The following is a 57,671-nucleotide window of genomic DNA, read 5'->3' on the forward strand; positions in this document are numbered from 1 at the left end:
GATAAAGAACGTCCTATTCTTGTAAACAATTGGGAAGCAACATATTTTGACTTTGATGAAGAAAAGATACTTTCTATAGTAAGGGCTGCAAAGGACCTGGGAATAGAGCTGTTTGTACTTGATGATGGTTGGTTCGGAAAAAGAAATGATGATACAAGTTCTCTTGGAGATTGGTTCGAAAACAAAGAGAAACTTCCAAATGGAATAGCTGGTTTATCTGAAAAAGTAGAAGAGATAGGACTTAAATTTGGATTGTGGTTTGAGCCAGAAATGGTATGTAAGGATACTAAATTATTTAAAGAACATCCAGAATGGGCTATTCAAACACCTAACAGAAACATGTCTCATGGAAGAAACCAATTCATCCTAGATTTCTCAAGGGATGAAGTTGTTGAATATGTATTTAGTTTGATGGATAACATAATGGGAAATTCTAAAATTTCTTATATTAAGTGGGATATGAACAGATATATAACAGAACCGTATTCATTAGCGCTGGAAGAAGATAGACAAGGTGAAGTATTCCATAGATATATTCTTGGAGTATATAAGTTGGCTGAAAAGATAATAACTAAATACCCAGAGCTTTTAATTGAATCATGCGCAGGCGGCGGGGCTAGATTTGATCCTGGAATGCTATACTATGCACCACAGACTTGGGCAAGCGATGATACTGATGCTGTAGAAAGATTAAAGATACAATATGGTACTTCAATGATTTATCCATTAAGCGCAATAGGAAGTCATGTATCAGCAGTACCAAATCATCAGGTAGGAAGACTTACTCCGCTTAACACAAGAGCCAATGTAGCATATTTTGGAACTTTTGGGTATGAGCTTAATGTTAATACTATGAGTGATGAGGAAAAGGAAATAGTCAAAGAACAAGTTAAATTCTTTAAGAAAAATAAATCGTTGATTCAAAAAGGTGATTTTTATAGAATGCTAAATCCTTTTGAAAGCAATGAAACTTCATGGATGGTAGTGTCTGATGATAAGTCACAAGCCATTGTGGGCTACTATCAAGCTTTATGCAGGCCAAATGAAAAATATAATCGTATAAAATTACAGGGACTTGACGCGGATAAACTGTATTCAATAGAAGGTAGAGAAGGAAATTACTACGGTGATGAACTTATGAATTTAGGAATAGTATTATCAAAAGATTATACAGAAAAAGCTAGTGAATATTGGTCGAGAAAACGTGAAGATTTTATGTCGCAATTGTTTGTAATAAACGAGGTAAAGTGATATTTTGGAAATAAAGGAGTAGTTATGTAAATAGTAAAATTGATATAAAAGGTTTTAATTTTCAACTCTGAAATAGGAATATAGATGTTTATAGGGAATAAGTAAATAAGAAAAATAAGGCTAAGTCCATAGGGGGCTCCATGGACTTAGTTTCACTTTACAATGTATGGAATAGTTAGCACCATAGTTGTTCCTTTTCCGAGAATACTATGAATTTCTAATCCATAGTCATTGCCATAATTCAACTTTAATCTTTTGTTTATATTCCTTAAGGCGGTACCGCTAAAATCATTATTCTTATCATTAATATAATCATTTAATTTTTTTAATTTTACATGATCCATACCTATACCGTTGTCAGAAATGGTTAGTACTAGATTTTCAGTTATATGTTCACCTTTAATTACTATTTTCCCATCACCGCTACATTCACTTAAGCCATGATAGATAGAGTTTTCAATTAATGGCTGAATTATCATTTTAATTATTTCGCAGTCTAGAATTTCGGAGGTAATCAAATTTTCAATTGTGAATAGCTGATCGAATCTAATCTTTTGAAGGTAAATATAATTTTCAATAATGCTTATTTCTTCCTTTAATAAGACGGTGTTTATTTTTCTATTCATACTGTACCTTGTAATAGAGCCAAAATATTCAGACATGGTTGAAGTTTCTATATCGTCATTTATTTCTGCCATCATGCGAATAGATTCTAAGGTATTATATATAAAATGAGGATTAATTTGATTTTGAAGTTGCTTAAGTTCTAGTTCTTTCTGTTCAATTTGGCTCTTATAATTAATATTAATTAAATCGCTTATTCTGCTTTTCATTTCATTATAGGATTTCATTAATATTCCAATTTCGTCATTTTTAGTATAAGATACTTTATAATTTAAATTATTTTCAACATTGCTCTCCATATTCTTGATTAAAAACTTTAAAGGATTAAATATTCTTTTTATAAAAAATATATATAGCACAATAAATAAAATTAAGAAGAAAGTTATGTTAATAATAAACGAAAAAATATATAAGTTGTCTATATGATATGCATTTGACTTAGGAATTGAATTTACAATTATCCAGCTTGTTGAAGGTATAGTATTGTAGGAAACTATATATTCAATATTACTATCCATATACTGTATGCTAGGAGTAGTGGTTGCATTGTGTAACTGGTCATAAGTAGGAATAAATACATTGGATTCCTCGCCTGTGGTTAGAATTAAATTTCCATTAATATCATAGATAGAAACTATCTGATTATTAAATGGAAGATGATCTTTTACTAATAAATTGCGAATTTCATCAATTGGAATAGTAATTAATAATACTCCAGTTACTTTCTTTGTTTTAATATCTATTATTTTTCTAGCCAATGCTATTAACTGTTTAGAGTCTTGCGAAGTAAATTCAAATATATCGCTTGCATTTATATTAGGAAAAATTGATGTAAATTCATTAGAATTTAAGGAATCTATAAACCATTTTTCTGACTTTGGATTTTTAAGTTTATCATTAGAACTATTACGTGTACTTGATACGCCTCTTCCGCTCAAATCATATATGTAAGCACCATTTATTGAGGTGTTTTGGATTAGCATCATATCACAAATGTACTTTAAATAATTATATTCACTTATATCATAAGGTTTATCAGCAGCAAGTATAGAATATAAGTTTCTCACTTCAGGAATAAGTAATGGATATTTTGATACATCAGAAATATTATTTAATTTTTCTACAACTTGCTGACTCAGACTGACATTGAAATTTTCTATAAGTTTTTCTGTTTTATTAAATTCGTATTTTGAGTACGAATATAAATTTAAACTTGTTATTAGAAAAAATATAATATACATAATTACAAAAATAAGTAATGTTAATTTTTTAATGGATATATTATTATTAAAATTCATAAATTCACCTAACTATAAATTCAATTATTAATCTTAAGGAACATAGTAAAAGAATTTATCAAAATACTAAAGTAGTTCAAATAGAGATGTGTAGCAAGCTTAGGGGAATAAACATTTAGTATTAGACAAATAAAGGAATTTAACTGTATTAAAAAAGTATATTTCGAATATTAGTAAACTAATATATAATTTAAATATATAGTAACTTAAACGAATATTCAATATGGAGGAAAAATGAAAATAATAGTAGTTGATGACGATAAAATCATAAGAATAGGATTAAGCAAAATAATAAAAAGATTATTTGATGAACATGAAGTTGTTAACGAATTTCAAAATGGATTAGCGGCATTACAATATCTCAAAGAAAACGAAGAAGAGGTTAATTTAGTAATAACAGATATAAAGATGCCAGTAATGACGGGGATAGAGCTAATAGAGAAAGCTAAAAGGGAATTGAATAAACCACCTTTATTTGTGGTTTTGAGTGGATATGATGAGTTTAATTATGTTAGAGATACTATGAAAGCTGGGGCTATCAATTATTTATTGAAACCGATTAAACAAGAGGATTTGAAGAATATTATGCAAGAAGCAGAAACTAAAATAAAAGATAACGAAAAAAATCATAGGCTACTAAATAAATCCATAGAGGTGCTAAAAAAAGACTTTTTTAAATATATTTTATTTACTAATAAAGAGATTGATTTTAAAACAAATGAATTATTATTAGAGAATATGCAGTTAAATGAAGGATATATATACAAAATGGTTATTGTTCAAAGAAAAGAAGATGATACAAATATTTTCAAGGAGTTTATGAGTTGTATACTAACTGCATATAACAAAATAGAATATGAAGCTTTTAGTTTAGAAGATTGTATTTATACAATTTTTTATTTTGATAAAAAGCAATACGAAAATATAGATTTAATAAATGAAAAAATAGAAAGTGAAACAGAGGTTTTTGTAAATAATAGCAGAAACGTTTATATATTGAGGTATACAGATAAGGTGTGGAAATTAAGAGAGAACTACAAATTGGTAAAAAAACTTAAGGAAAATATGTGTTACGATAATAGTTCTAAAAAATATTTCGTAAATGAGTCAGATAAATTATTAGAAACATTAAATAGCGAAAGTAACAACCCCAATGTAGTAGTGATAAGTTTGGCTAAACAATATATAATCAATAATTTTAATAAAAATATAACATTAAAAGATGTAGCAAATGAGGTACTTCTAAGTCAAAATTATTTATCGGAATTATTTAAGAAAGAAGTAGGGGAAGGTTTCTATGATTTTTTGTCAAGTTATAGAATTAAAAAAGCAAAAGAACTGTTATTAACTACAAATTTAAAGATTTATGAAATAGGGCAAAAGGTTGGATATAATGATTCAATAACATTTGGAAGGGCATTTAAAAAGATAGCTGGAACTACCCCTAATAATTTTAGAAACAATAAGGAAAATGATTAATAAAGCAATGCTTTTTATTTTTAAGATACAAGAGAGAAGGGAAGTTTTGTGAGAAAGTATAGTAAACTTATTAAAATTGTGACTTTATTTTTATTAGTGATTTTGATGAGTATATTTGGATTTAATTCTTTAAAAAGATATATAGTGGGTTCCCCTCAGAATAATGAAAATAGTAGGGAGCTTGAAGGTTCTATTACTTTTGTAAGTAATAGAACAGATAAGAGTGAAGAGCTAAATTCGATGATAAAAGAGTTTGGGCAAATACATCCTAAGGTTAAAATAAATTTAGAATTAATAGGTGATGCTGAAGAAATATTAGAAAGAAGGGCAGCTGCTGGAGAGTTGCCAGACGTAACCTTAGTTCCAGGTGCCATAGATACAATAGAATATAGCAAATATTTTTTGCCAATAGATGATCTAGGATTTAATGATGAAAATATATACAATCATACATTAGGACCAGATAATAAGTCATATACGATTTCAACATCTATGTTATGGGAAGGAATAATTTACAACAAAGAGATATTTAAGGCTGCAAACATAAAAGAGATTCCTAAGACAAAAAAAGAATTTTTTGAAGCTTGCAAGAAAATAAAAGAAATAGGGGTTATGCCAATTGCTTTAAATTATAAACAGCCATGGGTAATGAGCATGTGGTCGGATAGTATTCCTTATTTACTTGATACAAAACTTGAAGAGAATATAGTAACAAAATCAAAAGATATATTGAATAATGAAAGTGGAGTATATAAGTCTCTAGAATTTATAAGAGGAATTGTTAAGGATAGATATTGTGAAGAGGATTTATTTAATTATGATTGGCAACAATGCAAAAATGATCTTAAGGATAAAAAGGTAGCAATGATTATTTGGAATTCTGATTTTAAATATCAGTTGGAAGATATGGGTGCATCTAAAGAAGAATTTGGAATATTTCCAATTCCAGAAAGTAAGATAATTAGTGTAGTTGGAGATTATAAATTTGCAATAAGCAAAAATACTAAATATCCAGATATATCTGAAGAGTTTTTAAGGTTTATGTTTAACGATGATAGGTACGCGAAAGCTGTAAATATAATGTCATCCTTAAAAAGCAGTGAGAGAAATATTCAGATGTTAAAAGAATTAGAGGAGTTTAATTTACCTATACAACTACAAACAAATGTTGTAAAGAATCAAACTAATTATGAATTAGAAATTCATAATAAGTATTTTAATATTAAAAATGATATTGGATTGAATAGTAGTTTTGTACAAAGGTATGTAATAGCATCTGATACTAAGCCTATGATAGAAGAAGTTAATAAAAAATATAGAGAGAGTAGAGTTGAAATACGATAATAGATAGCTCAAATTACCTATAGATAATCAACGTAATTTTATGTTTGTTATCTATTTTTTTATACATTGATTAAATATATAAAATAAAAGTATGTTTTTATTAATAAAAATATAGACATTTAATTAATAAAGATATATATTTATTATATAGAAGTGATGTAATTATTAAAAAAATGTCGTATGTATTCAATCAATCTTTCTAGCGAAGATCAAAAATAAGATAGTCACTTAAATTAATAATTATAAAGATTAGGTTTAGAAAATTTTCGAATTATTTTATATATGTCAGGAGGTTATTAAATAATGTATTTAATCGGAATTGATATTGGTGGGACAAACTTAAGGGCTGCAGTAATATCTAAAGAAGGAAATATAGTAGAAATATTCAAAGTTGAAAACGAAGTACAAAAAGGAGCTGCATATAACTTAGATAAATTAATTGGTCAAATAAAAGAACAATGGAGTAATTATGAAATAGAAAAAGTTGGAGTAGGAGCACCTGGTCCTTTAGATTTGAAAGTAGGTAAATTATTAAATCCAGTTAACTTAAAAGGATGGGAAAATTTTAATATAAAAGAGTACTTAAAAGAAAAGTTAGGTGTGCCAGTTCAAGTTAATAACGATGCAAATGTAGCAGGTCTTGCAGAAAGCTTGGTTGGTAGTGCAAAGGACTGTGAATCGGTATTTTATATAACCGTTTCAACTGGAGTAGGTGGTGCTTTAATTCTTGATAAGAAGATTATCAATGGAGCACACAGTCAAGCAGCAGAAATTTACAATATGATAATTAATGAAGATAAATATAGTCACGCAGGTACAAATAAGGGTGGCCTTGAAGGGCAATGCAGCGGTGTAAATATAGCTAGAGTAGCATCAGAAGTCTATGGAAAAGCGTTAAGCACAAAAGAAGTGTTTGATTTATATGGAAATAACGATGAAAAAGCTGTTCAAGTAATAGAAAAGTGGATTGATAATATTTCAATTGGAGTAGCAAACATAATATCTGTGGTAGACCCAGAAACTGTAGTTATTGGTGGTGCAGTACTAATATATAATACGTACCTATTACCTAAGATTATTGAATGTACTAAAACTAAGGTTGCAGATCCATCTATGGTAGACATAAGAATCGCACAAATTGGCGATAATGCAGGCCTTATTGGAGCAGCAATGTTATAGCAAAAGTTTGAAATTAAAAGATATATTCATTTTAATTTAAATATATACAACAATTTATAAAAACACATAATTAAAATAAGGAAATCTAGGAGGCATAATATGAGTATACAATTTAAATTCCCAGAAAACTTTTGGTGGGGGTCGGCAACATCAGGTCCTCAAAGTGAAGGAAGATTTAATAAAAAGCATGATAGCGTATTTGATCATTGGTTTGACATAGAGCCAGAAGCATTTTTTGATGGAGTTGGCCCTAATGTAGCATCAAATTTCTATAATAGCCATAAAGAAGACTTAGCATTAGTTAAAGAAACAGGATTAAATAGTTTTAGAACATCAATTCAATGGACAAGGCTTATAAAAGATTTTGAAACAGGAGAAGTTGATGAAGATGGTGTTAGATTCTACAATGAAGTAATTGATGAATGTATTGAAAATGGACTTCTTCCGGTTATGAATTTACATCATTTTGATTTACCGGTTGAGTTATATGATCAATATGGTGGATGGGAATCTAAACACGTAGTAGACTTGTTTGTAGTATTTGCAAAAAAATGCTTTGAATTATTTGGGGATAGAGTTAAGTATTGGACTACATTTAATGAACCTATAGTTGTAGTTGAAGGAGAATATTTATATCAATTTCACTATCCCAAATTAGTTGATGGTAAAAAAGCTGTACAAGTATTATATAATTTAAATTTAGCATCAGCAAAAGTTATAGAAGCTTTTAGAGCTATGGGATGTGATAAGGATGGTGGAAAAATAGGAATAGTTCTTAATTTAACGCCTGCATATCCAAGAGCAAACAGTGAAGAAGATGTAAGAGCAGCTAAAATAGGAGATAGTTTCTTTAATACTTCATTCTTAGACCCTGCAATTAAAGGACATTTTCCAGAGATACTTCTTGAAATATTAGAGAAAGATAATGTAATGTGGGAATCAACAGAAGAGGAATTGGAAATAATTAAAAACAATACGGTTGATTTCTTAGGAGTAAACTACTACCAACCTAGAAGAGTTAAAGCGAAAGAATCAGAAATAGATGAATCAAAAGGCTGGATGCCAGATAAATACTTTGATAATTACGAAATGCCAGGAAGAAGAATGAATCCATACAGGGGATGGGAAATATATCCTCAATGTATGTATGATATTGCGATAAATATAAGAGATAATTATAACAATATTCCTTGGTATATCTCTGAGAATGGTATGGGTGTTGAAGGCGAAGAAAAATATATAAATGCTGACGGCATAATAGAAGATGACTACAGAATAGATTTCTATAAAGAACATTTAGAGTATCTTCATAAAGGTATAAGCGAAGGATCTAACTGTTTTGGGTACCATACGTGGACTCCTATTGATTGCTGGTCATGGAGCAATGCATATAAAAACAGATATGGGTTTATAGCTGTAGATTTAGCAACTCAAAAGAAAACTATTAAGAAATCAGGAAGATGGATTAAAGAAGTTGTAGAAAATAACGGATTCTAATTAAAAGTTGTGAATTAATAAATGATAGGCTGTCTCAAAAGTTAAAATTTGAGACGGCTATTTGAATTATATAAGGAGGATCATAAATGAGAAATTTTATGGTTTTTGATGTAGGCGGAACTTCTACTAAGTGGTCTGTAATAGATGAAGCAGGTAATTTTAAAGAAAGTGATAAGTTTACTTGTTCTGAAACAGCAGAAGAGTTTTTTTATGAAATAGCAAATATAACAGATAAAATGAAACTAAAGTATAATGTTAAAGGGGTTGCAATAAGTGCGCCAGGTGCTGTAGACAGCGATACAGGATTAATTGGAGGGATAACTGCTATACCTTACATACACGGACCAAATTTTAAAGAAATAATAGGTAAGGCCACAAATTTGAATGTGGAACTTGAAAATGATGCTAATTGTGCAGCCCTCGGAGAGTGTTGGCTTGGAGCAGGTAAAGGCAATAATGATTTAGCATTTGTAGTTTGTGGAACAGGAATAGGCGGAGCTATAGTTAAGGATAAAAAAGTCCATGTTGGAATACATAAACATGGTGGAGAATTTGGTTATTGCTCAATAAACTATGATTTAGATAAAATTAAAGCAACAAATTGGAGTTATGCAGGATCTACTATAGCATTGGCAAGAAATGTTGCTCAGCTAAAAGGTTTAGATGAAGATAGCATTAATGGAATTGAAGTTTTTGAAATGTGCAGTAAAGGCGATGAAATTGCGATTAAGGAAGTAAATAAATATTATTTCACAATGGCAGTGGGCATATACAACATTCAGTATATCTTTGATCCGGAAGTTATTATACTGGGTGGGGCAATAAGTGAAAGAACAGAATACTTAGAGGAAATAAATAAAAGACTTGATATAATGATGAATAGCGACTTAGAAGGAACAATGAGACCAGTTATTAAAAGGTGCCAATTTGGAAATGATGCGAATAAGCTTGGAGCATTATACAACTATTTACAAAGAGAGAAATAGAAAGATTATATAAGTAAATTTTATACAGAGGTGATTTAAATGAGAAAATTTATGGTTTTTGATATCGGTGGAAGTGCAGTAAAGTGGTCTGTAATTAGTGAAGATGGTAGTTTTGTAGAAAGTGGAAAATTCAGTGTTTCAAGTAATAGAGAAGACTTTTTTTCTGGATTAGCAAAAATAACCAATGAAATGAAAGATAAATATGATGTTAAAGGAATTGCAATAAGTGCTCCAGGGGCGGTGGATAGTGAAACTGGAGTAATTGGAGGTATAAGTGCTATTCCATATATACACGGACCTAACTTTAAAGAAATTTTAAAAGAAGCTACAGGTTTGAATACAGAGCTTGAAAATGATGCGAATTGTGCTGCTCTTGGAGAGTGTTGGCTTGGTGCCGGAAAGGACAATAAGGATTTAGCATTTGTTGTATGTGGATCAGGAATAGGTGGAGCTATAGTTAAAGATAAGAAGATTCATGGTGGAATTCATAAGCATGGAGGAGAATTTGGTTATTGCTCAATAACATGTGAGTTAGATGGAGAACCTAAATTCACAAGCTGGAGTCAAGCAGGATCTACTACAGCATTAGCAAGAAAGGTTGCAAATTTAAAAGGACTAGAAGAAGGAAGTCTTGATGGTGTTCAAGTTTTTGACCTATGTAATAAAGGTGATGAAATAGCAATTAATGAAGTGAATAAGTACTATTTTATTATGGCAGTAGGAATATACAATATTCAATATACTTATGATCCAGAAGTTATTATTTTAGGTGGGGCTATAAGCGAAAGACCAGAATATGTTGACGAAATAAACAAGAGATTGGATGCACTTATGAATAGTGATTTGGAAGGGACAATAAAACCAGTTCTAAAAACATGTGTATTTGGAAATGATGCTAATAAATTAGGTGCATTATGTAATTATCTTCAAAGAGAAAAGTAATATAAACCATAGAATTATATTATTTAAAATAAATGAGCTGCTTCAAAAAGAGAAACATAAAAAGAAATCTTTACATGAGTCTTTTAGAGAATAATGTCCTGTTGCTTTATAGCTAATTTTGAAGTGGCTCAATTAGCTTTCGTGTTCTATAAAGTGCTCTCTGATTGTTGAATCAAGAATTTATATTAATAATAAAAGCAATGCTAGTATCTAATATGCTTATAAATAGCAGAAAGCGAGAGATAAACGAAAGTGATCGATATAAATACTTTAAATTTAATAAATAATTTGGATTTAAAATTATATTATTGTGGGACAGAGCAGTGCATACCTAATCATTTTTGGGGACCTGCAATTAAGGAACATTTTAAAATTCACTATATACATAAGGGGAAGGGGATTTTTAGAACCGGCAATAAGATTTTTCATCTAAAAGAGGGACAATGTTTTCTTATATGTCCAAATACGATTTCATATTATAAAGCAGATGGGAGAGATCCTTGGAGCTATTCGTGGTGCGCATTTGATGGAATGAATGCAGAAGCTTACTTAAAACGTGCTGATTTAACAAGTGATAAACCTATTTTTGAGTACGGTAAAGATTCTGAAATTAACAATTGTTTTAGAGGAATGATACAAGCTGCTAATTATGAAAAAAGCAGTGATTTGAGATTGCAAAGTTTATTATATCTTTTTCTAGCAACTTTAATTGATGAAGCAGTATTAGATTTATCAAATGAGAAATTCAAAACAAATAAGAATATGTATGTAAATAAAGTAATCGACTTTATACAAATTAATTATTCTCACGAAATAAGGATTTTCGAGCTAGCTAGATACATAGGTTTGGACAGAAAATATATTCAAAAGTATTTAAAGATACCGTTGGGGTTACAATCCAGGATTATTTAATAAGTTTTAGAATAAACAAATCAAAGGAAATGATGAAAGATAGGCAGCTTTCTATAGGGGATATAGCTCGTTCGGTAGGTTATGAGAATCCGCTAATATTTTCAAAAATGTTCAAAAAAATAAACAACATATCTCCGAGCGAGTATAGGAAAAATCAATTATTATAAATTTGGCAAAAAAATCAACTTATTTATCAATGAAATAATAAATGGGGTAGTAGTAAAAAATAAATTACTACTACCTTCTTTATTTATTTTAAATTCCAACCTAAAAAACTAGGATTTTTAAATTGACATCATAATTATTAATAAGTTCATGTGATCCAAAAGGTTTATTTACTATTTTAATATGTCTTCTATGATAGTTAATTCAGAATCAGAAAAATTAAGATTATTTATAGTAGCAACATTTTCTTCTATCTGACTTGCCTTGCTGGCACCAATAAGAGCTGAAGTTATACGGCCTTTACGTAAAACCCATGAGATAGCAAGTTGTGCCATACTTTGACCTCTTTCTTTAGCTATTTCATTTAAAAGCTTTACTTTAGCAACCTTATCTTCAGTGATACCTGATTTAACCCAAGAATTATGAGCTGCTCTTGAAGTTTTGGGAATACCATTTAGATATTTATCAGTTAATAACCCCATTGCTAACGGCCAAAATGCTATTGTTCCTATTGCATATTCATCAGCAACATCTTGAAGTCCATCTTCTATCCATCTATTTACCATAGAGTAAGATGGTTGAGTTATCAAACAAGGAGTTCCTAGTTCTTTTAGTATTTGAGCAGCTTTCTGTAATTCATCAGCACCATAGTTTGATAAACCCACATAAAGAGCTTTACCTTGTCTGACTATCTGATCTAATGCCATCATAGTTTCTTCCAATGGAGTTTCAGGATCAAATCTATGGTGATAAAATATATCTACATAATCTAAACCTAAACGCTTAAGACTTTGATCTAAGCTAGCAACTAAATATTTTTTAGAGCCCCAATCTCCATAAGGTCCTGGCCACATATCAAATCCAGCTTTGCTAGATATAATTAGTTCATCTCGATAAGCTTTTAAATCAGATTTTAACACTATTCCAAAGTTCTCTTCAGCAGAACCAGCAGGTGGACCATAATTATTTGCAAGGTCAAAATGAGTTATTCCAAGATCGAAAGCCGTATGTATCATAGCTTTAATATTTTGCAGCGAATTATCTTCACCAAAGTTTTGCCAAAGCCCAAGTGAAATGGCTGGTAACTTCAAACCACTTTTTCCACATCTGTTATATACCATATTTGAATATCTTTTTTCGTTTGCTATATATGCCATATATAGTACCTCCTAATTGATTTGTATATTTAGGATAGCACTATTAATATATAGAATAAATATCATAATGTCGTATATATATCACCTTATGTCTCCAGATAATAGTAAGAGATTGGAGCATTCTTAGTTGTAAATATGAGTGAGAAGTAGTGTTGCTATGAAAAATAAAAGTATTTTATAATAAAGGCCATTAAAATTTTAAACGGATTAAAGTCATATGTTATATAAAAAACATATGACTTTAAAGAAATCTATAGGAGTATGCGGGGGATAAAATATTTATCTGATAGAACTAATTATTGGTTATGTCATTCTGAGTATACTTCCTTACCTAAAACTAATACCCTTTTAATATTTACATCATCATCAAAGAATACCAGATCGGCATCATAACCTTCCTTGATTTGGCCTTTTCGATCCTCAACTTTACAATGTTTAGCACCATTATAAGATGCCATTTTTATTACTTCATAAAGTGGTAAATTAGAGTTTTTGTATACATTTTTTACTGCTTTATCAAGGGTGAGAACAGAACCAGCTAAAGCACCATTTTTTAAGCGTGCTTCACCATCATTAACAATAACATCTTGCCCTCCTAGAGAGTAGTTGCCATTAGGCATGCAGCAAGCCATCATAGCATCAGAGATTAATAAAACATTATCAGTACCTTTTTGTTTATAAGCAATTCTTAAAGCTGGGTATGAAATATGAATTCCATCTGAAATAGTTTCAGTTGTTATATCACTGTCAAATACAGCTCCTACTACTCCTGGATTTCTGTGAGTTAAAGGAGTCATAGCATTAAAAAGATGAGTTGCATGGCAAGCACCACATTCAATAGCTTCCATAGCTTCTTCATAAGTAGCACTGCTATGCCCTAATGAGCAGACTATTCCAATTGAGGATAAATACTTAATAAGTTCTTTAGCACCTTCAACTTCTGGAGCTAATGTTATAGATATAATAATATCCTCATAATCCTTAACCATATCATTGTAAGCTGAAATAGATGGCATCAAAATATAGTTGGGATTTTGAGCACCAATTGCTTTCGGACTTACAAACGGACCTTCTAAGTGTACTCCAAGAATATGCGCACCGTCTGAACCTTTTTCTTTTACATTTTTAATTGCGTCTAAAGATTGTCTTATATCGTCCACAGCAACAGTCATAGTTGTAGGAGTAAAAGAAGTTGTTCCGTGTTTAATTATAGTTTTAGAAATGGTATTGATTGATTCACTGGTACCGTCCATTGTATCTGAGCCTCCTGCACCGTGTATATGAACATCAATAAAACCAGGTGAAACATATAGGCCATTTGCATCTAAAATGCTGTCTGTATCTATATTGGACGGATTTATCTCTTTAATTTTCCCATCTTCAACTAGAATTGAGCCTTGTTCTATCTTGTCTAGGTAAATTATATTACAATTTCTTATTAACATATTTCTTCTCCTTTTAAGTCAAATTTCATATATTATAGTAAGTGGACATTATCAGTTTATATATTAAGTATATAGCATGTATAAAGAATTTTTCAAGTGTATGTTGACAGAATTAAAAGAATAAATTATAATTCTTATAGTGGTAATTACCACTTGAAAAATATTAATTATTTAAGGAATTATAGAATTGAAAGTACTTAAAAGAAGCAGTTTAGGAAATTTTAAATTATTTGATTTATATTTTCTTTTGTGTACAAGAATAGTATAATTGTTGGGAAAACTACTAGAACTAAAAGAGGTGCACTTATGAGTACGATAAATAAAAATTCTAATATTCCTTTGTATGTTCAACTAATGAATATTCTCATTGAAAAAATAGAAAGCAGCATGGAAGAAAATGAAAAATTAGACTCCGAAAGAGAAATATGTAAAAAATATGCTGTTAGTAGAACTACAGTAAGAGAAGCATTAGATGAGTTGGAAAAAAATAATTATATTTATAAAGTTCAAGGAAAAGGAAATTTCATTTCGCCAAGAGTCGTAGAACAAGATTTAATAAAGGTATCATCTTTTACTGAGGAAATGAAAAAACGTGGAAAAAATCCGACTTCTAAATTATTAAATTTTGAAATAATGGAAGCCAACAGCAAAGTGTCTAAAAAATTAAATATAGAAAAGAACGAGCTTGTGTATAAAATCTCGAGAATAAGGATTGCTGATAACATTCCTATGATATATGAAATGACTTATTTGCCATATGAAAGATTTAAGCAGCTTACTAAGGATATGATAGAAAAAAATCCATTATATGAGATATTAAAAAATACTTTTAATATTAACATTACATCTGCTGAAGAAGTAATAGAAAGTGTTTTAATAAACAAATTAGAAAGTATTTATTTAGAAATACCTCAAGGGCAGGCAGGGCTAAAATTCGAAAGAATAGCATATGAGCAAAACGAGATTGTTGAATATACCATAACAATAGCGAGAGGAGACAAATATAGATACAGGGTTTGTTTAAAAAATTAACATCAAAGGAGCGTAATAATAATGAAGTTACTAGTAGTTAAAGATTATGAAGAAATGAGTGAAGTTGCAGCTAAAATATTTAAAGATGTAATTTCTGAGAAAACAAATGCTGTCCTAGGACTAGCTACAGGAAGTACTCCTGAAGGTTTATACAAAAAGATTATAGAAATGAACAGAAATAAAGAAATAGATTTTTCTAATATAAAAACAGTAAACTTAGATGAGTATGTTGGACTTGGAGGGGAAGATCCTCAAAGCTACAGATATTTTATGAATGAAAAGTTATTTAATCATGTTAATATAAATAAAGCAAATACATTTGTTCCAAATGGCTTAGCAAAAGACCTTGATGAAGAAGCTAAGAACTATGATAAAAAAGTGGATGAATTAGGTGGTATTGATATACAAATCCTTGGAATAGGTGCTAACGGCCATATTGCATTCAATGAACCAGATGATTTTTTAATAGCAGAAACTCATGTAACAGGTTTAACTAAAACTACAATAGAGGCAAATTCTAGATTTTTCAAATCTATAGAGGAAGTACCTACTAAAGCTTTATCTATGGGACTTGGTCAAATAATGAAAGCTAGAAAAATAGTATTGTTAGTAAGAGGCCAAGATAAAGCAGAAGCAATAAAAGGATTATTTAAAGGAAATATTACAACTCATAATCCTGCAACTATGTTACACATGCATAAAGATGTAACAGTAATAATAGACGAAGAAATGGCAAATGCAATTAAGTAATTGTAAAATAGGTGAAATTAAAATTTTAAACTATATTAAAATAACGGTTAGTTTTTTAATATAGTTTTTATTATTTTGAAAGAAATCAAGAATGATTTCTTTTTTTGTACAATTTATATCATATTTTAATATGAATTGTGTGTTAGAGTTATGATGTTCAGGAATTTTTTTATTAGATGTATTTACCATCACTAGTAAAGTCACTATAAACAGTAGAGTTTAATTGAATGAAGATACTAATAATTTATATATATATAAATATTATTTTATTGAACATATATAATTGCCTTATAATTAAACTTAATTTAAGTGTTTAATAATGTATAGAAATGATATAATTAATATATAAATGATATGATAAACATGTATATAAGTTATACTGTAAGGAGAAAGGTGAATATAATGGCAAAATATGATGAAATTGCTGAAGACATAAGAAATAGAATATTGAATGGTGAATATAATCCTAATGAACAGTTGCCTTTAGAAAAAGAAATGTGTGAATATTATGGGGTTAGTAGAATAACAATAAAAAAAGCTGTTGATGAACTAGTAATTCAAGGATTAGTAATAAAGCGAAGAGGTTCTGGAACATTTGTAAAAGCTCTTGATGAAGAGGGGGTTCAGGAATTAAGTCTAGCAAAACAATTTGAAGGATTTTCAGAAGCGCATAAGGACAGAAAAGTAACATCTAAAATTGTAAAATTCGAAGTAATTCACCCAACGGAAGAAATTGCAACTAAGCTAAAGATTACTACTGATGATTTTGTTTATTATGTAATAAGAACTAGATACGCGGATGATAGTCCATATGTAATTGAGTATACATATATGCCAATAGGCCTTATACCTGGCATAAAAAACGATATTTTAACGAGTTCAGTTTATGGTTACATTGAAAAAAATCTTAAACTTAAAATAAAAAGTGCTCATAGGATTATTCGAGCTATTTTACCAAATGAGTTGGAACAGGAATATCTAGAAATAGAAAATAACTTTCCAATATTGGAAGTGGAGCAGGTGGGTTTTTTAGATAATGGCCAGCCTTTTGAATTTTCAACAGCACACCATAGAAGTGATAGGATTGAATTTAGGACTGTAAGTATTAAATAAGATATAATTACTTTTATTACAATTATAATGATGGAGTTAAAATAAAATTTCAAAAATTAAATAGAAAAAAATAAGCCTAATGAAAAGTTAATTATACTTTTCATTAGGCTTATTTTTTTCAACACTTTACTCAAACACTTCAATTAATCATTTTTTAACTGTTGGTTTTATTTACTAATATATATATAAATGACCAATTTAGTATGTTTTTGAATACAAACTGTTTTTTGGCACGATTATTGCTAATAATAATTACATAGAATGGAGGTGAATCTTAATGATACAAATTATTTTAGCTAGTCATGGTGATCTGGCAAAGGGAATGAAGGATACTTTGGGTATGATAATTGGAGATGTATCTATGGTTGAAGCTTTTTCATCTTATAGAAACGAAGAAGTAAACGTTAGGGAAATAGTAGAAAAAATAGTAAGAGAAAAATACATTGAAGCAGATATATTTATTTTCACAGATATTCTTGGTGGAAGCGTTAATACAGAAATGATGTCTTTAATAAAAGAATATCCTAAAATACATGTTATTTCAGGAATGAATTTACCTATAATTATTTCAGTTGCTACTCAAGCAAATGAAATTTCTGAAAGTCTATTGCAGCAGATTATTGAAGAAAGTCAGCAGGGAATAGTTAACTGCAATAAATTGCTTAATGAATGTAAAAATATAAAGGAGGAAGATTTATGATTAAATTAGTAAGAATCGATCACCGTTTATTGCATGGACAAGTAGTTTTTTCATGGACAAAAAGTTTAGGGATTTCAAGAATTATTGTTGTAGATGATGAAACTGCAAATGATGAGATGAAAAAAGTTTCATTAAACTTATCAAAACCAGTTGGAGTAACTTTAAATATATTTTCGGTAAACGATATATTAGTGAGAATGTCTAAAGTTGAACAATTAAAAGATAATATTATGATTGTTTTTAGAGGTACTAAGGAAGCATTAGAGTTCTGTAAAAGCTGCTCTAGTATTAAAGAAATTAATTATGGGGGAATTGCAAATAAAGAAAATTCAAAGCAATATAGTAATGCTATTTTCCTAAATCCAGAAGAATTAGAAGATACCAAAAATCTGAAAGCAATGGGGATTAACCTATATATGCAACAAGTTCCTACTTCAAAGAGAGAAGATTTAACTTCTAAAATATAAAAAGGAGGATCAAGAATGTTAATTAAGTCAATATTATTAGGTTTCATTGGTGTTATTTGTATTTTAGACTCAAGACTTTTAGGCAGAATGAATTTAGAAAGACCGTTAATAGTTAGTACGCTTGTAGGGCTCGTTTTAGGCGATATTCAAAAAGGATTAATGGTTGGAGCTGCTCTTGAATTAATTTCTTTAGGATTAGTAAACATAGGAGCGGCAGCACCACCAGATATGAACATGGCATCCATTATTGCTACATCGTTTGCTATTTTATCAAATGCGGATTCAGAAGCAGCACTGACTATTGCGATTCCAATTGCGGTGCTTGGACAAATGCTTGGAGTTTTAATGAGAACTATTCTTGCAAACTTAACTCATAAAGCTGACTCGTTAATTGAAAATGGGGAATATAAAAAGGCCTGTAATATTCATATTGTTTGGGGAACATTTTTGTATTCACTAATGTATTTTGTACCAATATTTTTAGCGATTTATTTTGGAACAGATTTAGTAAAAAATATTGTAGAAGTCATTCCGTCATGGATTACAAATGGTCTAAATTTATCAAGTAAAATTCTAACAGCTTATGGATTTGCTTTATTGCTTAGCACTATGCTGTCAACAAAAATGCTTCCATTTTTACTAGGAGGATTTTTCATTACAGCATATTCTAATTTAAGTGTGACTGGTGTTGCTATTTCGGCTTGTATTGTAGCATTTGTTTTGGCTGAATTTAAATTTAAAAAAGAGAAGATAGTTGATGAATTAGATATTTTAGATTGATTGGAGGTATAAAAATGCAAAATATACAAAAACAAAATGATCCAAATAAATGGAAGTATATGAAATTTCTATGGCGTTCTTGGGCGATTCAAGCTTCATGGAACTACGAGAGACAAATGAATATGGGCTTTTTATATGGAATTGCTCCTATTTTAGACAACATATATAAAGATCCTAAAGATGATGAATTAAAAAAAGAAGCTTATAAACGCCATATGAATTTTTATAATTGTACACCTCAAACAAATGCTTTTGTTTTAGGATTAAGTGCTTCAATGGAAGAACAATACTATGAAGACAAAGAAAACTTTAATCCTGAATCGATTAATGCTATGAAAACTTCATTAATGGGACCATTATCTGGAGTAGGAGACTCCTTCTTTCAAGGAACTGTACGTATATTGGCTTTTGGATTAGGTATTAATTTAGCGCAACAAGGTAGTATTTTAGGACCAATATTAGCAATAATTATTTCATTTATTCCATCATTTCTCGTTACCTATTATGGTGGGAAAATTGGTTATTCAATGGGAAATAAATATTTAACAAAGCTCTATAATGAAGGACTTATGGATAAAGTAATGTACATTTGTTCTATTGTTGGACTTATGGTTATTGGATCCATGATGGCCAGTATGATTGGAATTACAACTCCAGTGCAGTTTGGTGAAAAATTTGTTTTACAAGATGTATTAAACGGGATAATACCACAGAGTATACCGCTTGGCGTAACATTCTTTATGTATTGGTTATTAAGAAAGAAAGTATCAACAGGATGGATGCTTGCGATTTGTATTCTAGGTGGAATATTATTGAGCATTTTAGGTATTTTTAAATAAATTGAAAACATTCCTTAAAAGGATGTAAATATATATAAAATAAAAATATAGGAGGGATTTATTATGAATCCAAAACAAATTATAAAAGAAATAAAAGAAAAACAAGAAGAAATTAGAAGTGTTATATTTGTAGGATGTGGAGCTTCAAAAGCAGAATTATATCCAGCAAAATATTTTTTAGAGAACAATTCAAAAAAATTACGTGTTAGTCACTATACTGCTAACGAATTCAATTATGGTACAATAGCTTCATTAGATAAAACTGCAATTGTTATATCTGCTTCACTTGGCGGTAGTACTCCTGAAACAGTACAAGCTAATGCTAAGGCTAAAGAATATGGTGCACATGTAATCTCATTAACTCGTGCAGAAAATTCGGCTCTTACAAAAGATGCTGATTATGTTATCTGTCACAGATTTGCTGAAAGCTATGGTGCAAAATTAGAAAAGATGGGTTATGCGCTTGAACTTGCAGTGGAAATATTAGAGCAATATGAAGGCTATAAAGACTATGAAGATGCACAGGTTGCTTTCAGCAAGATCTATGATTTAGCAGATTCAGCGGCAAAATCAGCGATAGCAGATGCAAAGAAATTTGCTGAAGCTTATAAAAATGATTCAATGATTTACTTAATGAGTAGTGGTGCAACAGCTGAAGTTGCTTATTCAACATCAATTTGTTTAATGATGGAAATGCAATGGATTAATTCAGGAAGTTTCCATTCAGGAGAGTTTTTCCATGGACCATTTGAAATCGTAGATAAAGATGTACCATTTATTTTATTAATGAATGAGGGAAGCACTCGTCCAATCGATGCCCGTGCGTTAACATTCTTAAAGCGTTTTGAAGCAAAAACAACAGTTGTTGATGCTTTAGATTATGGATTATCTTCAGTTATTCCAAAAACAGTTATTGATTATTTTAATCCAATGTTAATTACAGCAGTATTCCGTGTATATGCTGAAGAACTTTCTTATGCACGTCAGCATCCACTAACTAAGAGAAGATATATGTGGAAATTAGAATACTAAAATAAAGTTTGCGTTAAACGTATGTTATCAGGTTCTACTTATAATCCTAAATACAAAAAAATGACTCAGGTAAGGAAATCGAATATTTTTCGATTTCTTTGCTTTAGGCAAATTTAAAAATAATAAATATATTTTAGTCTATTTTTAGCTATCATGTATGGGTAATCATCTTAAGAGGTCTACTACTATGGGGAGTAGTACATTTTTATTAAAAGTATGCATAATATTTCGGAATTATTATTTTTTCATATGCCTTATTCTAAATGTATGTTATAAAATAATAAGGTTAACTTTTATTAACTGAGGGGGCATTCAGAATGGCAATAGATATATCTAATTATTTAAAAGAGGCTACCAAGGAATTTTCTAAAGATAATATAAAAGAATTTTCAGCCAATTCAATTGCTGAAAAAGTAGAGCTTAGTAGAAGTACAGTAAGTAGTTATCTTAACAAAGAAGTAAAACAAGGCAGGATTATAAAAATTAAAGAATATCCAGTAATTTTTTTATATAAAGAAACTTTCTCTAAATTATATTTTACCCCAGCACAGGCTGAATATAATACTTTAGATGAATTATGGAAAGAAAATTCAAACATTAAAAAAACAGATATATGGAGTAGTGTAATTGGGGCAAAAGGAAGCCTAAAAGAACAAATTGAACAAATAAAGACAGCAGTGCTTTATCCAGAAAATGGTCTTCCTATAATGCTTTTAGGTTCAAGTGGTTCAGGAAAAACATATCTGGCAAAATGTATTTATGATTATTGCTTGGAAGAAAAATTAATAAATCCCAAGTCTTCATTTATTTCTTTAAATTGTGCTCAATATTATCATAATCCAGAATTGTTATCAAGTTTATTATTTGGTTATACAAAAGGGGCATTTACAGGAGCAGACAAAGATAAAAAGGGACTGCTTGAAAGCGCTGATGGTGGGGTTTTATTTCTTGATGAAGTTCATAGACTAACAGAAGAAGGTCAAGAAAAGCTTTTTACATTTATGGATTCAAATGAGTATTCTCCTATTGGTGATAATAGCATAAAAAAGGAAGCAAAGGTACGGTTAATTTTTGCAACTACGGAATCCATCCAATCTACTTTCTTGCCTACTTTTATTAGGAGACTTCCTGTTATTGTTAATATTCCAAGTTTTGCAGAAAGACCTCAACAAGAAAAAATTCATTTAATAGATAGTTTCTTTTTAAAAGAAAGCGAAATCTTGAAGCGTACTATTAAGGTTACAAAACAGGTAATTTCCTTTTTGCTTTTTAGTAATTACGAAGGAAATGTAGGTAAAATTAAAAATATTGTAAAATACAGTTGTGGAAGCAGCTATGCTAAGAGGAAAGATCAAGAGATTATTAAAGTTCGCATTGGAGATTTACCTATTGGAAGTGAGAATCAATTAAAGGAAAATTTATATCATCAAATATCAAGTAGGTATGAGGATAGAATTTATGATTACCTGCACCCAGAACTATTAAATATTAATAGTAATGAACAAAAAAACATTAAAAAAACATATTTTGAATTTGTTGAAGGATTTAAACAGGTTGAATCCGGAGAAATTATGTTTGACCATTATACTAAAGAGATGGTCAAGAATGTGAATTTATTACTTGATGAATTAACATTTAATACAGAAGTAACTAACAATCAATCATTTTTTTCTGTATTAACATTTAATATAAAATCTACTTTTAAATATATGGAAGAAAATTATGGATTTGAACAGGATGGAAATAAAATTCTTTCAATAGCATATTTGCTTTATTTTAAGGAAGAGCAAGAAATTTTAATTAATCATCCTGATTGGAATAGTATTCGCCCCAAAATTATAAATTTCATTGAAAGTTATATGAAGAATATTTTATGGCTTTCCAGGCGTATGCTTACACATTTGAGTGAACGCTTAGACTTTCAGGTTCTTGATGAAGATTTGATTTTTATTTCATTTTATCTAAAAAGCATGAATATACAGAGCCTGAAAAATGAAATTAAAAGTATTGTTTTAGCTCATGGCTACTCTACAGCAAGTAGTATGGCAAATGTAGCTAATAGGATGTTAAGGAAGAACTTTTTCCAAGCTATTGATATGCCTATTGATACTACAATTGATCATATAGAGGAGAAAATATTAGATTTTATTGATAATAACAGTACAGAAAATGGACTTATCTTACTAGTTGATATGGGATCACTTTTTGATCTTAGAAATCGTTTGGAAAAGAAGATTAAAGGTCCGTTATTATTAATTGATTTTGTTTCAACACCATTGGTATTAGAAATTGGAAGTATGCTTTTACAAGATAAAAATATTATCGAAATTAATGATCAGATTTTAAAGAATGTACAAATTAATAAACAATTAGTTTATCCAGTTGAAAAAAAGAAAAAAGCTATTTTAACTTGTTGCTATACAGGTATGGGAAGTGCAATTCAAATCCAGGATATATTACAAAAGAGCTTAAAGCATGAGGACCCTTCTTTTGTAATTATGTCATACGATTATCATAAGCTGTATCAAAATAAACAAAAGGAATTGCCATTTCAAATGTATGATGTACTGGCTATCGTAGGAACTGTAGATCCAAAAGTTGAAGGAATTCCATATATAGGATTGGATCATTTGATTGGTGGGGAGGATATTGATTCATTCATTAATATATTAAGGTGCAATTTCAATATAGATGAAGAGCAGTTAAAAAAAGACTTGGTATTTAATTTTTCTATAAAGAAAATAATTGAGAAGCTAACAATTTTAGATGTAAATAAAGTACTCAATTTTGTACAAGATGCAGTTGATAAAATGGAAGAAAAACTGGGGCTTAAAATGTCTAATAATAAAAGATTCTTACTTTATCTTCATGCATCCTGTATGGTAGAGAGAATTTTAAGAAAAGAAGATGTTGACATGCAAGAAGACATTAAGGAATTTGTGCAAAGAGAAAAAAGAAAGATAGATATTATAAGGTATGCATTCAGTGAAATTGAAAAGGAATATACAATAAAGATATCAGATTTAGAAATTAGATTAATTTTTGATATTGTATTGAGCGATTAATTTGGGAGGAAAGAAATTGAAACAAGCAGTGTTTTTTGATATGGATGGAGTCTTAGTGGATACTGAAAGTTTTTATTTTAAAAGAAGGATGAAATTCTTTGATGATTTAAAAATAGAACCAGCTACAAGGAAAATTGAAGATTTCATTGGATCAACAAACGGGATGATATGGGAAATGTTAGTGCCTGATGATGATGAAAAACGTAATATTTTAAAAGAAGAATATTCAAAGTATTGTAAGGAACATGAAGTTTGCTTTCAGGAAATATTGAATCCTTCAGTTAAAGAAGTGATTAGAGAATTAAAAGATAGAAATCTCAAAATAGCTATTGCATCATCTTCAGAAAGAAAAGAGATTTTAAGGATGGTAGAAGAATGTGGAATTGCCAGTTGTATTGATTTTGTAATTAGTGGTGAAGAGTGTACGCAAAGCAAACCAGATCCAGAGATCTACATTAGAGCTATAAAAGCATTAGAATTATTGGAAACAGAAGTTCTAGCAGTAGAAGATTCAGCATTAGGAATTAGAGCAGCAAAAGCAGCAGGGCTAGCAGTTGTAGCTTTAGAGCCAAGAGATTACTACATAGATCAGTCAGAAGCCGATTATAAAGTAAATGATTTGATTGAAATAATTTCTAAAATTTAAATGGAAAGACTTTTGCAAATTAGCATTACAAAGTATATAAGTAATGATTATCTTAAAATTGAATATTACTATAAATGATTTTAGAAAAAGTTAGGAAAGATATATAGTGCTTCAATGAAAGGAGGGAATTTAAATAGCATTTATATCAATTGAAGATATATCTGAAATAAGTGGTAAGTGTCTTGTAAGTTTATAATAAGAAGATTTATGAAAGAGATAGCAGATTAAAAACTGCTATCTCTTTTATTTATAAATGTTAAGATTACAAATTATCTTACCTCGTTTATTAATCCTTTTCTATAGGCTTTAAGCAATAATTTCAAATCTTTAATTTGATTTTTAAGCTCCTTTCCTATGTCTGTATCACCAACTTTTTTCCTGTCTAGCTTTTCTACTATTTGTGTTGAAGATAGTATATCAGTTTCTTTACTAAATGCATCTTCAATTGATTTGAAAGGTTGATGAGATATTAGTTGAAGTCCATAGGAATTATAAGTTAATGTGTATCCCGCGAGGCCAGTTTGACTTCTATAAGCTTTAGCAAAGCCACCATCTATAACTATCAATTTTCCATTACACTTTATTGGGTTTTCTCCAAATTTGTTTTTCACTGGAACATGTCCATTTATTATTCGTGATTCAGCCGGATCCAATTCAAATTCTTCAAAAATCATATTACACATTTCTTCAGAATCTCTAAAATTGTAGTAAGGATTCTTCTTTTCTTTATGTGTACTTTTGTCTTTGATAAAATATCTTTCAAAAGTTGTCATATCTTCTTTTCCAAAAAGAGAAGAGCAGGCTCCAGTCCATAAATACCACATTATATCAGTACCATATAATTTTTCAGTACTGCCTCTAGTACTAAAATAACCTTCTCTAGCTAAAGAATCAAATTTATCTAGAAGTTTTTTTCCTTTATACTCATTACCATGAATAGTCATACTTTTAAAAGTTTTATCTTTATTTAAAGGAATACAACCGTGAAATAATAGATTAGAATTATAAGTTAAGTATATTCTTCCTTTATTAAATAGAAATAAAACATGTTTTTGTAATTTATCACTATTTATAAATGAACTTTGAAGTTTATCAACCAGTTTTTTTTCATCACTTGTAAGCTCAAATGGATGATTGATATTGATTGTAGGAAAATTTTTGTCGCAAAGCTCATAAGTCATATTGTTTAAAGTTATAGTGCCATCGCTATAATTTATCTTATCTAAAAGCAGCCTATGATCCATTTTAAATTCAGGTCTTCTTCTTATAATTTCATATTCAAGCTTAAATTGAATAATTGTTATGGCTTTATGCATTTTTGAAATAAGCTCAATTTCAGAAGTTCCATATAAGTTTTCATCGGTGTTTTTTGGGATAAAAGTTGTACAGTTATCATTTTTGTAGTGCTTAAGTGCAAAAGTTGCAAGAGGTAATAAATTTATACCGTAAATGTCTTCGATCACATCTAGATTAGAATATCTAGATGCTATTCTTAAAACATTTGCTATACATGTACAATTACCTGAAGCCGCGCCCATCCACAATATATCATGGTTTCCCCATTGTATATCAACAGAATGATAATCCATAAGGGTATCTATGATTATATCTGGTCTTGGTCCTCTATCAAATATATCTCCGATTATGTGTAATCTATCTATTACTAATCGTTGTATCAATTTAGATAGAGCTATTATAAACTCTTGTGCTCTTTCAATTTCTATAATAGTAGTTATTATTCCATCATAATAACCTTGTTTATCATTATTATCAGATTCTTCATGTAATAATTCCTCTATAATATAGCTGAAATCTGGAGGTAGAGCTTTTCTTACTTTAGATCTTGTATATTTAGAAGATACATATCTGCATAATTCAATCAACCTATATAGATTAATCTTATACCAGTCATTTATATCCTTTTCTTCTCTTAGAACAATCTCTAATTTTTGTTCGGGATAATATACAAGTGTTGCCAAACTTCTTTTTTCACAGTCCATTAAAGAATTTTCAAATACCTCTTGAATTTTTCTCTTTATAGCCCCTGAACCATTTTTTAATACATGAACAAAAGGCTCATACTCACCATGAAGGTCAGCTAAAAAATGTTCTGTTCCCTTAGGTAAATTTAAAATAGCTTCTAAATTTATTATTTCAGTTGATGCTGCTGCAATAGTAGGATATTGCTTAGCAAGCAGACTTAAATATTTTATGTCATCATATTTTTCCATGACATCCTCCTTTTATAAGAAAAAAAGTTTAGTCTAAAAGTAAACTAAACAAATTTCATTTTAAAAGTATACCTATCTCTATGTATATTTTACATTATATAAACTTATAATTCTATAGTAAATTTACATTTAATGGAACAAAAACTTAATTATATTCCTTTAGGGACATTATTAAGCAATCCTCTTTCAGACAATATATCGTATATTGTTTGAGATGTTGTATCTTCTAATGTATATCCAAGTAACTTTACTACTGTTTCCAATTTCTCTTCGGATGTGGTTTCTATTTCCAAGTAAGGAAACGGACAGAACTTCTTATCATTAATATCAATTTCGATTAAGCAATCATGTAATTTATAACTTTCTCTATATTTTTTATTAGATTCTTTCAGAACTAATCCAAGAGATTTAAATATACCCTCACCCATAGTTTTGTCATCAATCACTACTTCATTTTCCTCCATGATTTTGAATCTGTCTTGAGATAACATCTTTTTAGTAGTCATATAATATACGATTTTATTGTTAATCATATCATTTACAGTTCTAATTCTAGCATATCCCTTCTTATCTAAAAGGCGTCCATCTTCAAAATCATATATATCATTTATTTGATCCTCCATTTTAACCTTTTGAGCACCATGTGATAATAAAATTTTTCTTATATTTTCAACATCAATATCAACAATCCTAGTTTCTAATTCTTGCATAGAATAGCCTCCTTAATTAAAGTTAACAAATAATCTTCAAAAAGAATATATATTTATTCACATATAATAATATAATATAGCAATTTAAAAAGTTGCGCTAGTAAAATTGATTTATATGGCATATTTATAGTAGAGGCAGAATTATCTAAACAATTATAATAATATGAAGAATATGGTTGCAAAAAATAAAAATATTATTATATAATGAATTCGAAACTGGTAGTATCCAGTTATATTTTCACAAAGATTTATGTAGAAGAATTCAAAGGAAAATTTCAAATGTATCTTAGAAAGCGAAAAATATAGGACAATATATAGAGGTGCATTTATATAATAGGTTAAAAGTTATAAGGATGAATTCTATGCTTTTAATGTGGACTACTTATGAGTGGGGGATAATATTAAATGAAAGGGTTACTTAGAAAGGAAGAAGTAATAAAGAGTCTAATTGAGCTTGAAAAGAGCAAAGGAAGAGGAATAACAGCAGATGAACTGGGATTTTATATAGGAATAGACCGAACAAATATAAGTAGGTATTTAAACCAATTATATAAGGAAAAAAGGATAAATAAAAAAGAAGGACGACCAGTTATATATAGTAGTAGCAAAAGTTACAAGAATGAAATGAATTCAATTAAAAATAAATCGGACATAATCGTGAAAAATAGAGATAGTCTTGAAATGCTCATAGGTTCAAATCAGTCACTTAAATTACCTGTACAGCAAGCGAAAGCTGCAATATTATATCCTCCTAGAGGCTTACATACTCTTATTTTGGGTGAAACTGGTGTAGGAAAATCGCTATTTGCAGAAGCAATGTACAATTTTGCTAAAGACTCTAAAATAATAGCTGCTGAAGCTCCTTTTATTAGATTTAATTGTGCCGATTATTCAGATAATCCTCAGTTGGTTGTGGCACAAATATTTGGAGTAAGAAGAGGTGCATTTACAGGAGCAGATACTGATAGAGAAGGTTTGTTAAAAAAAGCTGATGGAGGAATATTCTTTTTGGATGAAGTACACAGGTTATTACCGCAGGGGCAAGAAATGTTATTTACTTTTATAGATAAGGGATATTTTAGGCAGCTTGGAGATACTGAGAAAAAGGTGAAATCTGAAGTGCAGATTATAGCAGCTACTACGGAGAATCCACAGTCATATCTTCTGAAAACATTTACTAGAAGGATTCCAATGGTGATAGTATTACCGACATTAAGAGAAAGAAAATTAGAGGAAAGATATCTTCTTTTAAACGAGTTCATAACAGAAGAATCTATAAGAATAGGAAAGAGCATATATATTAGTAAAAATGCGATTATTTCATTTTTACTATATGATTGTCCTAATAATATAGGGCAATTAAAAAGTGATATACAATTAGCTTGTGCTAAAGCATTTTTAAATTATAAGATTAAGAAAAATAATTATATTTTGGTAGATAAAAGTGATCTGCAACCTAGAATTCAAAAAGGAATAATGAGAATTAGAGAATGCAGAAAAGAAATAGAGAATTTATCTCAAGATATGGCTGATATTTTAAGATTTTCAAGTGAAGATAGTATACTAAAAAATATTGAATTTCATGAAAATCAAGTAGAAGGCTCGGAAAATAAAAGTTTTTATTCGATAATAGAAAATAAGATGGAAAACTTAAAGGAACGAGGAATTAATGAGACAGAAATAAATGATATTCTAAATATTGATTTGGAAAAATATTTTAGAAGATATATTAGTAATATCACAACAAATGTTAAAAAAGATGAGATTGCCAAAATTGTAAACATTAAAGTAGCTACGGTTGCAGAAAAAATGTTGAGTATAGCATCTGAAAAGTTAAATAGGGATTTTGACCAGAAAGTTTATTTTGGGTTAGCACTTCATTTACAGGGAAGCATCGAAAGGATTAATTCAGGAAAAAAGATATATCATCCTAAGCTTAATATTATAAGGGTGGAAAATAGAGAAGAATTTGCTGTGGCCATGGATATTATAAAAATTGCAGAAAAAGAATTTCATATAGATATCCCATTAGATGAAATAGGCTATATAACTATGTTTTTGGCTGCATGTAATGATGAAAATAGTGAACAATTAGAGAAAAAGGTGCGAGTTATAGTAATGATGCATGGAACAAGTACAGCTAGCAGCATGGCTGAGGTAGCTAATTCTTTAATAGGAGAAGAATATGTGCAAGCTCTAGATATGCCACTAACTATGAAGGCAGAGGATATGCTAGAGAAAGCCAAGAAAAAAATTAAAGAAATATATAATGAAAAAGGGATGTTGTTACTTGTTGATATGGGATCATTAGTTAATTTTGGAGATATAATTAGTAATGAATTAGAAATAAAAATTAAAACCATAGATATGGTCACAACATTAACTGTTATAGAAGCAGGAAGTAAAGCTTTTAATGGGAGAAGCTTGGATTCAATATATAATTTATGCAGAGATATTGGAAAGTCCTCTATGCAAGTTTCTAAGGAAGACAATAAATACAATAAAGAACTAGTTATAATAACCACATGCTTTACAGGCGAAGGAGCAGCAGAAAGAATAAAAATAAGAATAAGTAATAATTTGAAGAATATAGAAAAAGTAAAAATTATACCGCTTAATATTTCTGACAGGGAAGAGTTTTTTAGAAAAGTAAATAGGTTAAAAGAGAAGTTTATAATATTAGCAGTTGTAGGAACTATAAAGATAGTTATTGAAGATGTTCCGTTTATATCAGCACAAGATGTTTTTTTGAGTGAGGGAATAAATTATTTGGAGAATTTAATTGACATCGAGTATGACTTTTTAAAAGTCAGAAAAGCATTGAGTAGTCAATTAAATGAATTAAATTCAATAAAGGTATTTTCAGATATTAGAGATGTAATAAGAAAAATAGAAGAAAATTTAAAAGTGAGAATTCAGCATGATGCACAGATAGGAATTTTAATTCATATCACTTTTCTTATAGATAAATTAAAGCATGGTGGTCAAGAATTAAAATTCAAAGATTTAGAAAATTATCGGCATATGTATAATAGTGAATTTTCATTGATTAAGAAAATTTTAAAAGACTTGGAGCGTGTATATAATATAAATATAGGAGATAATGAGATAGCTTATATAGTAAGAATTGTTAAGGAAAATATAGTTACTGTGTAAGAGCCAAAGCAGTGTGTAAGTTAAATTACACACTATTTTTTTTAGTTGCACACTTTGATTCATGAATTGTGTGATTATGAGATGATTTATATTTATTTGTGCATAAATATAATATTGGTATAAAACTTGCTTTATATAATAGTGTAATAGATGAATGCTAGTAAATAAAAATATCCAAGGAGAGGTTAAAAATGAAGAATATATTATTAGTTTGTTCAGCCGGAATGTCCACAAGTTTATTAGTTTCGAAAATGGAAAAGGCAGCTGAAGAAAAAGGGATTGAATGTAATATAAAAGCTGTAGGAGAGGCAGATGTTAAAGAATATATAGGTAAGATAGATGTTTTGTTACTGGGGCCTCAGGTTAGATTTTTATTATCAAAATTTAAAGCTAATTTATCGGATAAGAATATATCTGTAGAAGTAATTAATACAGTTGATTATGGAACAATGAATGGAGAAAAAGTCTTAGAAAGAGCTCTAGATCTTATAAAAAATAAATAATTGAAAAGGAGAGAAACATTGTGGAAGAAACAATAATGAATCTTATAGTGCATAGCGGAGAAGTTAGAAGTTATTCAATGGAAGCTATTCAATGCGCTAAAAGTGGGAATATAGATGGAGCAAGAAAATTAATTGAACAAGCAGAAGCAGAATTATTAAAAGCACATAATGTTCAAACATATTTAATACAAAAGGAAGCACGAGGAGAAAAAACAGAAGTTTCTTTACTTATGATTCATGCTCAGGATCACTTTATGACTAGTATGACATTAAAGTCTATGGCAGTTGAAATTATAGAAATACATGAAAAATTTAATAACAATATATGTTAGTCTAATTATTTATTTACTTAAAGTTAAGGAAAAGGTAGTGATAGTATGAAATACATCATAGGTGTCGATGGTGGAGGAACAAAAACAGAAGCAGTAGCTTATGACTTTCAAGGAAATATTATAGTTACTTCTGTAAAAGGATTCGCAAATTTGCTAAATAATAGAGAAAAAGCACTAAATAATATAGTAGATTCAATAAGAGAAATAATGGATGTTCTTAAAGAAGACGAACTTGTAGGTTTATATCTTGGCATTGCAGGATCGGAAGTCGGAGATAATGCAAAAATTATAAAAGATACAATAAAAAATGAACTTAAGACTGACTGTGTACTTATGAACGATGCTGAAATAGCCCTAAAAGCTATGTTAAGGGGGAATGATGGAATATTGACAATAGCAGGGACTGGATCGATAGCATTTGGAGTTAAAAATAATTCAAGTGTAAGGTGTGGGGGCTGGGGTAACTTATTAGGAGATGAAGGGAGTGGATATAAAATAGCAATTGATGCTATAAAAAGAATGATATTTGAAGAAGAAAATTCTTTATCTAAATCGGAATTAACTACGAGAATTATGAAAAGGTTAGGTGCTAAATCAATAGGCGAAGTAGTAACTTTTGTATATTCATCTACTAAGGACGAGATAGCATCTTTGGCAGAAATAGTTTCAATATTGGGCGAGGAAGGAAATAAGATAGCTGAAGAAATATTGGTTAATGAAGGCGTAGATTTAGCTAAGACTGTTATAAATGTGTATAGAAAATTAAAATTTGAAAGCTGCTCTATCGCCTTGGTTGGTGGAGTTATAAGAAAAGCAAAGATATTAAGAAAATCTTTTGAAAAGTACCTAAGAGAAAATATAGTTATTGAGGATATAGTAGATGATGAAATTTCACCTACAATGGGTGCTTATTATATTAATAAAGCGAAGAGAGAAAGTAAGGTTTAGGTAAATATTATACTAGACTATATAGAGCCATGGGTGAGTTTTGACTTTATTTCAAATAAATCTTAGATATGGGGAGGAAATAATTATGAATAAGTTTTTTGAATGGATGGAGGAGCACTTTGTTCCAATTGCATTTAAGATTGGTTCACAAAGGCATTTAGTAGCTATACGTGACGGATTTGCTACAATAACACCGATTATAATGGCTGGTGCATTTGCAGTATTGTTCAATAATATAGGATTTAAATGGTATCAAAATTTTATGGATTGGCTATTACCAACAGGTTGGAAAAGCTGGGGAGGATCTATATGGAATGGTTCTTATGCAATTATGTCAATATTAGTTGTATTTACGATATCATATCATTTAGCAAGATCGTATGATAAGGATGGCTTAGGAGCTGGAATAGTATCAGTTGCTGCATCGATGATTTTATATGCAACAACACCAGATGGAGGAGCATTTCCATTAACCTTTTTAGGGGCACAAGGTTTATTTATTTCATTGATAGTATCATTAGTATCTACAGAGATTTTCGTAAAGTTAATCGGCAATCCTAAATTAGTAATAAAAATGCCTAGTGGAGTACCACCAGCAGTTTCAAGATCATTTGCAGCATTGTTACCAACAATAATAATTTTAGCATTAGCAGCGGGAATTAAGGAATTATTTATAGTTATGAGTGTACCAGATATACATCAGGCATTATTCTTTACTCTACAGAAACCATTACAATTAATTGCAGGAAGCTTTTTGGGAGTATTTGTAATAGTATTATTGGTACATGTATTATGGTTTTTTGGTTTACATGGTTCAAATATACTAGCACCAGTAATAAATGCATTATTACTTCCATTACTTTTAGCCAATACAGAAGCAATAACAAATGGATCACAGCCAGAAAATATATTAAATAGTCAATTTTTAGATTCGTATGTAAATATGGGTGGAGCAGGAACTTCAATAGCGTTATTAATTGCAATATATGTATTAGGTAGAAAAGCCGGTGCACAACAAAGGGCAATTGCAAATTTAGGTATAGCACCAGGAATATTTAATATAAATGAACCGGTAATATATGGTGCACCAATAGTTTTAAATCCAATTTATTTTATTCCGTTTATATTATCGCCTATAGTTTCGTTAACCATAGCATATATATTAACAGTTATTGGGTTTGTTCCAAAGGTAGCAATAATGGCAACATGGACAACACCGCCAATTTTGGGAGCAATTATATCTACAAACTCAATCATGGGTGGAGTTACAGCTCTTATTTGTTTAATTGTAAGTATATTGATATATCTTCCATTTGTATATGTTGCTGGAAGGCAAGAATTAAGAAAAGAAAATGTAAAATAGGAATTTTAATAAAGGATTTTAGCATAGTTATTTATAATGTTTCTTAGTAGAATATTCTTAATACTCTATATTAAATATTGAGTAATAAATGGAATTTTAATTAATATATTTATATTAGTCCATTTATTATATTATTGAGTTATGAAATGTAGCAGATTCTTATGAATCTGCTTTCTATTTATATCTTAAGATTTCTTAAATCTGTGCTTTACAATAAATAATATATTAAGCTATTATTAATGTATTAGATTTATATGGTTTAAAAGAATCATAATAGATACTAACGGCTAAGGATAAGTAAAGTATTTAAATAATAAGGTTAATGATAGAATCGTTTTATAAGATTAATAAGGTCATTTATATTTTCTAAATAATGTATTAATTTAGATGATAAGTGATTTGCTAAAGATTAGAAAGTTCTATAAATAATAAAAAGGGTGGTCATATGAGTAAAATTATTGATCCAGCAACTATAATAAAATCTTATAACAACAATATAGTTTCCGTAAACATGAATGGAAAGGAAAGAATACTTTTTGCAAAGGGAATTGGATTCGGTAGAAAGTCTGGAGATACCATTGAAAAGGGGACTGAGGTTGAAAAGATATTTGTTATTGAAGATGAGGATAACTTAAGAAACTTTAAACAAGTAATTGAAAACGTTGATGAAGAATTTTTTGTGCTATGCGAAAAGATGATATCATATGTCGCAAATGAATTGAAAGAAAATTTGGATGAGAGAATACACGTTGCATTAGTAGATCATTTAAATTTTGCAGTGAAAAGGCTTTCGGACAAAGAGGAAATAGAGAATCCATTTCTTATGGAAATTAGAGCATTATATCCACAAGAATACTCGTTAGCAGAAAAAGTTGCGGAAGTTTTACAAAATGAAAAAAAGGTAAAAATTCCAGAAGGAGAGATTGGATTCATAGCACTACATATTCATTCTGCTAGAAATTCAGGTAAGCTATCCAATACTATAAAAAATACACATTTGATAAACTCAATAATTGAATATGTAGAAGAAAAAACTGAAATAAAAATGGATAAAACATCATTAGATTATGCCAGATTTCTCACACATTTGAGATTTGCAATTAAAAGAATTTTGGATGATATATCTATTGAAAATGATTTTATAAAAGAAATAAAATTAAAATATAAATTATCATATAAAGTATCTAAGGGTGTAGCAAAAATATTAGTTTTGAAATTAGAAAAGAAAGTTTCAGAAGATGAAATAGCATATCTAGCAATGCATATAGAGAGGTTTAGAAAAGCTGCAATAAAAATGTAATTAAAATAGCAAACATATTAATGAAAATATGTTTGCTATTTTTCTATAAACTAAAAGTAATTACTTCATCTTCTCCAGCAACAACATCTTTATTCACATGTGAATTTAAGTCTTTGACTATATCCATATTTGTAACAAGGACTGGAGTGATCAAAGAAAAACCTTTTCCTAAAATAAAATCCCTATCTATTTTTATAATTGGAGTCCCAGCTTTAACTTTAGTTCCAGCTTCAGCTAATTGTTCAAAACCTTCACCATTTAAAGAAACAGTATCGATACCTATATGAACTAATAACTCAGCTCCATTATCAAGAGTAATTGCAAAGGCATGTTTTGTATTAAATACTAATGTTAAGGTTCCGTCAGCAGGTGCAACTACTATATCTCCAGTAGTATCTATTGCAAGCCCGTCTCCAGCCATTTTTTCTGCAAAAACTTTATCTGGTACTTTTGATAAATCTATTGTTTTACCAGTTATAGGTGCAACTAATTTTGCTTCTTTATTTGAGTCTTTTGAATTCTTCTTAAAAAAATTAAACATACTTAATATTCCCGATTAAACAGGAACAGTCACTTCCTTTCATTCTGTTATTTATTGGTAATAAAAAAGCATAAGTTTCCGAATTACGCAAACTTATGCCTGATTAAACAGTAACACATTTATGTACTAATTATATTATTTCATATAATTAGTGTCAATAATAAAAAAATAAAAAAAGGTATTGACTATAGAATAAAAATAGAATAATATGAGTGTATAAGAATACGATCTTTGGCGTGTAACCGATTAAATCAGGGCATTAGCTGAAAAGGATAATATAATTTATCCTTTTCAGCTTTTTTATTTGCTGGAAAGGATACATGTTCATAAGAATTATAATGCATTTAGGGATATAACAATCCTTAAAATAAATTTTATTAATTATTATGGAAGGGGAATTATATTATTATGATGAAGTATTTACAAAAATTAGGAAAATCTTTAATGCTTCCAGTAGCTTGTTTACCCGTTGCAAGTATTTTAATGGGTCTTGGTTATTGGCTTGACCCTACAGGCTGGGGAGCAAATAACATTGCTTCAGCTTTTATGCTAAAAGCAGGTAGTGCTTTAATTGACAATATGGGAATTTTGTTTGCAATTGGTGTAGGTGTAGGAATGTCAGATGATAATGACGGTACAGCAGGACTTGCAGGGCTTGTTTCATGGCTTATGATTACAACATTATTATCTACAGGAGCTGTAGCAATGTTTAAGGGAATTGATGTTAAAGAGGTAGCGCCAGCATTCGCTAAAACTCAAACACAATTTATTGGTATTTTATCAGGTTTAATCGGTGCCGCTTGTTATAACAGATTTAAAAGTGTTAAATTACCAGATGCATTGGGATTCTTTAGTGGAAAAAGATGTGTCGCAATTGTAACTGCAGCATATTCAATAGTTGCATCTATAGTATTATTCTTTGCATGGCCTCTTATTTATGGTGCATTAGTAGCATTTGGTGAAGCTATTGTATCAACAGGTGCAGTTGGATCTGGTATTTATGCATTCTTCAATAGATTATTAATACCATTTGGTCTTCACCATGCATTAAACTCAGTATTCTGGTTTGATGTAGCTGGAATTAACGACCTTGGTAACTTCTGGTCAGGTAAAGGAACACAAGGAGTAACTGGTATGTATATGACTGGATTCTTCCCAGTAATGATGTTTGGATTACCAGCAGGAGCATTAGCTATGTACCATACAGCTAAAGATAAGAAGAAGAAAGCGGTATATGGTTTATTATTAGCAGCAGCAATATCTTCATTCTTCACAGGTGTTACAGAACCATTAGAATTTGCATTTATGTTCTTAGCTCCAGGTTTATATGTTCTTCATGCTGGATTAACAGGAATTTCAGCATTTGTATGTACATTATTACCAGTAAGAGCTGGATTTAACTTTAGTGCTGGATTTGTAGATTGGTTCTTAAGTTTCAAAGCGCCTATGGCAGAAAATCCAATAATGTTAATCCCAATAGGTTTAGTATTTGCAGTAATCTATTATGTAACATTCCGTTTTGCAATTACAAAATTTAATTTAAAGACACCTGGTAGGGAAGATGATGACGCTGAAGAACTAAATGTAAAACTTGCGAATAATGATTATACTCAAGTGGCAGCTGTAATATTAAAGGGTGTTGGAGGAAAAGAAAACGTAGTATCTATAGATAATTGTGTAACTAGATTACGTTTAGAAATAAAGGATCAGACAAAGATAGACGAAAAAGTTATTAAATCAGCAGGGGTATCTGGAATAATAAGACCAGGAAAAACAAGCGTACAAGTTGTTGTAGGAACACAAGTACAATTTGTAGCTGATGAATTCAAAAAATTATGTAAGTAAATATGGAGATCAATAATTAGATCAGGAAAATTATCTGATTAATAAATTAAGAATATTTAAAAATGTGGAAAAGAGATCGATGATATAAGAAATTAAGTTTTATATCAGACTCTTTTCCATTTTTTTTGTATGCTTTAAGGCTTTTTTTTAATTTACTTAAAGTTTATAATATCTAATGTATAAATTTATTTGGTGGTGAAAATATGGAATACATAAACGAGATTAATATAAATGAAGCAGTTATTCATATATTAGATAGTAATGGGGAAGAACCTATTTTAAACGAGTATAGTTTGGAATTAAATGAAGATATATATTTTTTCTTACATAAACATTTAGAAAAATGTTTTAAGGATGAAGAACTTAAATATGGAAAGTTTAATCCAGAAAGAAACATAGTTAAAGAAGTATCCCAGGATTATCTGACTGGAGTAGACAATAACTTAGTTAAACTATCTAAAGAATTAGCTAGGCAGTTATTCATAATAATGAAAGGAAATGTGAATATCCCATCTGGAGATTTAATAATAGTGTCTCTAACTACAGATCAAGGTCCAATGATAGGAATACTTAAGATGGATTATGTTAAAAATTTTACTCATGAAGTTCAATTTATAGATCAGAAAATAGGTATAGGAATAGTACCTCAGGCAGCAGGACTTCCAGGAAGTGGGCAAAGAATTCAAAAAGCTGCATTTATTAAACCAATTATAGAAGAGGATAAATATAATCTAATGATTTTAGATAAGCAAAAAGGCAGTAAAGAGGATGAGTATGGGGCAAATTATTTTATAAACACATTCTTAGGTGCAAGCATTGTTACTAATGAAAGAGATATGACAAAAACTTTTGTAAAGGCAGCAGAGAACTGGACTAGAGAAAATGTTACAAATGATGCAGGAAGAGCTGAAGAGATTAGAACTGCAATAAAAACTAAATTAAAAGAAGAAGATTCTATTAATATAGATGAGTTTTCAGCTGAATTATTTAATGATCACCCTCAAGCGAAAGAAGAGTTTTCGACTTATATAAAACAACAAGGACTGCAAGAAGAAGTAGCTGTGGACAAAACTTGGGTTGAGAAAAAACTAAAAAGAGTTAGACTTAATATTGATAAACAAATTGATTTGTATATAAATGAAGAGACATACCACGACCCTAGCAAGTTTGAGATACAAAGAAACGGCGATGGAACTATTAATTTAATAGTAAAAAATGTGATTAATTATATAGAAAAGTAGATAGCTAGGCTCTATGATTTGTTGCTATTTACTTTATATTTGAGAAAGTAAATGCTCTAAATAGTTTATTTTGTGCTGGCTGATTCACAGCAAGTTTTTAAGAATCTAATATATTTATATTGTGCAACCCACATATAAATATATTAGATTCTTATTTTATATGAATTTATTACCGGTATTTTTTTCTGTAATCAGAAGGCGATATCCCTAAGTTCTTAGCAAAGACCCTGCTAAGATAAAATCCGTTATCATACCCACATTTGGAAGCAATACAATCTAATGTATCTTCGGTTCTGAGTAATAATACTTGAGCTCTTCTTAATCTTAAAGAAGTTATATATTCAATAGGAGTGGTTCCTATACACTTGTGAAATCGTCTAGTAAACTGAACAGAACTAAGTCCTAGCGAAGCTGAAAAATCTTTGATTTTAATGGATTCATAAGCATATTTATTTAAGTACTTTAATGAATAGTTTATAATTTCATCCTGAACAAAGTTTTTTGGGGAGCTGCTATACTGTGTTTCTATATAATATAATTTCATAATATCGCTTATCAATGAGCTTTTCCATTGGTTTAATTCAATATTGTTATTATGGCTGTATAGTTTTAAATAGTAGTACATATTATTGAGTCTTTTTAAATCTGATACAGATATTTTACCAACTGGAAAAGATGAAGTATCATCTCCAGAATTTATTGAAAAGTTTATGAAGTGAAATGTAAGAGTGGTAATGACCTCCCTTTTGAAAATTATTCCAGGTGGGCAAATTACAATATCACCAAATTTACCTTTTCCTTTATGAGATTCAACTTCGTAACTGCATTCACCATCTTCAATAGCGTAAAGTACCCAGTTTGAATCTATGTCTTCATCCAATAAAAAATGTTCTTTTTTATCCCAAAAAATATGTTGATTAATATTTACGTTAAGATTATTTAAATCAAACATCAATAAGCCTCCTTTAAGAGTTAAGAAGATTATGCCATAGAAGAATTATAAGAAAATAGAAGTGAAATGTAAACATTTAAAAAATAATTAAAGTGATAATATCTGTATTTATATAGAGATTTTGATTGCAGAGTATGTGAATGCTAGATGTTCCTTTTTTTAGATGTTTATATTTTGTGTAAATAATAATTGTTATATCAAATGTATGAAATAAAGTATATGCAGATGATACGTTAGTGAATTCAAAAAATCAGCACCCTAATATATTATAAAGATATAATCAGTAAGAGGTGGGATAAGCTATAGTCTTCCTATAAAGCTGATTATGAAAAAATAATACAATGCATTGTAAATATTAAAACACTAAATAGATGTAGACATTTAGGATTAATATATCTATAAAGGGAGCGAATTATGAATTACAAAAATGTAAAAAAGGATATAACCGTAATAGGTGGTGGTTTAGCAGGTGTGTGTGCAGCTATTTCTGCTGCTAGAAATGGTAAAAGTGTTTCTTTAGTACAAAATCGCGGAATTTTAGGCGGAAATTCTAGTAGTGAAATTCGTGTATGGGTATGTGGAGCAACAAAACATGGAGTAAACAGATATGCCAGAGAAACTGGAATTATGGGAGAATTGTTTTTAGAAAATCAGTATCGCAATCCAGATGGAAATCCCTATTTTTGGGACATGCTACTATTAGAAAAGGTAAAAGATGAAAAAAATATTTCTTTATTTTTAAATACAGAAGTGTCAGAAATCGATGTAATTGAAGGAGAAAAAGAAAATAAAATAAAATCTGTGACAGGGTGGACAATTGGATCAGAAACTAAGACAAAATTTGAAAGTGACGTATATCTAGATTGTTCCGGAGATGGATTTATTGGAGCATTAGCTGGTGCTAAATATAATTTAGGAAGAGAATCAAGATATGAATATAATGAGCTATTGGCGCCCGAAAAAGAAGATAAAATTTTATTAGGAAGTACTATATTATTTTATACTAAAGATGTTGGACATCCAGTTAAATTTATTCCACCTAATTTTTCAAAAGATATAAGTAAAACCAGTATTCCAAAGAATAGAGTTATAAAATCTAATGACTCAGGTTGCTGCTATTGGTGGATAGAACTAGGCGGAGAAGTTGATATAGTAAAAGACAATGAAATAATAAGAGATGAGTTATGGACACTAGTATATGGAATATGGGATTATATAAAAAATTCGGGAAATTATGATGCAGACAATCTAACATTAGAGTGGGTTGGGTCAATTCCAGGTAAAAGAGAATATAGGAGGTTTATAGGAGATTACGTTTTAAATCAAAATGATATTATTGAACAGACCGAATTTGATGATAGAATAGCTTTTGGTGGTTGGTCAATAGATCTTCATCCTGAGAAAGGAATATATGAGGAAAGCTGTGGCTCGAGAAATATACAAGCTGATGGAGTATTTCATATACCGTTTCGTTCCACATATTCTGTAAACGTATTGAATTTGATGTTTGCTGGAAGAAATATTAGCGCATCACATATAGCTTTTGGAGCAACTAGAGTTATGGCAACTTGCGCTACAATAGGAGAAGCTGTTGGATTAGCGGCAGCAATGTGTGTAGAAGACAAAATTATTCCTAGGGATTTATATATGAAGCATATTAAGAAATTGCAACAGATTTTATTAAAGCAAGATGGATCTATTATAGGAATAAAAAATGAGGACATGAAAGATAAGGCTAGATCAGCATCTATTATGGCATCTACATCATTAAAGAAAATTGAAGTAGTAAATTCCAACGATGAATATAGATTGACCACAGATATAGGAATTTTATTTCCAATAGAAAACAGAGTTGAAGATATAGAAATACTAATTTCTAGCTTAGAACAGACTACATTGGAAGTAGAAGTTTGGGATACAGGCAGAGCAGAAAACTATATTCCTAAAAATCTTTTAAAGAACAAAAAAATACAAGTAGAAAAAGGAAGAAATCAATGGATTAAGAGTGACTTTGCATTAGAATCAGAAGTGGTAAGAAATCTATTTTTGGTTGTAAAGGCTAATGATAAAGTTACAATACATTTATCTTATGAACAATTAACAGGTGTACTTTCTTTTACAAAAAAGGCTATAGAAAATACAAATCTTGATGATTATATTGGTATAAATCCAATTGTTGAGTGGTCTATGAAGGAAATGGCTAGAAAAGAATTTTGCTTTAGGATTGATGGCGAAACAAGTGCATATTCCCCTAGTAAAATTATAGATGGTTACTCAAGGCCTTATGGGGGGCCTCATATGTGGATATCAGAAGATATTAAAGATACAGATGAGTGGATACAACTTGAATGGGAAAATGATATTGAAATTAACGAAATTCATATTACATTTAACGATGATGTAAACGAGGATCTTATAAATCTTCATCATCATTACACTGATTTTTCTGTAATGCCTGAATTAGTAAAAGATTATAAGGTTTCCATATGGAAGGATAACAAATGGGAAGTTATTGCATCTAAGAAAAATAATCGTAAGCGAAAAGAAATATTTAAAAATATAGGTAAGATTTTAGCAAATAAAATTAGAGTTACCATTGAATCAACAAATGGATGCAGGAAAGCTGAGATAATTGAGGTAAGAGTATACTAAGATATGCTTTAAGAAGGCGCAATTAGAAAATAGCAAGTCAATCTTACAAGCTTATTTTCCACTATACTGTTTCAGAAAATTATCACAAGGCCAGAGGTAAGAGCAAGCTACTATGTATTATGATTAAAAATAAAAATAATAATAATATTTTGGAACTGCTATTTTCTTTAATTCGTCTAAATAGAGAATAATTTATTTAAAGATAGGAAGGAATAAAGAGTATGAATATAAATAATAATTATAAGACTAATTTAACTGAAGAGAAGCCAACTAGAGTAAGATACTTAGTATTAGCTCTAATATTTATCAATATAGTAATAAATTATATGGATCGTTCAAATATATCTGTAGCAGCATCTCATATGTCTAAAGATTTGAAATTGTCAACTGTTCAAATGGGATTAATATTTTCAGCGTTTGGATGGGTATATGCTGCATTACAAATACCAAGTGGGTATTTAGTAGATAAATTTAAACCTCGTGCTGTATATGCATGTAGTTTATTTATATGGTCATTAGCTACATTGTTACAAAGTATTGTAGGTGGATTTGGATCACTTTTAGGTTTACGTTTATCTATAGGATGTTTTGAAGCACCAGTTATGCCAGCAAGCAATAAAGTGGCATCAAGTTGGTTTCCTACAAATGAAAGAGCATCTGCTATTGCAATATACTCTTCAGCTCAATTTGTTGGATTGGCATTTGTAAGTCCATTACTATTTATATTAGAGGATAAGTTTGGTTGGAAATTCTTATTTATACTTACAGGACTTGTAGGGATAGCATGGTCAATTGTTTGGTATGCCCTATACAGAGATCCAAGTAAAAGTAAACGTATAAATAATGCTGAGCTAAATTATATCAAAGAAGGTGGAGGTATAGTAGAAGATGAGGATGTAGATAATTCGACTGCTAAGGAAAAATCTCAGTTTAAATTCAGCGATTTAAAGATGATGTTTTCTAACCGTAAGCTTATAGGAATATATATTGGTCAATTCACTATATCATCAACATTTTGGTTTTTCTTAACTTGGTTTCCAACATATCTTGTAGAATATAGACATTTAAGTTTTATAAAATCAGGTTTTGTGTCATCAGTACCATATTTGGCTGCATTTTGTGGAGTTTTAGTTTCAGGTTTTGTATCAGATAAGCTTATAAAAAAGGGAGTCTCTATGGGAGTAGCAAGGAAAACCCCAATAATTATTGGATTATTATTAACAACAACTATAATTGGAGCAAATTTTGTTGATAGCACTCCATTAATAGTAATGTTCATGGCTATAGCATTTTTCGGTAATGGATTAGCAACTATTACTTGGATATTTGTATCATTATTGGCACCTAAAAATTTAGTTGGATTAGCTGGTGGTGTATTTAACTGCACTGGAGCTTTATCATCAATAGTTATTCCAATTGTAATAGGCATTATTGTATCAGGAGGTAATTTTACTCCAGCGATAGCTTTGATAGGTATTTTAGCTTTAATAGGAGCATTATCATATATATTTATAGTAGGAAAAATAGAAGAAAATAATTAGAATTAAATAATTAAGTTTTACATTTAATTTTGGATGAGATAAAAGTTAGTGCTAGTTACCAGCATTAACTTTTATCTTTTATTTTTAGATGGATTTAATTTACATATTTAAAACTTATTTTAAACAAAATAATAGATATAAAATTTTATATCTAGATAAAGTACATGTTATATGAATTTTGAGGAATAATATTCTAGAAGTTATTTAGTACATCGTTAAGAAATTTGCAAATACTTTTATTTGCTTTCTTAGGTGTTTTAGTACGGAGGAGAATATTTATGAAGAAAAAAAACAAAGGATTATCTGCTTGGCAGCTCACAATGATGGCTTTGGGAAGCATAATAGGAGGATCATTTTTTCTTGGCTCAGCGGTGGCTATTAATGCTGCAGGACCATCTGTTTTGATATCCTATATATTGGGAGGAATTTTAGTATACTTTATACTTTATGCTTTATCTGAAATGACTGTTGCAAATCCACATTCTGGATCCTTTAGGACTTTTGCATCAGAAGCTTTTGGGCCTGGAACAGGATTTGTTGTTGGCTGGGTTTACTGGATTGGAATGGTGCTTTCAATGTCAAGTGAGGCGACTGCTGTATCAATTTTATTGAATGAATGGATTCCTAATATATCAATAGCCATAGGAGGAACTATAATTATTGTTGGTGTAACTTTGCTTAATCTTTTAGGGGCTGATAAATTAAGTAAGCTCACTAGTGGTCTTTCAGCTATAAAGCTTTTTGCAATAATTTCATTTATAATTATATCTTTTCTACTTGTTACTGGAATAATTCCGGGAAGAACAGCGGTAGGAGCAGGAGAGCTTATGAGAGAGCCTTTTATGTCAAGTGGCATAGGAGGTATTGCAGGAGGAATGCTTATAGTAGTATTTGCTTATGCTGGTTTTGAAATAATAGGATTAGCAGCCTCAGAAGCTGATGATCCAAGAAAAACAATACCAAAAGCAATTAATTATACAGTTGTAAGTCTTATATCACTCTACATAATTTCACTTATAGCATTACTTCCTTTAATTCCTACAGCAGATTTAAGCGAAAATATAAGTCCAATGGTTGCGGCTCTTGATAGATTGGGAATTACATGGGCTGGAAATGTAATTAATTTAGTACTTATTACAGCTATACTTTCTGCATCTCTTGCTTCTATGTTTGGGATTGCAAGAATGCTAAGATCCCTTGCAGATGAAGGTGATGCACCTAAGTGGTTAAAGGATAAAGGTGACATTCCTTACAAGGCCATAGTATTTTCAGGAATTTCAATGCTTTTAGGATTAGGATTAGGATTGCTATTTCCTAGAATATATTTATTTTTAGTAACGGCAAGTGGATTTTCTCTACTTTTTACTTACGCAGTAATTATGGCAACTCATATAAGATTTCGTAAAAGAAATGGATGTCCTCCAGATGGAAAATGCCAAATGCCTGGATTTCCGTATACGTCTTGGATTGGACTCATAAGTATGATTCTTGTCATCTTTAGCATGCCACTTATTTCCGATCAAGCACCAGGTCTTATAGTAGGTCTGATAATGATAGCTCTATTTTCATCAATTTATATGATAATGAAATATTTTAAGAACACTGAAAAAAATAAAGATAGCTACGTAAGGGTTAACAATAAAATGAACCGTTCAAAGTTGATGACAGAATTTTCGGAAGAAGTTGTAGATGATAACGAATCAAAGCGAAATAACAATCAAAAAAACCAATGTAAAAAATGCAGTAAGAAATAGATTAAAATAAAAAAATATAATTTCTAAATAATATAATTCATTCTTTACAAAATATTTGAGATGGTATCTGATAGTCTAAGATAAATATTAGTGAATTAGATTTTTAGAACATATATGGTAAATAAAATAAAGATATCCTTTAAATGCTTAACTTTGGGATTAAGTATTTGAAGGATATTTTTATTCTAAATTTTTTAATAATACGGATTTATATAATATTAGTTTTATCGTCTACAATAATATTGAAACTTACTTTCTCTGGATTTGCTTATAGAATATTCATATACTCTACTATTAGTTAAATAACCTATATTTTCAATCTGCATTACAACAGACTCGTTCGGTAAATCTAATAAATCGCTCTCATATTTATTTAATTTGACAGGACTGACAGTCCTAATACCGTGACTAATTTTATAATCGTATTGGGACTCAATATATGAGAGTAAACTGGATTCACAATCTTCTGTTTTAAGGTTTGGAAATAAGGAATATGGCATGTAAATCTCTTCTGTATGAATAGGATGGGATTCTATATAACGAACTCTTTTTATAAGCCAAACATGAGAATTTACTTCTACCTGCAATAATTTGCTAAGTTCATCAGATGAACTAATAAGTTTAAATTCATTAACATTTGATCTTATATTATCTGGATTGTAATAATCAGAAAGAGATGATAAAAAAAGAATGCTGTTATTATAATGATGGACATCATTAACATAAGTTGAGCCATCAATTGATTTAACCAAATATGACCTTTCAATTAAGTGAGCTATTACTTTTCTTATAGTATGTCTATTACATTGATATTTGATTGCGAGCTGAGTTTCAGACGGAATACGAGATGATACTGAAAGCTTCCCAGAAGTAATTTTTTCAATTAAGTCATTAATAATGTAATCACTTTTCAAGTTTACTCACCTCTTAATAAATAAAAATTATCTAAGAATATTATAGCATAATCAAAAAAATGTTGTATAGACAGGTGATGAAAGTTAGGTTTAATAAATATAAAATGTGATTAAAGTATTAATGTTTTATATGAAGATAAGAGGAGAGGGTAATTTATGAATAAAAAAAATGCAAGCATAATTCCAGATAATTTCTTTTGGGGAAGTGCGGTTACATCATTTCAAAGTGAAGGCGCATGGAATGAAGGAGGAAAGGGCATTTCTATAGTAGATAAAAGACAAATAAAAGAAGGGTTCTCTAATTGGGAGGTAGCTGTTGATTTTTATCATAGATATAAAGAAGATATAGCATTGTTTAAGGAGTTAGGAATAAATAGTTATCGTACAAGTATTTCGTGGACAAGAATTATTCCAGATGGAGAAGGTGAAGTTAACGAAGAAGGGATAAAATTTTATAATGATTTATTTGATGAATTATTAACTAATGGAATAGAACCAGTTATAACACTATACCATTTTGATTTACCAGAGGCGTTAGCAGAAAAATATAATGGGTTTGCATCAAGAAAGGTTGTAGATTTATTTGAGAAATATGTAAGAGTAGTATTTGAGAGATTTAAAGGCAAAGTAAAATACTGGATAACATTCAATGAACAAAATTTAGTTATTCCACGTTTGGAGTTGTGGGGAGTAAAAGTAAGTAATAATGTTAATAAAGAAGCTTTGGCTTATCAAGTATGTCACAATGTATTTATAGCTCATGCTAAAGCAACTAAACTGATGCATGAAATAATTCCAGATGGAAAAATGGGTGGAATGGTTACTTATATGACAACATATCCAATGACATGTAAACCTGAAGATGCATTAGCAAACTTAAAAGTAAAAGAGCTATTTAATGATCTCTATTTTGATGTATTTGTTAATGGTAAATATCCAACATATATAACAAGTAGATGGAAAAGTAGAGACATAAAGCCAATATTCGAAGACGGAGATGAAGCGTTATTAAAAGAAAATACAGTGGACTATTTGACATTTAGTTATTATCAAAGTTCAACTGTAAAAGCTGATCCGGAAGATGAGGAGAGTATAATAAAGGGAATGACACCAAATCCACTATTAAAGAAAAATGAATGGGGATGGGCTATTGATCCTATAGGTTTTAGAATAGCTTTAAAAGAGATATATGCAAGATATAAAATGCCTATCTTTGTAACTGAAAATGGAATTGGTGTTAGAGAAGAATTGAATAAAAATAAAACCGTAGAGGACGATTATAGAATAGATTATTTGAGAGCACATATAGAGCAAATGAAATTAGCTATGGAAGAAGGCGTAGATGTTATAGGCTATTTAACTTGGGGATGTACTGATATTTTAAGTTCACAAGGTGAGATGAAAAAAAGGTATGGATTTATATTTGTAAATCGTGATGAATCAGATTTGAGGGATTTAAAAAGGTATAAGAAAAAGAGCTTTGGCTGGTTTAAAAATGTAATTTCTACTAACGGGAAACAATTATAAGATAGGGATTAAGGTAGAAACTAGAAATATAGTATAGTTAAAGAAGTTATATGTTGTCTTAGTAGGTTTATATTTAAAACTTTAATAAAGAAGCGATAAATTAAAAATAGAGTACAGAAGCTTAATTGTAATATATATATTTAATTAATTGATAAGTGTAAGATGGATTTAATAAAAGTTAAGAAAATATATCTTTTATTAAATCCTTTTTCTAAAATAGAGTTATCTAATAAAATTAGTTGCAACTCTAGGTTCACTTTCAGGCAATGAAATACCTGCTTTTTTACCAGCTTCTATGGATTTTAGAAGCCATGCCATATTTTTGCCAAGCATTCTCATTGTCTGCATTCCTTCTAAATCTTGTTTAACTTCTTCAGGAGTATTGCCATGAACCATATTCCAATACTGAGAAGAAACAACCGGCATATTTGAAATAGTAAAATATTTATTTAATTGATCAAAAGCTGAAGCAGCCCCACCTCTACGGCAACTTACAACTGCAGCACCAGGTTTATGTGCAAAGCAATTTCCAGCATAAAAGAATCGGTCTAAAAAAGATGTAATTGAACCTGACGGAGCTGCGTAATGAACAGGTGAACCGAATATAAATCCATCAGCTTCTTTTGCCTTCTCTAAAGCGATATTTACGATATCATCGCTAAATACGCATTTACCTTCACCACTTTTATAGCAGCCACCACAACCAATACAGCCACTAATAGGTTTATTTCCTATTTGAAAGATTTCTGTTTCAATATTTTCTTTTTCTAATTCACCGGCTACTTCACATAAAGCGGTATAGGTACATCCTTTAGCTTTTGGACTACCATTAATAAGTAATACTTTCATTTTCACACCTCACTATTTAATCGAACAAATTTATATGAAATTTTTAATAATCCACTGTTGAATTGAAGTTCATGTTATGTCTTAATTATTATTTTATTGTGTTTATTTGAATAGTTTGTTTTAAGTCTTTTTCTTTTGTTAGAGGTTCAGTTGGATAACCTAATGCTAATGCAGCTGCTGGTACAAAACCTTCTGGCAAGTTTAATTCTTTTAGAAGATCATTATCACTAGAAAGAGCAAATAGAAAACCTAATAAATAGACACTACCGATTCCTAAATCAGTAGCAGCAAGAGACATGTTTTCAACTATACATGCAGCGTTAGCTACTTCGACAGCTGGAGCTTTCTCATTTGGTTTTCCTGAAACAATTACTAATGTAGGAGCACCATAAAATGGTCTCATATTTGGATTACCAAATACTTTTGCAGTAACTGCTGTAATTTTATCTAATAAGTCGGAATTTTGAATAACAGTTAGATGAACTGAGTTATATGCACCCATCCCTACTGGTGCTGCACAGCCAGCATTAATAATAGTATTTAAAGATTCATCACTGATTTGCTCAGATTTATAGCTTCTAGTAGATTTACGCATTGCGATTGCTTTCATTAATTCCATAGTTAAAATCTCCTTTTATAAATTATTATACTTAGTTAAATGAACTTAGTATAATAATTATACCTACTTGTACAATTACGGACAAGTAGGCACAATTTTATTAGTATGTATCATTTTTTATACTAGGTAACAATTTATTAAGAATATTGCATATGTTTATATCATTATTTGGAACGCCTAACCATTCTTCTGGAATTATAATATGTTTGCAGCTATTGGATTTATTTTTTAAATATGTGTAAATTATTTGAGATTCATCGATTTCTTCTTTTCCAATTTCCATTGGAACATCTTCATTGTTAAAGTAAAATAAAATATTATCTTTAAGAATACCTTTCAATGCTTCTAAATCAAAGTTTTTTAAAGTATATTTTTCACTAAAGAGTATCTTATTTCCTCTAATAAGAAAAAATTTAACTATGTCATTATCTAAATATTCAAGCAAAGCAATATTTCTATTTTTTTTAGTAAATTTGATAATTTTAATTTTCTCTAGCAAATAATTTACTGAGCTTATGTAATCCCTATATTTAGCGGCAGTTTCAAAATCAAATTTTTCAGAAGCGCTATTCATTATATGTTCCATTTCCTGGAGAATGATTTTATCATTACCACTAAGAAGATTTATTATTTTATTTAATATATTAAGATACTCTTCTTGCGGTGTAGTATCCAAACACATTCCAATACATAATCCTAGAGAGTAGTTAAAACAGGATGAAGTTTTTCGCTGATTAATACTGCATTGTATTTTACAGTATTCTTTAATACCATAAAGTCCTTTTTCAACAATGTTTTTTCTTGAATATGGACCAAAATAAATGTTTCCATCCGTTTCATTTGATTCATGAGATATTTCAATATTTGGATATTTTTCGTTAAGAACTATTTTTATGTAAGAATATGACTTGGGATTTTTCATTAGCCTATTATAAGCAGGCTTAATTTTCTTTATTAATTCGCATTCAAGCAAAAAAGCCTCAAATTCAGTATCAGTAATTTTATACTCAAAATCCTTGAGATTTTGAACTAACTTAAGAATTTTAGGAGAATGAGATTTAGAATTTATAAAATATGATCCAACTCTACTTTTTAAGTTCTTTGACTTACCAACATAAATAACGTTATTCAGTGAATCCTTCATAAGATATACACCAGGTGAAGAAGGGAGTTTTTTTACTTTTTCTTTTAAATCCATATCCATATTATCTCCTCTAAAAATATATGTTGAGTAAATTATCATTAGTTAAATTAAAAATCAATTATGCATATAATTATATTTTATCATCACGCCTGCAGAATTAATAATAATTTATGAAATAAATATTTAAGTTATATGTAAATATAAAAAAATGATATACTTGTTTGCGCAGAGTGCATCATAAAAAATTTCATTAGAGTTTCATTATCTCAAGGCGAAAATTTGTTACTGGTTGAATATATATAACTTTAACAATTTTTTACCTTGAAATGATAGAAATTCTTTGCAATTTTTTTAGCAATCGAAGTAAACAAGTATATCATTTTTCAGTTAACTGGCATTTTATTACTTCATTAATTTAACAAGGACAGCTTTTTGAGCATGTAATCTATTTTCAGATTCATCAAAAATTGAATCAGCATGTTCTTCTAAAATTTCAGCTGAAATTTCTTCTCCTCTATGAGCAGGAAGACAATGAAGCACCATAGCATTTTTATCAGCAATAGTGATTAATTCTTTATTAACTTGGAATCCTTCAAAGGCTTTGATCCTCTCATTAGCCTCTTCTTCTCTGCCCATACTAGCCCAAACATCAGTAATTATAACATCAGCATCTTTAGCAGCTTCAAGTGGAGATGTAGTAATTTTAAAAGTAACGCCTTCTTTTTCTGCGATCTCTTTAGCTCTATTTAGGTACTCCTTAGATGCTGTATAATTCTCAGGGGATGCAACTGCAAAATTCATGCCGACTTTTAGGCAGCCAATCATTAGAGAATTGGCCATGTTGTTACCATCGCCAATAAAAGCAACTTTTAGACCTTCTAATATATTTTTATTTTCCCTTATCGTCATTAAATCAGCTAGTACCTGACAAGGATGTTCTTCATCTGTTAATCCATTTATAACTGGAATTGATGCATATTTAGCTAATTTTTCAACCTCATCTTGTGAGAAAGTTCTAATCATTATGCCTTGTATAAATCTAGAAAGGACTCTAGCAGTGTCTTCAATTGGCTCACCACGACCAATTTGCATGTCTCTATCAGTCAAAAAAAGTGAATTTCCACCTAATTGATACATGCCGGTTTCAAAGGAGACTCTGGTCCTAGTAGATGATTTTTCAAAAATCATCCCTAAACTTTTACCTTTAAGATGATGATGTTCTATGCCATGTTTTTGTTCGTATTTTAACTGATCTGCTAAATTTAAAATATCTAGAATTTCCTCTTTAGAAAGATCATCCATTTTTAGTAAGTCTTTTTTCATATATATGCCTCCAAACAATAAGAAAGTGAAAAATGAGCAGTTAGGGAGAAAATCCAAAAGATGCGATAAAGATTATATTCATGCCAAAGTAAGATTTACTTAAGGCTAGATAAAATTTCAAGAATAATGTCTATACCAACTTTTAATTCTTTCTCAGTTATAGTAAGTGGTGGGAGAAGTCTAACAACATCTTTACCGGCTGTAAGTACTAATAATCCTTTTTTTATAGCCTCTTTTTGGACTAGAGCAGGATCACATTTCACCTTTATTCCGATCATTAATCCCATACCACGTACATCTACAATTTGAGGATTTTTAGCTTCATCTATTAGCGCTCTTACAAATAATCCTCTTTTATATATTTTCTCAAAGTATTGTTCATTACAAATCTCTTCAAGAACAACTAAAGCACCAGAACATACAACAGGATTTGCTCCGAAAGTTGAGCCATGATCACCAGGTTTGAATACATCTGCAACTTTAGAGGAACAAAGTATTCCGCCTATAGGAAGTCCTGCGCCAAGACCTTTTGCTACAGAGACTATATCAGCCTCTACATTGAAATTATTATACCCGAACATTTTACCTGTTCTACCTATGCCACATTGAACTTCGTCAAATATTACAAGAACATCTTTCTCATTACACGCTGTTACTACTTCTTGAACGAATTTTGTATCAAGTGGGATAACACCACCTTCACCTTGTATTGCTTCAAGCATTATGGCACAAACATCATCTGTAAGCTTAGCTTTAAAGTCTTCTATATCATTTGCTTTTACATAATCAAAACCTTCTGTAAAAGGGTAGAAGTACTTATGAAATTTCTCTTGACCAGTTGCTTTTAGGGTTGTTATTGTTCTACCGTGAAATGATTGAATTAGAGTAAGAATTTTACTTCTTCCAGCACCATATTTGTCGTAACTGTATTTTCTAGCTAGTTTAATTGATCCTTCATTAGCTTCAGCGCCAGAATTAGCAAAAAAGACTTTACTCATGTTGGCTTTTTCAGTTAATTCTTTAGCAAGTTTTAAACTTGGTTCAGTATGAAATATGTTCGATGTATGAGCAAGTGTTTTTAATTGATTACTAGTAGCTTTAACCCATTTTTCATGTCCATATCCTAAGCTGCTGACACCAATTCCACTTGTAAAATCTAAATATTTATTTTCATCTTGGTCATAAAGATAAACACCTTCACCGTGAGTGAGTATAAGATCTAAACGACCATAGCTATTAACAACGTGTTCTTTTGCTTCGTTAAAATCATATGACATAAAATTGCCCCCTTTAAATTATTCGATAGTTAATAATATCTAGTATAAACCTTAGACCATTAACTATTATTAGAGAAATTTATTTGAAGTTTCTAAAATATTTTAATATTTTGATTAATAAATCATTGTTCCGATACCCTCATTAGAGAATAACTCTAAAAGAATGGAATGAGGTACACGTCCATCCAGGATAGTTGCTTTTTCAACACCCATTCTAATTGCTTCAACGCAACAATCAATTTTAGGAATCATTCCACCTTTTATTATCCCTTCAAGGCATAGTTTAGGTATTTGATGTAATCTTAATGTGCTAATTAGAGTAGATATATCTTTTGGATCTTTCATAACTCCTGGAACGTCAGTAAGCAGTATTAATCTTTCAGCTTTTAATGCTGATGCAATTTTTGCTGCGCAAGTATCAGCATTTATATTGTATGCCTTATTATCATCTTCTCCTAAAGCTACGCTACCAACAACAGGTATATATCCTGAACTTATGGTAGTTTTTAATATTTCTGCATTAACCTTAGTTATCTCACCTACATACCCTAAGTCGTTATCAGATTCTATTTTTTTAGCTTTTAAAAGAGAGCCATCCATTCCACATAAGCCAATGGCCTTTCCTCCAAATTTCTCTATTAAAGAAACTAAATTTTTATTTACTTTTCCGCCTAAAACCATTTGAACTACTTCAATGGTAATATCATCAGTATATCTTAAGCCGTTAATAAATTCACTTTTGTGATTTAATCTATTTAATAAATCTGAAATATCAGGACCGCCACCATGTACTACAATTGGTTCGATTCCAACACATTTCATTAATATAATATCATTTATTACTGTTTCTCTAAGTTCATCGCTTATCATTGCATTTCCGCCGTATTTTACAACTATTATTTTTCCACGGTAACGTTGTATATAAGGTAGTGCATGAACTAATACTTCAGCTCTTTCAGTATGATTCAACAAGTTAATACCCCCAGTCAATTTAGAATGTACAGTTCATAATTAACATATTAAGAACTGTACATCGGATTAAGTTTAAAATATATTTATTTATAATTTAAGATTAACTTCTGTAATCACCATTTATTTTTACATATTCGTAACTTAGGTCACAGCCCCAAACATAAGCACTATAATCACCTAAGGATAAGTTAACTTTAATAACTATTTCATTTTCGCTAAGAACCTTTTTTGCAATATCTTCATCGAAGGGTAAAGAACTGCCAGATTCACAAACTTTTAGTGAGCCAGCCTTACTTTCAAAGGCAACATCAACTTTTTCAGGATCGAAATCAATATTTGCATATCCAAGTGCACAAAGAATTCTTCCCCAGTTCGCATCGCTACCAAACATTGCAGTCTTTACTAAACTAGAGTTTATTACACTCTTACCTAAAACAACTGCATCTTTTTCATTCTTTGCACCGATTATTTGACATTCTAATAGTTTTGTAGCACCTTCACCGTCTTTAGCTATATTTTTAGCCATAATTGTATTTAATTCAGTAAGGGCATTTAAGAAAGTATTATAACTTTCATCTTTTTCAGTTATAGTAGGATTTTCAGCTAAGCCATTAGCTAAAATTAATACCATATCATTAGTACTTGTATCTCCGTCAACGCTGACTCTGTTATAAGTTACTCCAACACTCGATTGTAGAGCTTCATGTAGTAATTCTGGAGCGATAGAAAGATCTGTTGTAATGAAGGAAAGCATTGTTCCCATGTTTGGTTCAATCATACCTGAACCTTTTGCCATTGACCCCATAGTAATTTTCTTATCACCTATATAAAATTCTACAGCTAGTTGCTTTTGAAAAGTATCTGTTGTCATTATGGCTAAAGATGCATCATTAGCACCTTCCTTTGATAACTTTTCAGTAAGCATTGGAATACCGTCTTTAATAGCATCTATATTTAAAGGAACCCCAATTACTCCTGTAGATGCAACTAAAACATCTTCTGCTTTTAAGTTTAGTTTATTAGCTTGCAATGAAGTCATTTTCTTTGCCTTAATTAAACCATCATCACCATTACAAGTATTTGCATTACCACTATTTATTATTATTGCTTGTGCTTTTTTGTTTGATAAATGCTCTTTTGTAACATAAATAGGAGCACCTTTAACTTTATTTTTAGTATACATTCCTGCAGCAGCAGCAGGAACTTCCGAATAAATCAAAGCTAAATCCTTTTTTAAGCTTCCAGGTTTTAATCCACAGTGTACACCAGAAGCTAAGAAACCGTTAGGAGCTGTGACTCCGCCATCTATATATTTTATATCCAAATTTATAACCCCCTTTTAATTAACTAAAACGCTGGTGCAATTAGATTTAAACCTTCTGCTTCATCAAAACCTAAGATTATATTCATGTTTTGAATTGCTTGTCCGGCAGCACCTTTAATCATGTTATCTATAGTACTAACAACAATAATTTGATCCTCTCTATGATTTAAGTGTAGAGATATATGACAATCGTTTGTTAATCGTACGTTTTTTATTGAAGCTGTATCACCAAGTGGCAATACACTAACAAAAGGTTCATCTTTATAAAACTCTGTATATAGTCTATGAATTTCTTCAAGATCGACTTTATCTTTTGGAATGCAGTAAATTGTTGAAACTATGCCTCTATTAATTGGGAGTAGGTGAGGAGTAAATGTTACATTTACATTATCTTCTGCCATAGCAGATAATGTTTCCTCAATTTCAGGTGTATGTCTATGAGATCCTACTTTATAAGGTGCAAAAGTTTCATTTTCCTCTGGAAAATGAGTATTTAAAGTTAATCCTCTTCCAGCACCTGTAGTTCCAGATTTGGAATCACAAATGATGTTATTTAATTTTATTAATGATTTTTTAAGTAATGGCATTAACCCTAATTCTATAGTTGTCGGATAGCAACCAGGGTTTGCAACTAAAGAGCATTCCTTTATCTTATCTCTATTTAATTCTGGAAGTCCATAAACACTGTTTGCATGTATCTCAGGTTGTGTAAATTTCTTTCCATACCATTTTTCGTATTCTTCTTCCCTAGATAATCTGAAATCTGCACCCATATCAATACAGATCTTCTTATTATCTAGTGCTTTTTTAGCAATATCTTCACTTAATCCATGAGGTAGTGCAGTGAAGATTACGTCGCACTTTTCAACAACATCATGTGCAGATTCACAAATTAAATTTGTTTTACTTAAGAAATTTTTATATATATTGCTAATCTCTTGACCCTCAAAAGAAACTGAGCTTAAAGCTGCAACTTCAACCTTTGGGTGAGATAATAATAATCTTAAAAGTTCAGCGCCCACATATCCTGTAGCACCTATTATTCCAATTTTAACCACTTTTGAATAGCCCCCTTGCTTATTTAATTATTGAGCAAATAATAGTACATTGTTTTTACATGTTATTTTTAACAATAATATTTCAATTGTCTATAAAATTTCATACTAGAAATTTCATAGACAATTGAAAGTTCTTATAAAGTTGAACTTATAACCTCAAGCATCCTATATTATCATTAAGGAGTGCTTTGTCTAAGAGTTAGCAGCCGTTATCTGAGAATATTACGGCTGCTATATCATATAAAGAAAAAATACTAAAGATTTTCTTTATACTTACTGATTTTATTAAACTTCTTTATTTTCTGCTATAAAATTTTTTAATGCCTCAATTTGAATTTTTACTGATTCTGTAGAAGGACCGCCTATAACTTTACGCTCTTCTACACAAGTTTGTAAATCTATAGCATGATAAATATCTTCTTCAAAGATAGGAGAGAAGTTTTTAAATTCATCCATAGTTAGTTCTTCAATCATCTTATTATCTTTAATGCATTGTAGAACTATTTCTCCAACTACTTCATGAGCGTTTCTAAATGCCATACCTTTTTTTACTAGGTAATCAGCTACGTCTGTAGCATTAGTAAATCCAAGACCAGCACCTTTTCTCATATTTTCCTTCTTAACCTTCATTGTTTTAATCATTCCACAGAAAGTTTTAAGTGAAAGAACAGCTGTATCTAATCCATCAAATAGAGCTTCTTTATCTTCTTGCATATCTTTATTATAAGCAAGAGGAATTCCCTTCATAACAGTAAGTAAAGTCATAAGATCTCCGTAAACTCTACCCGTTTTACCTCTAACTAATTCTGCAACATCAGGATTCTTCTTTTGAGGCATAATACTGCTTCCAGTACTATAACCATCATCAAGTTCGATAAAGCTAAACTCATTA

48 protein-coding genes (2 of these 48 cut by a window edge) are annotated in these 57,671 nt (G+C 29.8%); 31 read left to right on the plus strand and 17 right to left on the minus strand.

The window, feature by feature from the left end; translation table 11 throughout:
* Nucleotides 1–1,251, plus strand: partial view of an alpha-galactosidase gene (locus T483_RS0105050; protein WP_026885863.1) — the 3' portion only. The gene continues 978 nt to the left of window position 1, outside the view; 1,251 of the gene's 2,229 nt are visible here — the last part of the coding sequence; the start codon falls outside the window, past its left edge; the stop codon is at nucleotides 1,249–1,251.
* 152 nt (nucleotides 1,252–1,403) lie between these two features.
* On the opposite strand, the gene T483_RS0105055 is transcribed toward T483_RS0105050, so the two are convergent.
* Nucleotides 1,404–3,173, minus strand: coding sequence for a sensor histidine kinase (locus T483_RS0105055; RefSeq protein WP_026885864.1), 1,770 nt, complete (start codon nucleotides 3,171–3,173; stop codon nucleotides 1,404–1,406).
* A 234-nt stretch (nucleotides 3,174–3,407) separates the two neighbouring features.
* On the opposite strand from T483_RS0105055, the gene T483_RS0105060 reads away from it, so the two are divergent.
* The 8 genes from T483_RS0105060 (at nucleotide 3,408) to T483_RS32645 (ending at nucleotide 11,679) form a co-directional block, all read left to right on the plus strand.
* Nucleotides 3,408–4,652 carry a response regulator gene (locus T483_RS0105060; RefSeq protein ID WP_026885865.1) on the plus strand — a complete coding sequence of 415 codons (1,245 nt, stop codon included), beginning with the start codon at nucleotides 3,408–3,410 and terminating at the stop codon, nucleotides 4,650–4,652.
* 48 nt (nucleotides 4,653–4,700) lie between these two features.
* Nucleotides 4,701–5,996 carry an ABC transporter substrate-binding protein gene (locus tag T483_RS0105065; protein WP_026885866.1) on the plus strand — a complete coding sequence of 432 codons (1,296 nt, stop codon included), beginning with the start codon at nucleotides 4,701–4,703 and terminating at the stop codon, nucleotides 5,994–5,996.
* A gap of 300 nt (nucleotides 5,997–6,296) precedes the next feature.
* Nucleotides 6,297–7,175, plus strand: a complete 879-nt coding sequence (locus T483_RS0105070) for an ROK family protein (protein ID WP_026885867.1) — start codon at nucleotides 6,297–6,299, stop codon at nucleotides 7,173–7,175.
* A gap of 99 nt (nucleotides 7,176–7,274) precedes the next feature.
* Complete coding sequence (locus T483_RS0105075) at nucleotides 7,275–8,672, plus strand: glycoside hydrolase family 1 protein (protein ID WP_026885868.1); 1,398 nt, start codon at nucleotides 7,275–7,277, stop codon at nucleotides 8,670–8,672.
* Between the two features lie 86 nt (nucleotides 8,673–8,758).
* Complete coding sequence (locus T483_RS0105080) at nucleotides 8,759–9,658, plus strand: ROK family protein (protein ID WP_026885869.1); 900 nt, start codon at nucleotides 8,759–8,761, stop codon at nucleotides 9,656–9,658.
* 39 nt (nucleotides 9,659–9,697) lie between these two features.
* Nucleotides 9,698–10,600, plus strand: coding sequence for an ROK family protein (locus T483_RS0105085; RefSeq protein ID WP_026885870.1), 903 nt, complete (start codon nucleotides 9,698–9,700; stop codon nucleotides 10,598–10,600).
* 252 nt (nucleotides 10,601–10,852) lie between these two features.
* Nucleotides 10,853–11,512: an AraC family ligand binding domain-containing protein gene (locus tag T483_RS28735; RefSeq protein ID WP_051560292.1), complete on the plus strand. Its 660-nt coding sequence runs from the start codon at nucleotides 10,853–10,855 to the stop codon at nucleotides 11,510–11,512.
* A gap of 11 nt (nucleotides 11,513–11,523) precedes the next feature.
* Nucleotides 11,524–11,679 carry a helix-turn-helix domain-containing protein gene (locus tag T483_RS32645; protein WP_431603141.1) on the plus strand — a complete coding sequence of 52 codons (156 nt, stop codon included), beginning with the start codon at nucleotides 11,524–11,526 and terminating at the stop codon, nucleotides 11,677–11,679.
* A 171-nt stretch (nucleotides 11,680–11,850) separates the two neighbouring features.
* On the opposite strand, the gene mgrA is transcribed toward T483_RS32645, so the two are convergent.
* Together mgrA and nagA are read right to left on the minus strand one after the other, a co-directional pair.
* Nucleotides 11,851–12,834 carry an L-glyceraldehyde 3-phosphate reductase gene (mgrA, locus tag T483_RS0105095; protein ID WP_026885871.1) on the minus strand — a complete coding sequence of 328 codons (984 nt, stop codon included), beginning with the start codon at nucleotides 12,832–12,834 and terminating at the stop codon, nucleotides 11,851–11,853.
* 308 nt (nucleotides 12,835–13,142) lie between these two features.
* Nucleotides 13,143–14,279, minus strand: coding sequence for an N-acetylglucosamine-6-phosphate deacetylase (gene nagA / locus T483_RS0105100; RefSeq protein ID WP_026885872.1), 1,137 nt, complete (start codon nucleotides 14,277–14,279; stop codon nucleotides 13,143–13,145).
* Nucleotides 14,280–14,585: 306 nt separating this feature from the next.
* Between nagA and T483_RS0105105 the strand changes: the two genes are divergently transcribed.
* From T483_RS0105105 to T483_RS0105150, 10 genes are all read left to right on the plus strand, one after another.
* Entirely contained in the window at nucleotides 14,586–15,311 is a 726-nt protein-coding gene (locus T483_RS0105105; RefSeq protein WP_017211195.1) for a GntR family transcriptional regulator, read from the plus strand.
* Between the two features lie 21 nt (nucleotides 15,312–15,332).
* Nucleotides 15,333–16,061: a glucosamine-6-phosphate deaminase gene (gene nagB / locus T483_RS0105110; protein ID WP_026885873.1), complete on the plus strand. Its 729-nt coding sequence runs from the start codon at nucleotides 15,333–15,335 to the stop codon at nucleotides 16,059–16,061.
* A gap of 402 nt (nucleotides 16,062–16,463) precedes the next feature.
* Nucleotides 16,464–17,174 carry a GntR family transcriptional regulator gene (locus T483_RS0105115; protein ID WP_012060717.1) on the plus strand — a complete coding sequence of 237 codons (711 nt, stop codon included), beginning with the start codon at nucleotides 16,464–16,466 and terminating at the stop codon, nucleotides 17,172–17,174.
* A 277-nt stretch (nucleotides 17,175–17,451) separates the two neighbouring features.
* Nucleotides 17,452–17,874 carry a PTS sugar transporter subunit IIA gene (locus tag T483_RS0105120; protein ID WP_026885874.1) on the plus strand — a complete coding sequence of 141 codons (423 nt, stop codon included), beginning with the start codon at nucleotides 17,452–17,454 and terminating at the stop codon, nucleotides 17,872–17,874.
* Nucleotides 17,871–18,341 carry a PTS sugar transporter subunit IIB gene (locus tag T483_RS0105125; RefSeq protein ID WP_026885875.1) on the plus strand — a complete coding sequence of 157 codons (471 nt, stop codon included), beginning with the start codon at nucleotides 17,871–17,873 and terminating at the stop codon, nucleotides 18,339–18,341. The genes T483_RS0105120 and T483_RS0105125 overlap by 4 nt, the downstream gene beginning before the upstream one ends.
* A gap of 15 nt (nucleotides 18,342–18,356) precedes the next feature.
* Nucleotides 18,357–19,121, plus strand: a complete 765-nt coding sequence (locus T483_RS0105130; protein WP_026885876.1) for a PTS mannose/fructose/sorbose/N-acetylgalactosamine transporter subunit IIC — start codon at nucleotides 18,357–18,359, stop codon at nucleotides 19,119–19,121.
* Nucleotides 19,122–19,135: 14 nt separating this feature from the next.
* A complete protein-coding gene (locus tag T483_RS0105135; RefSeq protein ID WP_035790017.1) occupies nucleotides 19,136–19,960 on the plus strand; it encodes a PTS system mannose/fructose/sorbose family transporter subunit IID in 825 nt (274 codons plus the stop codon).
* A 63-nt stretch (nucleotides 19,961–20,023) separates the two neighbouring features.
* Complete coding sequence (locus T483_RS0105140) at nucleotides 20,024–20,992, plus strand: SIS domain-containing protein (RefSeq protein WP_026885878.1); 969 nt, start codon at nucleotides 20,024–20,026, stop codon at nucleotides 20,990–20,992.
* A gap of 317 nt (nucleotides 20,993–21,309) precedes the next feature.
* The gene (locus tag T483_RS0105145) at nucleotides 21,310–24,057 is read left to right on the plus strand and encodes a sigma 54-interacting transcriptional regulator (protein ID WP_026885879.1); all 2,748 of its coding nucleotides are present in this window, start codon (nucleotides 21,310–21,312) and stop codon (nucleotides 24,055–24,057) included.
* Nucleotides 24,058–24,073: 16 nt separating this feature from the next.
* Nucleotides 24,074–24,703 carry an HAD family hydrolase gene (locus tag T483_RS0105150; RefSeq protein ID WP_026885880.1) on the plus strand — a complete coding sequence of 210 codons (630 nt, stop codon included), beginning with the start codon at nucleotides 24,074–24,076 and terminating at the stop codon, nucleotides 24,701–24,703.
* Nucleotides 24,704–24,972: 269 nt separating this feature from the next.
* Here T483_RS0105150 and T483_RS0105155 read toward each other — a convergent pair whose 3' ends face one another.
* Both T483_RS0105155 and T483_RS0105160 read right to left on the minus strand, forming a co-directional pair.
* Nucleotides 24,973–26,934, minus strand: a complete 1,962-nt coding sequence (locus T483_RS0105155; protein WP_026885881.1) for a fructose-bisphosphatase class III — start codon at nucleotides 26,932–26,934, stop codon at nucleotides 24,973–24,975.
* Between the two features lie 149 nt (nucleotides 26,935–27,083).
* Nucleotides 27,084–27,644, minus strand: a complete 561-nt coding sequence (locus tag T483_RS0105160; RefSeq protein ID WP_026885882.1) for a class IV adenylate cyclase — start codon at nucleotides 27,642–27,644, stop codon at nucleotides 27,084–27,086.
* 405 nt (nucleotides 27,645–28,049) lie between these two features.
* Here T483_RS0105160 and T483_RS0105165 point away from each other — a divergent pair, with 405 nt between their 5' ends.
* The 6 genes from T483_RS0105165 (at nucleotide 28,050) to glcT (ending at nucleotide 35,246) form a co-directional block, all read left to right on the plus strand.
* Nucleotides 28,050–30,800 carry a sigma 54-interacting transcriptional regulator gene (locus T483_RS0105165; protein ID WP_026885883.1) on the plus strand — a complete coding sequence of 917 codons (2,751 nt, stop codon included), beginning with the start codon at nucleotides 28,050–28,052 and terminating at the stop codon, nucleotides 30,798–30,800.
* Nucleotides 30,801–30,991: 191 nt separating this feature from the next.
* Nucleotides 30,992–31,303, plus strand: coding sequence for a PTS sugar transporter subunit IIB (locus T483_RS0105170; protein WP_012060694.1), 312 nt, complete (start codon nucleotides 30,992–30,994; stop codon nucleotides 31,301–31,303).
* Nucleotides 31,304–31,323: 20 nt separating this feature from the next.
* Nucleotides 31,324–31,635, plus strand: a complete 312-nt coding sequence (locus T483_RS0105175) for a PTS lactose/cellobiose transporter subunit IIA (protein ID WP_012060693.1) — start codon at nucleotides 31,324–31,326, stop codon at nucleotides 31,633–31,635.
* A 45-nt stretch (nucleotides 31,636–31,680) separates the two neighbouring features.
* On the plus strand, nucleotides 31,681–32,583 hold the full coding sequence (locus T483_RS0105180) for an N-acetylglucosamine kinase (RefSeq protein ID WP_026885884.1): 903 nt from the start codon (nucleotides 31,681–31,683) through the stop codon (nucleotides 32,581–32,583).
* Nucleotides 32,584–32,668: 85 nt separating this feature from the next.
* Nucleotides 32,669–33,946 carry a PTS sugar transporter subunit IIC gene (locus T483_RS0105185; RefSeq protein WP_026885885.1) on the plus strand — a complete coding sequence of 426 codons (1,278 nt, stop codon included), beginning with the start codon at nucleotides 32,669–32,671 and terminating at the stop codon, nucleotides 33,944–33,946.
* Between the two features lie 445 nt (nucleotides 33,947–34,391).
* Nucleotides 34,392–35,246, plus strand: coding sequence for a glucose PTS transporter transcription antiterminator GlcT (gene glcT, locus T483_RS0105190; protein WP_026885886.1), 855 nt, complete (start codon nucleotides 34,392–34,394; stop codon nucleotides 35,244–35,246).
* Nucleotides 35,247–35,289: 43 nt separating this feature from the next.
* On the opposite strand, the gene T483_RS0105195 is transcribed toward glcT, so the two are convergent.
* The gene (locus T483_RS0105195) at nucleotides 35,290–35,787 is read right to left on the minus strand and encodes a PTS sugar transporter subunit IIA (protein WP_026885887.1); all 498 of its coding nucleotides are present in this window, start codon (nucleotides 35,785–35,787) and stop codon (nucleotides 35,290–35,292) included.
* 408 nt (nucleotides 35,788–36,195) lie between these two features.
* Between T483_RS0105195 and nagE the strand changes: the two genes are divergently transcribed.
* Nucleotides 36,196–37,632, plus strand: coding sequence for an N-acetylglucosamine-specific PTS transporter subunit IIBC (gene nagE / locus T483_RS0105200; RefSeq protein WP_026885888.1), 1,437 nt, complete (start codon nucleotides 36,196–36,198; stop codon nucleotides 37,630–37,632).
* 203 nt (nucleotides 37,633–37,835) lie between these two features.
* A complete protein-coding gene (locus T483_RS0105205) occupies nucleotides 37,836–38,873 on the plus strand; it encodes a nucleoid-associated protein (protein ID WP_026885889.1) in 1,038 nt (345 codons plus the stop codon).
* Between the two features lie 169 nt (nucleotides 38,874–39,042).
* Here the strand turns inward: T483_RS0105205 and T483_RS0105210 are convergent, their stop codons facing one another.
* Nucleotides 39,043–39,825 (minus strand): helix-turn-helix domain-containing protein, encoded by a 783-nt coding sequence (locus tag T483_RS0105210; RefSeq protein ID WP_026885890.1) that lies wholly within the window; start codon nucleotides 39,823–39,825, stop codon nucleotides 39,043–39,045.
* 414 nt (nucleotides 39,826–40,239) lie between these two features.
* On the opposite strand from T483_RS0105210, the gene T483_RS0105215 reads away from it, so the two are divergent.
* From T483_RS0105215 to T483_RS0105225, 3 genes are all read left to right on the plus strand, one after another.
* A complete protein-coding gene (locus T483_RS0105215) occupies nucleotides 40,240–42,477 on the plus strand; it encodes an FAD-dependent oxidoreductase (RefSeq protein WP_026885891.1) in 2,238 nt (745 codons plus the stop codon).
* 221 nt (nucleotides 42,478–42,698) lie between these two features.
* Nucleotides 42,699–44,018: an MFS transporter gene (locus T483_RS0105220; protein WP_026885892.1), complete on the plus strand. Its 1,320-nt coding sequence runs from the start codon at nucleotides 42,699–42,701 to the stop codon at nucleotides 44,016–44,018.
* A 278-nt stretch (nucleotides 44,019–44,296) separates the two neighbouring features.
* The gene (locus tag T483_RS0105225; RefSeq protein WP_026885893.1) at nucleotides 44,297–45,772 is read left to right on the plus strand and encodes an amino acid permease; all 1,476 of its coding nucleotides are present in this window, start codon (nucleotides 44,297–44,299) and stop codon (nucleotides 45,770–45,772) included.
* A gap of 224 nt (nucleotides 45,773–45,996) precedes the next feature.
* On the opposite strand, the gene T483_RS0105230 is transcribed toward T483_RS0105225, so the two are convergent.
* Entirely contained in the window at nucleotides 45,997–46,686 is a 690-nt protein-coding gene (locus T483_RS0105230) for a GntR family transcriptional regulator (RefSeq protein ID WP_026885894.1), read from the minus strand.
* 156 nt (nucleotides 46,687–46,842) lie between these two features.
* Here T483_RS0105230 and T483_RS0105235 point away from each other — a divergent pair, with 156 nt between their 5' ends.
* Nucleotides 46,843–48,213 (plus strand): glycoside hydrolase family 1 protein, encoded by a 1,371-nt coding sequence (locus tag T483_RS0105235; RefSeq protein ID WP_026885895.1) that lies wholly within the window; start codon nucleotides 46,843–46,845, stop codon nucleotides 48,211–48,213.
* A 222-nt stretch (nucleotides 48,214–48,435) separates the two neighbouring features.
* Here the strand turns inward: T483_RS0105235 and T483_RS0105240 are convergent, their stop codons facing one another.
* The 9 genes from T483_RS0105240 to argH all read right to left on the minus strand — a co-directional run.
* A complete protein-coding gene (locus T483_RS0105240) occupies nucleotides 48,436–49,062 on the minus strand; it encodes a flavodoxin family protein (protein WP_012060680.1) in 627 nt (208 codons plus the stop codon).
* An 88-nt stretch (nucleotides 49,063–49,150) separates the two neighbouring features.
* Nucleotides 49,151–49,681: a nitroreductase family protein gene (locus T483_RS0105245; RefSeq protein WP_026885896.1), complete on the minus strand. Its 531-nt coding sequence runs from the start codon at nucleotides 49,679–49,681 to the stop codon at nucleotides 49,151–49,153.
* A gap of 100 nt (nucleotides 49,682–49,781) precedes the next feature.
* Entirely contained in the window at nucleotides 49,782–50,879 is a 1,098-nt protein-coding gene (locus T483_RS0105250) for a GIY-YIG nuclease family protein (protein ID WP_035790029.1), read from the minus strand.
* A gap of 348 nt (nucleotides 50,880–51,227) precedes the next feature.
* Complete coding sequence (gene argF / locus T483_RS0105255; protein ID WP_026885898.1) at nucleotides 51,228–52,148, minus strand: ornithine carbamoyltransferase; 921 nt, start codon at nucleotides 52,146–52,148, stop codon at nucleotides 51,228–51,230.
* Nucleotides 52,149–52,243: 95 nt separating this feature from the next.
* Nucleotides 52,244–53,425, minus strand: a complete 1,182-nt coding sequence (locus T483_RS0105260; protein WP_026885899.1) for an aspartate aminotransferase family protein — start codon at nucleotides 53,423–53,425, stop codon at nucleotides 52,244–52,246.
* Between the two features lie 114 nt (nucleotides 53,426–53,539).
* The gene (gene argB / locus T483_RS0105265; protein ID WP_196244849.1) at nucleotides 53,540–54,397 is read right to left on the minus strand and encodes an acetylglutamate kinase; all 858 of its coding nucleotides are present in this window, start codon (nucleotides 54,395–54,397) and stop codon (nucleotides 53,540–53,542) included.
* A 100-nt stretch (nucleotides 54,398–54,497) separates the two neighbouring features.
* Complete coding sequence (gene argJ / locus T483_RS0105270; RefSeq protein ID WP_026885901.1) at nucleotides 54,498–55,721, minus strand: bifunctional ornithine acetyltransferase/N-acetylglutamate synthase; 1,224 nt, start codon at nucleotides 55,719–55,721, stop codon at nucleotides 54,498–54,500.
* Nucleotides 55,722–55,744: 23 nt separating this feature from the next.
* Nucleotides 55,745–56,779 (minus strand): N-acetyl-gamma-glutamyl-phosphate reductase, encoded by a 1,035-nt coding sequence (gene argC, locus T483_RS0105275; RefSeq protein WP_026885902.1) that lies wholly within the window; start codon nucleotides 56,777–56,779, stop codon nucleotides 55,745–55,747.
* A 285-nt stretch (nucleotides 56,780–57,064) separates the two neighbouring features.
* Nucleotides 57,065–57,671, minus strand: the end of a protein-coding gene (gene argH / locus T483_RS0105280; protein WP_026885903.1) for an argininosuccinate lyase. The gene runs 779 nt beyond the window's last position; only the last 607 of its 1,386 coding nucleotides appear in the window; its start codon lies beyond the right edge, outside the window — the gene reads right to left on this strand; the stop codon is at nucleotides 57,065–57,067.

This window comes from Clostridium beijerinckii HUN142, assembly GCF_000621745.1.
In the GTDB taxonomy this organism is placed as follows: domain Bacteria; phylum Bacillota; class Clostridia; order Clostridiales; family Clostridiaceae; genus Clostridium; species Clostridium beijerinckii_A.

Excerpts from the sequence above, each read along its gene's own strand:
- T483_RS0105055 (WP_026885864.1), bottom strand. The coding sequence starts at position 3,173 with ATGAATTTTAATAATAATATATCCATTAAAAAATTAACATTACTTATT.
- T483_RS0105060 (WP_026885865.1), top strand. The coding sequence starts at position 3,408 with ATGAAAATAATAGTAGTTGATGACGATAAAATCATAAGAATAGGATTA.
- T483_RS0105075 (WP_026885868.1), top strand. The coding sequence starts at position 7,275 with ATGAGTATACAATTTAAATTCCCAGAAAACTTTTGGTGGGGGTCGGCA.
- T483_RS0105080 (WP_026885869.1), top strand. The coding sequence starts at position 8,759 with ATGAGAAATTTTATGGTTTTTGATGTAGGCGGAACTTCTACTAAGTGG.
- T483_RS0105085 (WP_026885870.1), top strand. The coding sequence starts at position 9,698 with ATGAGAAAATTTATGGTTTTTGATATCGGTGGAAGTGCAGTAAAGTGG.
- mgrA (WP_026885871.1), bottom strand. The coding sequence starts at position 12,834 with ATGGCATATATAGCAAACGAAAAAAGATATTCAAATATGGTATATAAC.
- nagA (WP_026885872.1), bottom strand. The coding sequence starts at position 14,279 with ATGTTAATAAGAAATTGTAATATAATTTACCTAGACAAGATAGAACAA.
- T483_RS0105105 (WP_017211195.1), top strand. The coding sequence starts at position 14,586 with ATGAGTACGATAAATAAAAATTCTAATATTCCTTTGTATGTTCAACTA.
- nagB (WP_026885873.1), top strand. The coding sequence starts at position 15,333 with ATGAAGTTACTAGTAGTTAAAGATTATGAAGAAATGAGTGAAGTTGCA.
- T483_RS0105115 (WP_012060717.1), top strand. The coding sequence starts at position 16,464 with ATGGCAAAATATGATGAAATTGCTGAAGACATAAGAAATAGAATATTG.
- T483_RS0105120 (WP_026885874.1), top strand. The coding sequence starts at position 17,452 with ATGATACAAATTATTTTAGCTAGTCATGGTGATCTGGCAAAGGGAATG.
- T483_RS0105125 (WP_026885875.1), top strand. The coding sequence starts at position 17,871 with ATGATTAAATTAGTAAGAATCGATCACCGTTTATTGCATGGACAAGTA.
- T483_RS0105130 (WP_026885876.1), top strand. The coding sequence starts at position 18,357 with ATGTTAATTAAGTCAATATTATTAGGTTTCATTGGTGTTATTTGTATT.
- T483_RS0105135 (WP_035790017.1), top strand. The coding sequence starts at position 19,136 with ATGCAAAATATACAAAAACAAAATGATCCAAATAAATGGAAGTATATG.
- T483_RS0105140 (WP_026885878.1), top strand. The coding sequence starts at position 20,024 with ATGAATCCAAAACAAATTATAAAAGAAATAAAAGAAAAACAAGAAGAA.
- T483_RS0105145 (WP_026885879.1), top strand. The coding sequence starts at position 21,310 with ATGGCAATAGATATATCTAATTATTTAAAAGAGGCTACCAAGGAATTT.
- T483_RS0105155 (WP_026885881.1), bottom strand. The coding sequence starts at position 26,934 with ATGGAAAAATATGATGACATAAAATATTTAAGTCTGCTTGCTAAGCAA.
- T483_RS0105160 (WP_026885882.1), bottom strand. The coding sequence starts at position 27,644 with ATGCAAGAATTAGAAACTAGGATTGTTGATATTGATGTTGAAAATATA.
- T483_RS0105165 (WP_026885883.1), top strand. The coding sequence starts at position 28,050 with ATGAAAGGGTTACTTAGAAAGGAAGAAGTAATAAAGAGTCTAATTGAG.
- T483_RS0105170 (WP_012060694.1), top strand. The coding sequence starts at position 30,992 with ATGAAGAATATATTATTAGTTTGTTCAGCCGGAATGTCCACAAGTTTA.
- T483_RS0105180 (WP_026885884.1), top strand. The coding sequence starts at position 31,681 with ATGAAATACATCATAGGTGTCGATGGTGGAGGAACAAAAACAGAAGCA.
- T483_RS0105185 (WP_026885885.1), top strand. The coding sequence starts at position 32,669 with ATGAATAAGTTTTTTGAATGGATGGAGGAGCACTTTGTTCCAATTGCA.
- glcT (WP_026885886.1), top strand. The coding sequence starts at position 34,392 with ATGAGTAAAATTATTGATCCAGCAACTATAATAAAATCTTATAACAAC.
- T483_RS0105195 (WP_026885887.1), bottom strand. The coding sequence starts at position 35,787 with ATGTTTAATTTTTTTAAGAAGAATTCAAAAGACTCAAATAAAGAAGCA.
- nagE (WP_026885888.1), top strand. The coding sequence starts at position 36,196 with ATGATGAAGTATTTACAAAAATTAGGAAAATCTTTAATGCTTCCAGTA.
- T483_RS0105205 (WP_026885889.1), top strand. The coding sequence starts at position 37,836 with ATGGAATACATAAACGAGATTAATATAAATGAAGCAGTTATTCATATA.
- T483_RS0105210 (WP_026885890.1), bottom strand. The coding sequence starts at position 39,825 with ATGTTTGATTTAAATAATCTTAACGTAAATATTAATCAACATATTTTT.
- T483_RS0105215 (WP_026885891.1), top strand. The coding sequence starts at position 40,240 with ATGAATTACAAAAATGTAAAAAAGGATATAACCGTAATAGGTGGTGGT.
- T483_RS0105220 (WP_026885892.1), top strand. The coding sequence starts at position 42,699 with ATGAATATAAATAATAATTATAAGACTAATTTAACTGAAGAGAAGCCA.
- T483_RS0105225 (WP_026885893.1), top strand. The coding sequence starts at position 44,297 with ATGAAGAAAAAAAACAAAGGATTATCTGCTTGGCAGCTCACAATGATG.
- T483_RS0105235 (WP_026885895.1), top strand. The coding sequence starts at position 46,843 with ATGAATAAAAAAAATGCAAGCATAATTCCAGATAATTTCTTTTGGGGA.
- T483_RS0105240 (WP_012060680.1), bottom strand. The coding sequence starts at position 49,062 with ATGAAAGTATTACTTATTAATGGTAGTCCAAAAGCTAAAGGATGTACC.
- T483_RS0105245 (WP_026885896.1), bottom strand. The coding sequence starts at position 49,681 with ATGGAATTAATGAAAGCAATCGCAATGCGTAAATCTACTAGAAGCTAT.
- T483_RS0105250 (WP_035790029.1), bottom strand. The coding sequence starts at position 50,879 with ATGGATTTAAAAGAAAAAGTAAAAAAACTCCCTTCTTCACCTGGTGTA.
- argF (WP_026885898.1), bottom strand. The coding sequence starts at position 52,148 with ATGAAAAAAGACTTACTAAAAATGGATGATCTTTCTAAAGAGGAAATT.
- T483_RS0105260 (WP_026885899.1), bottom strand. The coding sequence starts at position 53,425 with ATGTCATATGATTTTAACGAAGCAAAAGAACACGTTGTTAATAGCTAT.